Here is a 57671-nt window from a genome sequence, read left to right on the forward strand (position 1 = left end):
ATTGGAAGCTGCGAATTTAAGCATGCAAGTGGATAACGAGGAAAGCTTCGACTTGCTGTATGAGTATGTGGATGCCAATAAAGATCTTTTGAAAAAGGAGATGCAGCACTTCTTGTCTAATTGAATGGGAAGAGGAGGCGAAATGACACACATGAACAAAAGATTAGCAACGGAATCCGTTCTGGTTACTTTGTTATTCATCATCGGTTTTGTAGCATGGAATGTTCTTCAAGGTATGATTATGACCAAGAATTATGTACCAGATTTAATGAACACTGCTTCATCGGGTATGCCATTGCAATCCAAGGTTGCTTTTGGAACCATTGTTCGATGGGATACAACATCCATGATCATGGCTTTTGCCGGGTTCATTTTGCTCGCCGCTGCATATTACGGTCTTCGATTAGGAATGCAGCGCTGGACACAGCGTTCTTGAAGTATTGTCTTGTGAAACTGCCCCAACCTAAAAACCGTCCTTCATCAGAACTGTCTGATAGAGGACGGTTTTTATTTGTTACACAAACTATAGATTAGATATGTTTGGATATAACTTCTTCCAATCCTTGAGCGACAGAATGTGCACCCCGCTCCAGATGTCTTTCATACAGATGCAGGCGGACGAAACTTTCATCCGTGCCCATCGCTTCCGAGAACATCCCACTGAGTCCACGAGCGCGGCGATCGATCTGTAATAACAGCTCCAGCGAATCGCCCATGGGATAGAACATGACTTCCAACTCATCCAGATGCCCACGGAATTTGTTTGTTGGTACAAATTCAAATTCCTGTACAAATGGCAGATTGCCGCCCAACTTTGGTGCATAGTCATTGGTGACTTCACGTAGTTTGAAACCCAGGATATCAATTGCATCGAGCACGGTGTTCATGTCTTTGCTAGGAACAACATGCAGTCTGTCCCGGTCTGAGGGGTCTACAGCACTTGAAATATCGAGGCCCGTTTCTACCCATACCTCTGCACGATGCAGTGTAATAGGCAGATTTTCTGGCAGGTCAAATGAGAAGTCTTTCTCCAATTTGGCTCCAGGCTGTAATGTGAAACCTTCGGTGAGCAGATATTTGGCTATAACGGCTGTCTCTTTTACTTTGCGATCATCGCGCTCCCGTATGTAATGGGTTTTAATTGAAAGATAGATTCGATCTACATTCTGTTCCACATCTCCACCTTCAATGTACACAACCCCCGAGATGATTCCTCCAGGCGTGACCTCTGGTGTATGCAATTCCGTATTCACTTTGGCTGCTCCAACACCTACACTGGCTAACATTTTCTTGAAAAATGACATGCGCTCAACCTCCAGATCAGATGGTTTATTATATGGGATACATACGGCTTCGACCTTAATACGGAAGCTGGAAGAGAAGCGTTTCATATTTTAATAAAGATATATCGCTCATTCAAACAGGAGATTCGCTTAACCGATGTCGAATGTTAGAATAAAGGGATTTTTTGTCAGGAGGAACTCAATGAGCATGGAATGGTACGATATGATTGCACGACGTAATGGGGGGTACAAGGCTAGAGCTTGGTGTACGCTGGAAGGTAACTCTGCTGAAGATATTTTTGAAGAGCGGTTGATTAAGCTTCTGTCTCAGTATACATCCGTGCTCGATGCAGGCTGTGGACATGGGGAGTTTACGTTGAAAATGTCGGAATATACCGATCACATTATGGGGTTTGATAATTCGGAAGAGATGATAAAGATAGCCCAGAACAGTCTTCATTCAAGCACGATAACAAATGTAGAATTTGTCTGTGTCAGCACAAAAGAAAAGATGCCATTTGAAGATAAGCAATTTGGTCTGATCTATGATCGCAGAGGTCCAACTTCCATTATTGAGCATGAGAGATTGCTGCAAAAGGGTGGAGTTATGATTGGTATTCATACGGATATAACAAAGGTACGTGAGCGTTTGGAAAGAAATGCATTTAAGGAGATCAAGATTGAGGAATATAACGAGGCACTTATGATTTTCTCAGATGAAAAAGAGTTTGCCATCTTTCTCTCCGATATCCCCGGAAACCCGGATTATACACAGCCTGAGTACCGGGAACAGCTGGAAGTCAAGCTGAAGGAGAACCAGGTTGATGGTAGGATTGCTGTAAGAGAATGCAAGTATATTTGGCAGGCTATAAGGAGATGAAGCCGATTGAACACAGAATTTTCAGAACAGAAATATGGTGAAACGGGTGTCATAACCAGCTGCGAGCAGATGGAGAATGGGGAACAAAAATATAAAATGATAGCAGAAGATGGCAGTTATTATTGTAGAACCGTTGCTTCTTCCCAGGGAGCATGGCAAAACAGTCATGTACATATCAATCTAACGGAGTTTTATGTGGTGCAAACCGGATGGATTGCGTATGCCAGTTATGGAGAAGATCAGATGTTTTCGATTCGAGTGATGCGTGCAGGAGAGCACATCATTGTCCAACCTGGAATCCACCATAATATATACATGTCTGCACATAGCGCGATACATACCATCAAGCATGGACTGAACACCTCCAGTGATTGGACGGCATCCCCTGAGCTGGATAGGTTAACTCAATCTTTAACTGAGAAGGAACTACTCCAGAAGTAAGATTAACCAGACGGGAGGATCAGATAGATGCGTAAACATACAATATTTTGGATTACGGGAATAACGATAATCCTCTTGGTGACTCTGCTCATATACAGCTATGTTATTCCAAGTGTGAGTGCTCAGGATGTTGTGATGGCAGGCACAATCAGGCAGATTGATACGGATGTAGTCGAGGTAGAGTTAGAGATAACGCGAAAAAGAGAAGACAAGGATCAACATATGGTGTATCCGATTGTTCCTGGATGGGAAGGGGTGACATTCGCTGAAGAACAAGATGATGCGTGGTACATGCCTTCGTCTGTTGGGAGCTCCTATCTTGATCAAGTCATTCTGGAAAAGTATCTGAAGGCACAGGGGAAAACCATGAAATCAGCTGATAATCTGATAGGATTTGCGATACCTGATGAGATAGGGAGTTACAAGTTGCGGTTAACGCTCAGATCTTCGGATGGAACGACTCAACCGCTTGAGAATCCCATGGTGTATTATGTTCACAACGAGCATTTGTTAGGAAAGGATCTGAGTTGGGTTACGGGTGAGAATCTGGAGATCAATAAGGAGTAATCAGAATGATGAATGTATATGAATCGAATGAAATCACCGTACGTTTCTTGGAAACAGAAGATGAACACCATCTGGTGGAGTGGCTGTCAGACCCGGAAGTTCTTCAATACTATGAAGGGCGTGATCGGCCGCATGACCTGGAGCATGTGAGAGAACATTTTTACAATCAGGATGATGCTGCTACTCGTTGTATCGTTGAGCACGAAGGGAATCCGATTGGATACATTCAGTTCTATGAGCTTGAGGAAGAAGAGCGAACGGAGTATGGTTATGGAGATACGGATGAGATCATCTATGGAACGGATCAGTTTATTGGTGAGGTAGACTACTGGAATAAAGGCATTGGTACACAGTTAATGCAATCCATGCTGGCTTATCTGATTAATGAACAACAAGCCCGTAAAGTGGTTATGGACCCTCAATCCTGGAACTTGCGAGCGATATCCTGTTATGAGAAATGTGGTTTCCAAAAGATTAAGCTATTGGAGAAACATGAGCAGCATGAAGGACAGATGCGAGACTGTTGGCTTATGGAATATGCTCCTTAGATAATACTGAAAGTTATTTTGAATCATATAAACAAGGAGGAATGGTGGATGGATGAAAGATTTCCGATAGGACCATTTGTACACACGGGTGAAGTTACTTTGGCACAACGGGAGAAGTGGATTCAGGACATTGCTGAGTTGCCTGAACACGCACGAGAAGCGGTAAAGGGACTAAGTGAAGAGCAATTAAGTCTGCCGTATCGAGAAGGTGGATGGATGCTCAAACAGGTCATTCACCACATGGCAGACAGCCATATGAATAGTATGATTCGTTTCAAGTTGGCACTGACAGAGGATACACCAACGATTCGACCTTATTATGAAGAGCGCTGGGCTGAATTGAGTGATTCAAGAGACCTGGATGTTGAATTCTCGCTTCAGATTCTGGATGCGCTCCATCGTCGTTGGGTGTTTCTGTTAAACGCGCTGACAGATGCAGATTATGCCAAACAATTTTATCATCCCTCATCAGAAGAAACGACAAGACTGGATTATAATCTGGGCATGTATGCTTGGCATGGCAAACACCATGTTGCTCACATCACATCGCTTCGGGATAGACTGGGAATATAGCAAGGAGAAATATCTTTTTAAGGAGGATTTATCATTGACTGTACATATCAGACTATTAAATGAGAGTGATCCTGTAATCATATCAAAGGCATTCCAGGAGCAGGGTTGGGGGAGATCCCCTGAGCAGTATCTTCATTACTTGGCTGAACAACAGAATGGGGAACGCGTAACCTTGGTAGCCGAGTTGAATGGAGAATTTGCCGGATACGTGAATGTATTGTGGAATTCCAGCTACCCGTCTTTCAGGGAACAAGGCATTCCCGAAATTAATGATTTCAATGTGCTGATCAAGTTCCAGCGCCAAGGTATTGGTTCACGGTTGATGGACCGAGCAGAGGAAGTTATTTCGGAGCGAACGGATGTAGCAGGTATTGGTGTAGGTGTATTTTCCGATTATGGCAAAGCGCAAGTTTTATATGCCCATCGCGGATATATACCGGACGGTCATGGTGTCCACAGACACGATCATTACATTCAGCCAGGTGAAGAAACAGTTATGGACGACGATGTTGTGCTTTATCTTACGAAGAAGTTAAAAGCCGCTCAATAAGTCTAATGTTTACTTAGTACTTGCAAAGAAATATGATAAAAAAGCTGTCCTGCATGTTATACTCTATTGGAATTTGAGGAATGATAAGCAGGTTGTTGAGAGATTAGATGATCAGAGGAGTGATTGATCCATGTTTAGCAAAGTCGGCCAGGTTATGTTGTATGTCAATAATCAAGATGAATCACTGGCTTTTTGGACTGAAGTCGCTGGATTCCACATTGTGGATGAAGTAAACCTTGACGAGGGCATGAGATGGATTGAGATCGCGCCTACCCCAGACTCCCAGACGAGCATTATCCTCCATGACAAAGAGACTGTGGAGCGGATGTCGGCGGGTGTAAATCTGGGTACACCTTCGTTAATGTTCTTCACCGAAAATCTGGATCAATTATATGCCGACTTGGCTAGTAAACATGTAACGGTTGGAGAGATTGTCGAGATGCCAACGGGGCGTGTTTTCAACTTTGCGGATAATGAAGGAAATTACTTTGCAGTCTTGGAACGGGCGAATTAAATTACAACTCAATACCGCTACGATTATAAGCGATCGACATTCATGTCGGTCGTTTTTTTGTTGGGAAAAAGCTTATGTTTTGGAGTAGAAAAGCACAAGAAAAATAGAGAACTACTGGGTAAAAATGTTATAATAGAGTGTGGCTGATTTAACGAAAGAGTTGAGAATGAACAGAGTCGGAAATGAAGGTTTGAATGGAGTATTGAAGGAGGAATGTGGTTGTGGAAAAGACGATTAAAAGTGTACAGGATCTATATGATATGCTCGATGCGGACTTCAGATCTGCCAAGCAATTTTGGGAGCCTTTCTATGAGGATCGGAATAGACCAATCCCCTTTTTTCCAAACAAACCGGATGAGAATCTGGTAGCGCATATGAACGAAGGTGTGCTGGCAGGCGGCAAGGCACTGGAACTGGGTTGTGGCCCGGGCAGAAATGCGTTGTATCTGACCCGCCAAGGATATCAGGTAGATGCTTATGATCTTTCCGAGACAGCGATAGCCTGGGCTAAGGAAAGGGCTGCAGAAGAGCAACTGGACGTGCATTTTGAATGTCGCTCCGTGTTCGAACTGGCCCCGGAGCAAGAATATGATCTTGTCTACGACTCGGGTTGTCTGCACCATCTGTTACCACATCAGCGTATTCCCTACATAGAGATGGTCCACAATGCACTCCGGCCTGGAGGATACTTTGGAATGACTTGTTTTGCTCCTGGTTATGGCGATATTGGTGGGCCAGAGATCGTCATGAATGATTGGCAGGTGTATCAAGAGAAGTCGATGCGAGGCGGTCTTGCGTTCACGGAGGAGAAGCTTCGCTACATGCTGGAAGATGGCTTTGAATGTGTGGAGTTCCGTGCAATGAAGGCGATGGAGCAGCATGAACCGTGTTTTGGTGTACCTTTTCTGTGGGCTACGTTGTGGAGAAAGAAAAACTCGTAAGAGCAGGGGAATAACATGCATTGAAAATAGAGGAGGAGTGGTATCGGAATGGGAACAGAAACAGGAAGAAGACACTTTATCATTACAGGCACATCCAAAGGGATCGGTTTACAACTTGCAGAGTTATTATTGGCTAAGGGGGATTACGTTTACGGTATTTCACGCGGGGGTTCGGATCTGTTGGAATCAGGGGAGGAATGGAGCGAGCGTTACCGTCATGTTCAGTATGATCTTGCCGACCTGAATGGGATCAATGATTTGATTACACGTGTATTGAGCCAAATTCCGTCTCAGGAAGCCGATTTCATTGGACTTATTAATAACGCAGCGATGCTGGAGCCTCTAAGACCTATCGATCAGTGTAGCGCGGCAGAGATAAGTCAGAGTCTTAACATCAGTCTCGCAGCGCCAATGATATTAAGTTCATCTTTTATTCAACAAACAAATCACCTGTCCGCCAGACGTAAAATTGTTAATCTCTCATCGGGTTCGGGAAGTTATCCCGCGCCGTCAATGGCAGTGTACTGTACATCCAAGGCAGGTATGAACATGTTCACCCAATGCGTATCTCTGGAGCAAACGGGCCAACAGAACCCTGTTGAGATTATTGCTTTTGATCCGGGGATGGTCGATACGGAATTACAGGCTGTTGCACGAGGCAAAAGTGCAGAGGAGTTCGCCCTTGCGGGTATGTTCAATCAAGTATATGAAGCAGGACAATTAAGATCGCCACGAGACGTAGCGATGCAGTTAATCGAGCGAATGGACGCACAGAGTGATGCAAGCCATGTTATACACACTGTTGAGAGCTAATTGATATACGTGTTTCGGCTTGTTTTCTTTACGAAGTATGGTTACCTTTTGATATAAGCCCAACTTCCCTGTACACTGGAATCAGCGATCGAAAGAACGATTTGTAATGGTAAAGGTGATCCTGCAACAACGGAGTCTAATTACCTTATTCAACCTTAGAAGATCAGAAACGTGGTGAAGTCTCTTGTTTAAAATTATGCTCATTGAAGACGACGAGTCGTTATTCAGTGAAATCAAGGAACGTTTGTCCCAATGGTCGTATGACGTGTATGGTGTGCAGGACTTTGGCAAGGTATTGCAGGAGTACAGCGTAATTCAGCCGCAACTGGTTATTATTGATATTCAGTTACCCCAATATGACGGGTTCCATTGGTGCCGGATCATTCGTTCGCACTCCAATGTGCCGATTATCTTTTTGTCCTCACGGGATCATCCTGCGGATATGGTCATGTCCATGCATTTGGGTGCAGACGATTTTATCCAGAAGCCTTTTCACTTCGATGTATTGATTGCCAAGATCCAAGCGACTTTGCGGAGGGTGTACAACTATAATACAGAGCATATTGAACTTCGAACCTGGCGCGGTGCTGCTATTGAATATGTGAAAAATACGCTGACCTGCGGGGATGAATCTGTTCTGTTAACCAAAAATGAGATGTTCATCCTTAAAGTGCTGATCGAGCACAAAAATCAGATTGTTACTCGTGAGGAACTCATCCGGAGCTTGTGGGATCATGAGCATTTTGTGAGTGACAATACGCTGACGGTTAACGTTAATCGCTTACGGAAGAAACTTGAACCCATCGGCTTGGAGCGTTACATTGAAACCAAAGTAGGTCAGGGGTACATGGCAACGGAAGAGGCAGAAGCATGATCGGAAAGTACATACGAGAAAGGGCTAGTTGGTTATGGCTACTGGTAAGCATGCAACTTATTATTTTATTGGTGGCCTACCTGGACTCGTCCATTCCATTCCAATCTGTGGGGTATATCGTAGGACTGAATGTGGTGGTATGTCTTGTTTTTATCTGGGCGAGATACCTGAAAGAGACCCGTTTCTATAAAAAATTGAGCATCTGGGATCATACCTATGATCTAAGAGAACTCGATATCGCCGAAAGTCCATATGAGCAGATTGTACATGAGGCGGTCAGTTCCCAGACACAGCGCTATCGTAAGGAGTCGTCACATCATTTTATCGCTCTGGAACAGGAGAAGGACGAGATGTTGTCCTGGATTCATGAGGTGAAGACCCCACTGACTGCGTTGCAACTGATGATCGAGCGCTTGCCAGATGACAAGTTACAGAGCCAAATGACATATGAATGGTTACGAATTCATCAGTTGCTGGATCAGCAGCTTCATCATAAGCGGATTCCGTTTATGCATAATGATCTGTTCATCGAAGAGACGGAACTTGAACCGGTATTGAATAGCGAGATACGAGCGCTGAAATCGTGGTGCATTTCCAAAGGCATTGGCTTTGATGTGTCTTTAATGGTATCGTGTGTGCTCACAGACAGCAAATGGTTAGGTTTCATTCTCCGGCAATTGTTGAGCAATGCGGTGAAATATAGCGATTCATCGGACATCCTCATTGAAAGTCGGGAACAAGATGGACACATCATACTCATGATTCAGGATCACGGGCGAGGGGTTGAGACTCAAGATCTGCCGCGTATATTTGATAAAGGATTTACGTCCACCCGAGGCAGAATGGATGGGGCGGCTACCGGGATGGGACTATATTTGGTTCGTCAAGTGGTCCAGACGCTTCATATGAACATTCATGTAGAATCTTCTCTTGGCGAGGGCACAATCGTCACACTTACTTTTCCACGAAAAAACGACATGGTGCATCTTGCAGGCGTGTGACAACAATGTCACATGCTTTTTGGTTTTGTTCGGTGAATCACACGATAACACTGCACATTCCGCCTATGATATAGACATGAGCATTTTGCACAAGATCTAAGAGGAGTGAGTGGGATATGTGGATACTGGAAGCCAAAAAAATTCATAAAGTCTATGGCAATAAACTGAATAAACAGGAAGTGCTGAAGGGGATTGATCTTGGGGTAAGCAAGGGAGAGTTTGTAGGTATTATGGGGCCTTCGGGTTCAGGCAAAACGACACTCCTTAACGTACTTTCCTCCATCGATCGGGTGAGCCAGGGCACGATTGATATTGAGGGCAAGGAATTCACCGGAATGAAGGAGAAACAGCTGGCTGAGTTCCGCAAACATCATCTGGGCTTTATTTTTCAGGAATATAATCTGCTGGATACGCTGACGGTAAAGGAAAATGTATTATTGCCGCTCTCGATCACCAGCATTCCAAAGCAGGAGGCGCACTGGAAGTTTGAACAGATCGCCCGTGAACTGGGAATCTACGAATTGAAAGACAAGTATCCATCTGAGATTTCAGGGGGTCAGAAGCAGCGGACTTCGGCAGCAAGGGCATTTGTCCACGAGCCAAGTATCATTTTTGCGGATGAGCCGACAGGAGCGTTGGATTCCAAGTCCGCTTCGGATCTGCTCGGTAAGTTAAGTGATATGAACAGCGCACGAAAGGCGACTATTATTATGGTTACCCATGATCCGGTTGCCGCAAGTTATTGCAGCAGAGTGATCTTTATTCGAGACGGTCAGATCTACACCCAGTTGAATAAAGGAGACGAGTCACGGCAATCGTTCTTCAACGATATTATCAAAACCCAAGGCGTATTGGGTGGTGTGCAGCAATGAGCTTGAATTATATTATCTTCCGTAATCTCAGGAAAAATCTGAAGAATTATTATCTCTATGTTTTTGCGCTTGTGTTCAGTGTGGCCTTATATTTTTCCTTTGTGACGTTACAGTATGATCCTTCCATGGATGAGGTAGCTGCTTCAACGAAAGGTGCGGCGGCTATAGGCGCATCTTCGGTACTGTTAATCGTCATTGTCGGTATCTTTTTGCTCTATGCCAATACGATCTTTATCAAGCGGCGTAGCAAAGAAATTGGATTATTTCAATTGATCGGACTGACGAAAGGCAGAATTTTTGGTATTTTGAGTGCGGAGAACAGTATTCTCTATTTTGGCTCCATGGCCATCGGTGTGTTGATTGGGTTCCTTGCGTCCAAGCTGGTATTGATGATATTGTTCAAAATTCTCAGTGTGGACGCGATTACGAAACTGTACTTCTCTCCGATGGCACTGATGCAAACGGTGATTGTCTTTACGATAATGTATTTGCTTATCATGCTGATGAACTACATTTTTATCAAGAGACAGAGCATTCTCTCACTCTTTCGGGTGTCTGCCACTTCGGAGCAGCAGGTGCAGAAGATGTCTGTCGGACAGATGATTGTTGGCGTCTTGGGCATTGCTCTGATTGTGTATGGATACTTCATGTCTGCACGGCTGTTTAGCGGTGAGGCAATGGATATGCAGCAGTTGATGTATACAATGATCCTGATTCTCTTCTCGGTCATACTGGGTACATACCTGTTCTATAAGGGTTCGGTAAGTTTTATTTTTAATCTGATTCGCAAAAGCAAAAACGGCTACCTTACCATTCATGAGGTGTTGTCTTTATCTTCAATCATGTTTCGCATGAAATCTAATGCAGTGCTGCTCACGATTATTACAACCGTGTCTGCGCTTGCTATTGGCATGCTGTCGCTCAGTTACATTTCGTATTACTCAGCAGAGACTCAGGCCAAGGAAAGTTTGCCGGAGGATTTCTCTTTTGCTCAGGCGGATGTGAAAGATCGCTTTGTAGCGGAGTTGGAACACAAACAGATTCCATATGAAGAGAAGTACAGAGAGCCTATTTATATTGAAATTGATGCTCAAGAAGTGATGGATGCGTCCATGACGGAACAATACCTGTTCAGTAGTGTGCTGAGTGACAACATGGTAGATAACATTGATGTGCAAGCGGGTGAAGTGGTCTTCATGGGATATGGAAATGCCATTCAGCAGTTAATTTCCATTCAGGAGAAAGGTCCAATCGTCTTGCACGGGTTGAAACATAGGCTGGCACAACAACTGATCGGAACAACCAAACGTGGAGTCCTTCCCACGTATTATTCTGGGGGCACGCCTGTAGCTGTAGTAGATGAAACGGTATACCAGCAGCTGCGGCAGGATCTCGATCCCGAGCTACAAAAATCTGAGTGGGCTGATTACTATGGTGTACGTATTCTGAACGAGGGGCAGGCTGAAGAGGCATATGCCGTATATAAGGAGCTGCAGTTGGAAGCACCGAACTTCTCCCAGATTGAGTTCAGAAATAACCAACGTAATAATATGGGCTTAATTATGTTCATTGTTGGTTTCCTTGGTTTGACGTTCTTGATTACATCGGGATGTATCCTGTACTTTAAACAAATGAATGAGAGTGAAGAGGAGAAGGGTAATTATACCATTCTTCGTAAACTTGGATTTACACAAAGCAATCTGTTGAGGGGTATTCAGATCAAGCAGTTGTTTAACTTTGGTATTCCGCTTGTGGTGGGATTGAGTCATAGTTACTTTGCCGTGAAATCAGGTTGGTTTTTCTTTGGTACGGAGCTGGCGACACCTACGGTCATTGTCATGATAGTCTATACATTGTTATATTCGATTTTTGGTCTGTTGTCTGTGTGGTACTATAAACGGGTGATTAAGGAAGCTTTATAGAATTGGGTCGAAATGATGATAGAGTCCATGCTTCTGATTCATGTAAAACGGTGAAACGAGGGGAGTGGAGTAGTGTGCCTGGAATCTTATATGCCTCGAAGAAAGAATTAAGTGAGACGATTCGACGCACCTATGTATTGTTTGAGGATGAATTCAATGACATCCATGAGAGTGATAAAGATAAGTGGGTTGAAGGTGTAGATAAGACTCCTGCCCAGATGATCGCCTACCAGTTAGGATGGATGAACCTGGTGATGGATTGGGAGCGAAATGAACAGTTGGGACTTGAATGTCATATGCCTGCACCAGGGTATAAATGGAACCAATTGGGGCCGTTAAATGAATCATTTTACGTAAAATATTCAAGTTATACGCTGGAGGAGCTGCGCTCTTTGTTCCGGGAGACAGAACAACAATGGCAGAATTGGATTGACTCACTGAGTGAAGAGGAATTATTTGTGCAAGGGATGAGACAGTGGACGAGTACCAAACCCGGATGGGCTATGGTGAAGTGGATCCAGATTAATTCGGTAGCCCCTTTTAAATCTTTTCGTACCCGAATTCGTAAATGGAAAAAAGGTCAGTTAGCCAAAATGGATGAGAGGAGTGGAGATATCTAATGAACCTGGCAAATAAAATCACGTTGGCTAGAATCGCGTTGATTCCATTGTTTATGATCAGTTTTATCAATCAGCAAAGCGTGATGATTGCACTAATTATATTTGCGGTAGCGGCAGGTACGGATAAATTAGATGGATATGTGGCAAGAAAAATATAATCAGATCACGAATCTGGGAAAGTTGCTTGATCCACTGGCGGATAAACTGTTGATTGCGGTAGCGCTGGTCATGATGGTTCAGGAGAATATGATCAGTTCATGGATTGCTGTAATCATTATAGGACGTGAAATTGTAATTACTGCATTGCGAATGGTAGCAACAGAGCAGGGCATTGCTCTTGCAGCGGATCGATATGGCAAGATCAAAATGGTGCTTCAAGTGGCAGCGATCATGGCCATTTTGTTGAACAATGTTCCGTTTAGTTTGCTGACTGAGGTGCGAGTTGATGTAATTTTATTGTGGCTGGCAGCAGGAGTTACGCTGTTATCGGGATTGAATTATATTCTAGTAAACTATAAGTTGCTACAGACAGGAAGATAGAAAGCGTCGATTGGATCATGGCTTCACAACGCGAATGGTACCCTGCAATCAATTCAACGTGCAGGGTTTGTTTGTCGTTTGTTTCTGTTCAAAAATATGTGGGGCATAGTCATGGTTCCTTGTATACTTAGAGTATCTGAATGTACATATAATGAATCGGAAAAAAGTGCACCATGGTGCTGATTCGGGAGGATCTCATGCAACAGGAACATACCGCTGGTCTCCACGGGGACTGGCTTCAATTTATGATTTTAACAACCAAACTGGAACTTCCACCCTTACCAGCAGATACAATGGACCGTCCACGGCTAAGTTTGCAACGCAAAGAATTGTTCCAATCCAAAGTCACTTTGTTGACTGCCCCGGCGGGTTCAGGAAAATCAACACTGTTGGGCAGCTGGGTGAGAAGTGAAGCTGTTCAAGCAGCCTGTGTCTGCCTGGATGATAAAGATCAGGACCCGCTTCAGTTTTGGCTCTACATTATTCATGCACTGAATCGAGTGATTAAGGAACTCTGCGGTGATGTACTGCCACATTTTTTGCAACGGTACCCGATAGACCCCAGGTCAGCATTGATATTATTGTTGAACCGTGTTGCCCAGACCAATCAACATACGCTGCTTATTCTGGATGACTATCACGCAGTAACCCAGCCGGAGATTCATGAACAGATGCAATACTTTATTGAAAATCTCCCCCTATCCATTCATCTAGTCCTGTCTAGTCGAACATATCCTCCATTCAAGCTTGAAAAGCTGCGTCTGAGAGGTGAATTGAAGCAATTTACGCTTCTGGAACTGGCATTTACGCCAGAAGAGGGCATTGAATTTTGCCAACAGATTATGCAATTGGATATTGCCGGGGGAGATGCGCGTGGTTGGGTACAGCAGACGGAGGGGTGGGCTGCCGGATTGAAGCTGCTTGCTTTATCTCACGCATGGGGTGGAAACGCGTTGGTCAGCCCTATGAATTCGGTATCGTCACCTCTCTCACGTGAAGATCATGGACCTACTGGCGAGAGGACGATTTCAGATTACCTGCTTGAAGAGGTATTCCAGCGTCAGTCACCGGAAATGCAGCAATTTCTGCTCCGGACAGCGATCACGAGAAGAATGAACAGCAGTTTATGTCAGGTATTAAGTGATATGCAGGAAGCTCCACAATTGTTAAGGCAACTGGAGAAGGAACATCTTTTTCTTGTTCCACTTGATCGAGAAGCGCACTGGTATCGTTATCATCATTTGTTCTCTGCATTTCTAAAGCGTGAACTGGATCGTCGTGGTACTGAACAAGTAAATGAATTACATGCTCTTGCTGCACTTTGGTATGAACAACGGGGATACCCGGCAGAAGCGTTGGATCATTATATTCTCGGTCAGCACATGCAGGATGCAGCGAGACTGCTAGAAGAGTTGTTTGCCCATTTTATTATGGGAGAGTGGTGGACGCTCCGGCGATACTTTGATGTTGTGCCACTGGAGATCGTGAAATCACGTCCCAAATTATATATGTCCTACCTGTTCCTTGTTGCACGTGAAATGCCTTATGGACAGATGGTGAAGCAGCTTGATGAACTGGAACAAGTGATCCGGGTGCATCTTCAAGGGCGGCTGGAACCTGAGATCATCGGTTATTTGTTGCAAGTTATATGTGTGATGCGAGCATACATGGCCTATTTGAATAGAGATTTAGATGGGCTGGCTCATTATTTGGTGTCCTACATTGATCAGGGCTATCCTGATGATATTGCCTTTCAGTATATGGACTATGATCGGAGAGAGAGTATGCGCCTGCGCAGCTTCCATGGCGTTAATGGCTACTTGAGGCGTGGGGAAGCTTGCTTCGGAGCGATTACGGAACGTTGGTATGCTGAACATGCCTATGTAACGTCCTACTATGGTGTTGGATATGGTGAGATTTTAATGGAGCAAAATCAAATTACAGAAGCGGTCAGATATGCGGACCGAGCGCTTGAAGTGGCTTTGCAGATCAAGGTGGCTGCGTTGCTTGTTCCAGCTTATGTACTCAAAGCCAGACTTGAACTTACACTGGGTCGACCTGAAGAAGGCTTGAAACTGCTTCAGCAGGTCTCAGGATTATTATCTGTGAAGGATATGGAGTACTGGCAGCCAGCACTGGAAGCACATCAATACCGAATTTTAATTGAAATGAGTCCGGTGGCATCGGCCCAAACCATTCTGGCTAAGTCTGCAAACGAAGGAGATGTGGCTGCTGAGATCAGCTGTGATCAGATTTTCCATTCCATGATTCGCATACGTGCGATGATCGTACTTGAACAGTACGATCATGCACGAGAGGAACTGAGACGAATCCGTAAAAAGGCTGAAGAACGGGACTGGCTCACTGAACAGGTAGAGTGTGCTCTGCTAGAGTCAATCATGCTGCACAAGCAGGGATTCACAGATGCCGGTGTTGTAGCGTTATCCCGTGCTCTGGTGCTGGGAGGACCCGAAGGATATATTCGTTCATTTGTTGCTGAAGGTGAACAGATGAAACAGTTGCTGCAGGACTATCTCTATCTGCGTCGTACAAAGGCGATACATGATGATGGTGTGAAAATGGCTTATGTGAAGCAGCTATTATCTGCTTTTGCAAGAAACAAACGATTGAGAGGTCTCTCGTCTGCAGGAGAGGCCAAGCTGGATACAAAGGAAGTGGGACTCAGCCCGATGGAGCAAAAAATATTTGGTCACATCGCTGAGGGTCTGACCAGCAAACAGATTGCTGCCGAGTTTGGCATCTCACCCGGAACTGTTAATACACACATTCGCCGAGTGTTTGCAAAGCTGGGTGCGAGCAGTCGTACTCACGCTGTACAAATCGCGGAGCAGCGGGGATTATTATAAATTTTGTGAAACAGTGTCTACTCTTTTGTAGACTGTTTTCAAGCAAAGGTCTCTCCTACAATGAAGATAATTAAATAACTCTGACGAGTCTTTGCTGACACCAGGGTTTATGTTCATGTGGGAGGTAGCGTTAAAAGATGTCAACACAAGAATCCAAACGAAAAGTTCATAAGAAAAATAAGATCCGTAAGGTCTCGCCTTATTTGGCAGCCCTTCTGTCTTTATCCGTCATTTCTGTTCCTGGGACAATGCACGCAGCGACCGATGCAGTAAACATTCGTGACTTGCAGCAGGCAGCACCTTGGGCCAAGCAAGCCATTGAAAGGGCTGCCGAGCAACAGATGATTCTGGCGGATGAAGCAGGGAATTTCAACCCGAGTGCAACGTTAACAAGAGGCGACCTTGCGTATACGCTGGCTCAACTATTGGAGATGGACGTGCTGTCGTCAGTCCAGGATCCAGATCTGTTATTCAGGGATCTGGATCCTAACGCTGATAATGGTTCCTATATTCATGCACTTCGATTGGCGGGAATTATGAATGGTTATCCCGATGGAACGTTTCGTCCTGCTGGTCTGGTAACAAGGGAAGAGCTGGCAACAACGATTATTCGGGCTCTGAAGGCTAAAGGATATGATGAAACATTAAATTTGGCCAAAGAGTTGTCATTTAAGGATACTTCCAAAATTAGTGCCTGGGCTTTGCAAAGTGTACAACAGGCTGTTGAGTTGGGAATCTTGAAAGGGGACAATGGAAACTTTGCGCCGAAGCGTTCTACTTCCAGACAGGAAATGGCCGTGATCGCATTACGCGCAACTGAAGTCATTCAAGCTCTTGATGAAGCTGCGAGTCAAGAGGGCGCCAATTCGGAATCCAAACCTGATGAGCCAGGAAAGGTAACCGAGGTACAGGGTACAACTTCAGGCGGCAATAACGCAGGGAACGGTACAGGAAACGCAAACAGTAATTCCGGGGCGGCACCAGGGAATGAAAATGGAAATGGAAATGGAAGCACCGGTGGTGGAGGTGGATCTGCGCCAACTACTCCGACGAATCCTTCCACTCCGTCCAATCCAGGTACGGGGAACAGGGCGCCACTGGTTATTAGTGGCGGTTTGCCTGATCAGGAACTTACACTAGATCATGCCGCATTGGACTTGAACGTCTCGACGTATTTTAGTGATCCAGATGGTGATGAATTGCAATTCAGTGTCATAACCGGAGATGCAACCCTTGTTTCCTCTACTGTCGTAGAAAAAGTGATTCGACTTGTTCCGCAGGCTGCTGGAGAAACAACGCTGACGATCAAAGCAGTTGACATCCAGGGCGCAAGTGTTACGGCACAACTCAAGGTTAAGGTACAGGCCAATACGATAAGTCGCCAATTCCCTGATCCACATTTGGCTGGAGCTATTGCTTATTGGTTGCAAAAGGATGTGGATGATCCACTGACCAAAGATGAATTGGTGGAAGCACTCATTCAGACCAATGGAGGGTTGTATGCGAGAAATGTGGGTATTTCCGATCTGACAGGAGTTGAGATATTCAAAGGATTGAATGTAACCGAAATTGATCTGTCCGGAAACGCCATAAGCAAAGCGGATGCCTCTGGATTCGATCACTTGAATTGGCTTGATTTATCCGGTAACGAACTGACGCAGATTAATGTTACAGGATTGAATCAGCTGGAGTATCTGAAACTCGCGAATAATCGACTTGCTTTATTGGATGTGAGCGGACTAGATTCCTTACAAGAACTGGATCTGAACAGTAATGAGCTTGTTCATTTACCCGTTGGAATTGCTGAATTGTCTGATCTGCAATACTTGGATGTGAGTAACAATTCCATATCCCTGAGAGAAGAGCCTGACTTCGCACTGCATCACACGTTGCTGCAACGTTTAGACAGGTATGACTTCGATGATGCTTCTCCTGTATTGATAGAGGCACCTGCGGGTAATATCGCTTATGTTCATGGAGATGAGATTGAGATTGACCTGTCCTTTATGTTTGAAGATGAAGATGACGTTAGATCAACTCTCACACTACAGGCTGACTCTCCTGATCCACAATTGGCAGATGTCAGAATGGATGGACAGAAACTATACGTTACTGCACTGGGGACGAGTAGTGAGCCTATTCGGATTGAGGTGAAGGTTACGGACCCTCTGGGCAAAGTTGGTGTAGGTCACGTGTACGTTGATTTGAGAGAAATAGAGTAGCGCATTTTAAAACAGCATATGTGGACTAATGCAAGTTACATCAACGTGCCTTCCGCTATGGAAGGTGCGTTGTTTTTATTTTTTATGGGAAATTTTTATGTTAAAATATGCAAGAAATGAATGAGGCTGTGAGTAATGACGATAGGGGGAGAAGAGGATGTCCGAAATAAATATCAATCCAAGTACTTCAGAGGATTCAGAGTATGTTCGCGAGCAACTTATCGCATTTAATGCTGCACATGTGAGCGAGGAATTGAGGCATCGTTACGAAGAATTGAATTTCAATATTAAAAATGAGACCGGCGAGATTGTTGCAGGTGTGCTTAGTACACTTTGCTGGAACTGGCTGGAGGTTGAGATTCTGTGGGTGGATTCTGAACAACGGCATCGAGGATATGGTTCACAGTTGTTGCTTGAAGTTGAGCGAATTGCGCGAGAGAAATCTTGTGATTTTGTCATGTTGAACACTTTCTCCTATCAAGCACCGGAATTTTACAAGAAACATGGCTACGAATTAATCACAACGATCGAGAATGCACCGACTGGACACAGTCATTATTATTTTAAAAAGGATCTTACTTAAGACAAAACATGCGAAATAGGACAAAATCAGGAGGGTTATGATGGTTACCATTAAAGGAATCGAACTTGAAGATTTACCAGCACTAAGCCAGCTATACAATGAGTTGATGGGAATGCCTACCAATGAACAGCAGATGAAAAAGATGTTTCATTACATACAGCAGAATGGTCATTATCATGTGCTTGGGGCATTTTACAATGGCAAACTGGTTGGGTCCGTTATGGGGGTTGAGTGTATGGATCTGGTGGGTCCATGCAAACCGTTCATGGTTGTGGAGAATGTGATTGTGTCGGATCAGGTACGCAGGCAGGGCATTGGGCAGAGGTTAATGCTCCAGATTGAGCGGATTGCCAAAGATATGGGTTGTGGTTACATGATTCTGGTGTCTGGCGATCAGCGTAAGGAAGCACATATATTTTATGAGAAGTTAGGTTTCAAGGATGAGAAGGTGCAGGGTTACCGGAAGCATCTTTAAATATCCAAGCGGATGAAAATTTCTTACACAAGTGGAAGGATTACTTAAGGAACACGGCGAATAAGGCATAGTCTTAACAAAAGAAACGAATAAGAGGGAGGCACTCTCGTGCTCAAAAAATGGGCTAATGTTTTCATGATTCTGAGCCTGGTATTCGCCGTATGTTCCCCAACCTCCTATGCTGCCGCCAAAACGGTTAAGGTAACCGTGACATTGGTTAGCGCAGAGCTTGTCGAGAATAACTCTGTCGGTAATGAATGGGCTATCGGAGCAAGTGTGAACGGCAAAGATCTGGAAGAAGGTTCATCAGTCACTTTGAATCTGAAGTCTACAGGTACGTTGAAACTGGAGGCCATCGCCGAAGAACAGGACAAAATTCCCGATTACGGGGATAAAAGCACCAACGTCAAACTATCTTCGTTCTCCAAATCAACCAACAAGACACTTTCTGTGGTGGTGACCGAGAACAGAGGCCGATATTCTGGTAACACAGCGACTTGGGCGTTCAAGTTTAAGATTAGCAAGAAGTGAATAGTTACCGACCGTGAGAAAAGGGAGCCGAGCTCTCTTTTTTTATGTGTAGATAATTGGTGATCTGAAGGATGAAAACGTTTCGAGCTACGCTGATCTTTGTTAAACTAATGAAAGTGACAGATCAAAATTTAAGATGAAATATTCAAAATAATACATAGGAGGTTAACACAATCATGCGTATCGTAGATAACATTAAAGTCTGGGGGGAACCGCTGGAGAATGCCGTAAGTCAGGCGGTGACTTGCTCGCAATATGGAGACGTATTGGGTGTGGCTCTGATGGCTGACCATCACAAAGGTTACTCGCAACCCATCGGTGGTGTTGTCGCTTATCGGAATATGATCAGTCCGTCAGGTGTCGGATATGATATTGCCTGTGGTAACAAGGCTGTGCGCACCAATCTGATGTGGGACGATATTCGGGATCAGATTGTGACGATTATGGATGACATCAACTCGACTATATCTTTCGGCGTGGGTCGTAACAATCCAACACCCGTGGATCATGAACTGTTCGACGACACGAGCTGGAAGCTGTTTGATACTATCGAACCAGGATTACAGCATAAGCTGAAGACGCTCGCACGCAACCAACTTGGAACCGTAGGCAGTGGCAATCATTTCGTGGATATTTTTGTAGAAGAGGCCACGGGAAAGGTGTGGATCGCGAATCATTTTGGCAGCCGCGGGTTCGGTCACAAAGTGGCGAGTGGGTTCCTTAACCTTGCCGCAGGGCGTCAGTTCAGTGGCAAAGCGCCGGGTGAATCCATGGATCAGCCACCTACATTGTTTAACCTGAACAGCGAAATGGGTGATATGTATTGGGATGGAATGACTCTGGCGGGCAGATACGCCTATGCAGGACGTGATTATGTCATTGAACAGGTGCTTGGAATTCTCGGGGCAAATGCTGAATACACCGTACATAACCATCACAACTTTGCCTGGAAAGAACAGCATATGGGTGAAGAGGTCGTCGTGGTTCGCAAAGGTGCAACGCCACTGGCACCTGGGCAGCTCGGTTTTGTCGGAGGCAGTATGGGTGATATCTCGGTGATTGTGGAGGGGATCCACAGCGAAGAAAATACCGAGTCATTCCGCAGCACCGTACATGGAGCAGGGCGCACGATGAGTCGAACCCAGGCGGCTGGCAAAATGAATTACAAGCTGCGCACACGCATGGGTGGCGAGATTAGCGAAGCCCAGATGCATGAGGCGATTCGTGCCTATGGTGTCGAGCTGCGAGGAGCGGGCACAGACGAAAGTCCGTTTGTGTACAAGAAACTACAGGATGTACTGAACGCACATGCCAATACGTTGAAAATCAACCATGTACTGCGTCCCGTTGGTGTTGCCATGGCCGGAGGTAATGAATTCGATCCGTATAAGGATTAGTCATATATGTTCAACTGAACATTTACACGATAACGGAGAGGGTGAACTTCATGAGGAATTGTGCGATATATAGCTCTCAGTTTGACCTGGATCAGCTGTTTGAATGGATTCAATCCATTTATCCTGAGGGTACGATTAAACGCCGGGAAGACAAGACTCATATTCAAGTGACTCAGAAAAAATGGCTGAGTAAGAAAACCAAAGGCTTTAATATCATGACCAGCCAGACACATCCTGAGGAATTTACGACAATGATTCAGGGGATGCTTGGATTTTTGAGTCAGATTGAAGGGCGCAATGCTTCGCTCCAGGAAAAGGTATTGATCAAATGTTCCACACTGAACATGGTGGTTGGCATTGAGACAGAAGAGGATATCTCAGAAGAATTCTTCGGCGAGTTATTACAACTGGCTGATGCTCTGGATGCTGTGATCTTCTGGGGAGGTGGATCTCTGCTGAATGCACAAGGCCAGCTATTGCTGGATGTGAATGGAGAATCTGAGGTAGAGGATTACACGGTGACAGCGCACACCAGTTTCCTTGACGATGCTGGAACCCAGTCAGAGTCTGCAATTCAACGTAAAGTGCGTTCAGAGCAACGGTTGACTGAACAAGGCATTCCTTATAATGCGAACTTGCCTGCAAGGGCCGGAGAAGAGCACACCACAATCCGGAGTAAAGAGGAAGTCGCTCGCCGTGCGGTGGCCCTGTGTCTTGCCGCGCTTAAGGGAGAGTGTCTGGGAGCAGGCGAAAGCGCGGACGATACCGCAGCTCTGGTTCAGGAAGTGATCGACAAGTATGAGGCTGAATCCTTTTTTTCACCCGTAGAGAAGAGGTTTATCGACCAGCACGGAGCAGAGCAGCAGGAGATCATCTCCTTCTCTTGGGGATATGAAGCGTACCACGTCATGTTGTGGGCGCTAGGTTATGTGGAGGAATTGGGTGCACCAACGGAGTTGTGTAACGTTGGGAAGGATGTCGGTTATTTGCAACAGAAGGACAGCTTTGCCGACTTTCTCTCCGATGCATCTCTGCGCAGCAAGAGCGAGATTCTGGATGAAGCAGATCTGATCTACCGTTACAACTGGGTGTGTGTGGATAGCCGTGTGAATGACAGAACACCTCCTGCAGGACTGAATGGTGGAGTGGCTTATGAACGTCACCGTGCATTGAACTGGATGATCTGTTATCTGGATCAGGCGTGGGATGATGTGCGTACAGATACGTAGAACGGGATGATGTAACGGCCCTAATGTAATAAACAATAAACATTACACACATACAACAAATGCAAATACCCCTATAGCCGCTCGAATACGGTTAAAGGGGTGTTTGGCGTGTGGTTCTGTGTGGACATAAGCTTAACTCCATATATGCTTCAATATGTATATCCACACACATTAACGATCATATATTCTGCTTTTATCCACTATGCCTGCCGAACTGTTCACGAATAATGACATCAGCAAGAATCAACTTTTTCTCGACGTTGCTCTCCGGATTCGCAATGCGCCATAACATCTGATCCACTGCACGCGCACCGAGCAACTCCTTGTTCACATTAACTGTAGCCAGTAATGGGATATTGTCGTATAGATTATCAAATCCCGTGACAACACACTGATCGGGTACACGAATACCCATACTCTCAAGGGCTTCTATAGTGTATAGCCCATAGAAATCGTTCGCACATACAAACACTTCAGGCAGGTTATCCTCACTGATCACCGAAGTGAATGTCTGGCGGAACTCATCCAGTGCCTGATTACTCAGCTCGGGAATCTGATGTATTTCCATCCCATGACCCATAAGCACAGAAGTGTATGCAATCCAGCGTTCATAGAAGCTATGAGCATCCCCGATATTGCCAACGAACTGGAATGTTTTGAAGCCCTTGCGGAGCAAATAGAGCATGATCTCCCGCATGGATGCAAAGTTATCAGTGAATATGCTGTCACTGTGAAAAACAGGGTCCAGATGATCCACCATTACAACCGGAATACTGAGACGCTTGATTTCAAGCAGAATCGGGGTCGAGATCGAGCCAACGGTAATGATTCCACGAATGGCATCCGGGTTGAGAAGGGTGAATAGCTGGTCTGCGGATGGTTCCGTCAAGGTTAGAATGTTAATCCCTTTTTGGTTCAGCTTGGAAGAAATCCCGTTAAAGACGGGTCCCCAGTATACGGAGTCCTGATTTTGGTACCGAACATTGGGAAATAAAATCAAGATCGTTCCGCTTGAACGTGTGTTCTTCGGTTCCTGAAGTTCATGGCTGTTATACAGTTCACCAGACAACATGCTGTTATCTTTGAAATATCCAAGTTTGCCAGCGGCCTTGAGAATGACATCCCTCGTTTGATCGCTAACTCCCGATTTTCCAGACAAAGCTCGTGATACCGCGAATTTCGACAAACCCGTAAAATGTGCAATCTCCTGAATTGTTACCTTTGTCTTCATCATACCATCCTTACACTCGTAGTTCTGCCGTATTCCTTATTTGGAGCGATATCCAACTGTTCCTAGTATAACATGATGTATTTCTCTTAATCTAATAACGGACAGAGAATTCAAAATGTTAGTGATGCACAGTATTTTAGGATGAATGTTCAACGTGACGGTAAGCATATTTTCAGATAGAATGACGAATTTTGTCTGTTGAATTATTATTTTGTTATTTTATAAAAATAACAAAATAAACAAAGTTAGAATCATGGTTTAATAAGTTTGTACTTAGAGTCTTTGATATTGAATAAGCTGTAACACAGGAGTATTAGAGCTTAATCAGCATTTTATCAGAATAATTAGAAAATGTTAACAACAAAAATGTTGACGCTTACATTTCGCTGTGTTAAATTTTGTTTGTCAAAAACAAACAAGAAAATAACAAATGGTGGTGGTTGTTTATTTTCGATTGGTTGATGAGCGGGGTTAACGATTTAGGGTGAAGCATGATTGGTATACACATTCGGGGAGGTTGTTAAAATCATGATGAGAAGATGGAATGTTCTACCTCTGATGTTATTGGCTGTGATGCTTTTTGTATCCGCTTGCAGTGGTGGGGGGACAACGCCGACAGGGACAGACGCAGAGGGAACAACGAACTCAGGCAACAGCACCGAAATCGCTGAAACAGACAAAGAGGACGCAGCGGAAGAAGTTGTGGCGAATGTGCCTGATCTGGGTGGACGTGTCATCAAAGTTGCGGCTTGGTGGGATCTGAAACCGGCAGGAGAGACGGCCTCGGATAAGGCCAGACTCGATAAAATTGCAGAGGTGGAGAAGAAATACAACGTAAAACTGGAGTTCGTCAATGTACCTTTCGAAGAATACATGAACAAATTCACCACGTCTGCCCTGGCCGGCGAACCATTCGCTGACATCGTTCAGATGGAATACAAATCCGCACTACCTGCCATCCTCAAAGGGCAGCTATTGCCCATCTCCGAATTCACTACACCTGAGAACAACATCAACCAAGAGGCTAACCTGATTACCAAATTCCCTGCCATTGCAGGCAATGAATACGCCTTCGAATCTCCAACCAGCATCGGTCTGGGACTTCACTATAACCGTGACTTGTTCAAAAAATTATCTCTGCCTGATCCTCAAGAACTTTATAACCAAGGTAAATGGGACTGGGATAAATTCATGGAACTTGCCAAACAGGCAACCAAAGATACCAATAACGACGGCAAAACTGACGTATTCGGATTTTCTGGCTGGGCGCTTGATGTCGTTCGTCATTTTACCGCGGCCAATGGTGGAACGATCGTGGATGATGCCAATAGCAAGGAAGGATTATCCGATCCGAAAACGATTGAAGCAACCGAATTCGTTAAACGGTTGTATAACGTGGAGAATGTCGTGAAGGTCAAAACCGGCGACAAAACCAACTGGGAGGAAAGCAATACGTTCAAGGATGGAGACGTAGCTCTGTTCACTGCTGCTGAATGGCAATTGGGCGATCTCACCTTTGCTGTCGGCGTTGTACCGATTCCGAATGGGCCACAGGGTAGCAAAGAGGTAACGTATGCAAACAACGCGGCATCGGCGAAGTTCATTCCAAAAGGTGTGGAGGATCCAAAGATCGTCTACCAAATCTATGAAGAGACCTTCGACATCCCACAGATTGAAGAGTATCCAGGTCAAGATTATCTGGAGAGTCGTTATACCGATGAGAAGGATATTGCGATCATTCGCGAGCACATCGCTGGAACAGGCCGTATCTTGTTGGATGATGCCTACACGGGGTACCCTTTTGGGGATTTTGTGAACGATATCATCAAAGACAATGCTTCCGTCACAGCAACGGCTGAGAAATACAAAGCGCAGGCACAAGCTGCCATTGATAAACTGGGCAAACAATAAGAACTTATCACCAGCAAAAGATTCAGGCAGGGGCTCGTGTCGGCAAGGTTGCACAGAGCCCCTTTTCCTGAACCACCAAATCGGCATTGCTGGCATCAGCCTTGATGAGGAGGACTCGGAGGATGGCTGGAATTCTACAACGTAAGACATGGATATGGTCCACAGTGATCATCGTGGCAGCAGCCTGCATCATTCTATATGTAACTTCCGGCGCTGATGGGAAGAGTGCAGACGTTCCACCTGGCAGTCTGCCTGCCATTGAAGTGGATGCGGTCTTGCAGCAGACCCGGCAGAAAAAGGGATACGAACAGTATCGATCCGGAACGGATCAGGCTACACAGCCGAATGTGGACATCACCATTGAAGCAGGAGATTACATAAAAGCCGAAGGTGAAGACGTCCGCAAACTGACTAATTATGAGGGAATGGATGGTGTATCTCTCCATACCGGAGAGACCGGACAAGTCGATTGGACCATTAACGTGCCGGAGACCGGGCTGTATAACCTGTCCGCCACCTATTATCCCGTTGAAGGCAAGAGTTCGGCCATTGAGCGTGCATTGTACATTGATGGTGAACTTCCTTTTGCGGAAGCCGCCTATTTGCAGTTTGACCGGGTGTGGGCCAATGAGAAAGATGTTGTTGAGCAGGACAATCAAGGTAATGACCTACGCCCGAGACAAGTGGAGCAACCACGCTGGATGGAAGAAACGTTTCAGGACTCCGACGGGTACGAACAGAATCCATTCAAGTTTTATTTGGAAAAAGGGGAACACACGCTAACGCTAAAATCATCACGCGAACCCATGGTGATTCGGTCCATTCGTCTTTTCAATGAGAAGACAGCTGTTCCTTACGCGGAAACTGCAGGTGCACAACAGTCGGATTCCTCCGGGCAGCCGAAGGATGTACTTATTCGCATTGAAGGAGAAGCCGCGATTGCCAAATCTTCACCTACGTTATACCCGACCAGCGAAAGGTCAAGTTCTGCTGTATCTCCTTACAGCGCTTCCCAGGTACGCATTAATACGATTGGCGGCTTTAACTGGCGTCTGCCAGGACAATGGATCGAATGGGAAGTGGATGTGCCGGAGAGCGGACTTTATCATATCGGTTTTACCGCACAGCAGAATTTTGTCAAAGGCATCTATTCTACACGCAAGCTCACCATTGATGGTGAAGTCCCGTTTGCAGAGATGGCCCAAGCCCCTTTCCGTTATCAAAGTGATTATCGCATTGATGTCATGGGGGGCAAGGAAGCATACAGATTTCACTTGGAAAAAGGAAAACATGTGCTACGGCTGGAGAACAGCCTCGGTGACTTTGCACCGCTCATCCGCAATGTAGAGGACAGTCTGTACAACTTGAACTCCATGTACCGACGCATTCTGATGATCACAGGTACCAAACCTGATGAATTCCGGGATTATCGGGTGGAGGAGCAGATTCCGAACCTGCTGGAAGTGTTCAGTGGGGAAAGTAACCGACTCAAAGAAGTGGCCGCACAGCTTCGTCTTCTGTCAGGACAGTCCAGCGATCAGGAAGCTCTGATCAAGACAATGGCGCTGCAACTGGACGAGATGATTGACAAGCCAGATACCATTCCAAGACGGCTTGCGGCTTACAAAACCAACACAGGTGGTCTCGGCACATGGGTGCAGCAGGCACGAGAGCAGCCTCTTGAGATTGACGCACTGTACGTCACTTCGATTGACCAAGATATTCCCGGAACAGGCATGGGACCACTCGCAAAACTTGGTCATGAAGCGAAGATATTCTATCATTCGTTCTTCATTGATTATAACCAGATCGGCAATGTAGCTACATCGGAAGATCAGCGTACGGTAACCGTCTGGATTGGTAGCGGACGAGACCAGGCGAATACGATGAAAGCGATGATCGACAAGACCTTCACACCAGACAGTGGCATTAACGTGAATCTGAAGCTGGTGAATATGGGAACCTTGCTGCCAGCGACTTTGTCCGGTGAAGGTCCGGATGTAGCGATGCAGATCGGCAATGATCTGCCGGTGAACTTTGCGATGCGGAACTCGGCTGTAGATCTGACGCAATTCAGTGATTATAGCACTGTAGAACAGGAGTTCAGAGAAAGTGCAATCGTGCCGTATGCCTATGATTCAGGCGTATACGCCCTGCCGGAAACACAAACCTTTAATATGCTGTTTTATCGTAAAGATGTGCTCGAAGAACTCGGACTTGAAGTGCCTCAGAACTGGGAGGATGTGGAGGCTCTACTCGCGATTCTGAGCAAAAATCACATGGAATTCGGTATGCCGGTTGTGACCCAGGCGAATATGCAGGGGGTTAATATTCCGCCGAACTCGCAGTATGCCACGATGCTGCTCCAGAACGGCGGCGCCTTCTATCGGAACGATGACAAGGAATCGGATCTGGATTCCCGGATCGGGATCGAGACGTTCAAGCAGTGGACGGAGTTCTATACCGATTACAAGCTGGAACGGGAATATGATTTTGCCAACCGTTTCCGGACAGGACAGATGCCTATTGGGTTAACGGATTACACCATGTATAACCAGTTGTCCGTATTTGCACCGGAGATTCGAGGCTTATGGGGATTCGTTCCTGTACCGGGAACCGTTCAAGCGGATGGGACCTTGAATCGGGACGTACCGGGTGGAGGCAGCGCAGTCATGATGCTGGAGGGTGCCAAGGATCAGGATGCGGCGTGGGCGTTCATGAAGTGGTGGACCAGTACACCGATTCAGGCGGAATTTGGACGGGAGATGGAAGGGCTGATGGGTGCCGCTGCCCGTTATCCAACGGCCAACATCAAGGCACTGGATTCCCTGCCGTGGCCTGCCGAGGATTACACCAATCTGAAGGCTCAATTCGAAACGGTGAAGGGCATTCCTGAAGTACCCGGTGGTTATTTTACAGGCCGCCATCTCTTTAATGCATTCTACAAAACTGTTGTTGGCCAAGTGGAAGCCAGGGAATCCATCATGGATTACACCCAATATATTCAGGACGAGATTCGAGTGAAACGTAATGAATTTGGTCTTCCGTAAGCAGAGGGAGGGTTAACCGTGCCACAAATATCACTCCGAGACGGACAAAACAGTCCTCCTGAGAAAGCGTCAAGGATGGGCATGAAGTCGTGGTGGAGCTGGAAGCTCCAGGAAATGAAGGCCAGCAAACATTCCTATGTTCTGCTTGCACCTTATATGCTCCTGTTCCTCATGTTTACCGTGATTCCGGTTGTCATCTCGATCATACTCAGCTTCACCTACTTTAACATGCTTGAATTCCCGCGTTTTATTGGCTGGCAGAACTATACTCGCCTGTTTCTGGAGGATGATGTATTCCTGATTGCAATCAAGAATACGTTGCTGTTTGCCATCATTACCGGGCCGATCAGTTACATTGCTTGCTTCGTCTTCGCGTGGATTATTAATGAGTTAACACCGAAATGGAGAGCGTTCATGACACTGATCTTCTACGCACCCTCCATCTCGGGCAATGTGTATTTTATCTGGCTGATGATTTTCTCAGGAGATCGTTATGGTATTGCCAATGGGCTGTTGATCAAATGGGGCTTTCTGCTGGAGCCAATCCAATGGCTGAAGACGGAAGCCTACATTATGCCTATTCTCATTCTCGTGCAGCTATGGCTGAGTCTCGGAACCGGATTTCTGGCGTTTATCGCTGGTTTGCAGACGGTGGACCGGACGTTGTACGAAGCGGGAGCGGTGGATGGGATCAAAAATCGCTGGCAGGAGCTATGGTACATTACCCTGCCTTCGATGCGTCCACAGTTGATGTTCGGCGCAGTTATTCAGCTTACAACCTCGTTTGCCGTGGCTGATGTGTCGATTGCACTGGCCGGGTTCCCAAGCGTGAACTATGCGGCAGAGACGGTAGTCACCCACTTGATCGACTTTGGTACTACGCGGTTTGAGATGGGATACGCATCGGCGATTGCCACCGTGCTGTTCATGATTATGGTGGGCACCAACTTGCTGGTACAGAAACTGCTTCGAAGGGTGGGAGAATAGCTATGGCTGCAATTGCGACAGGCAAAAAGCGGGTGAATCGCTCGCTATCGGGAAGTCTCTCCCTGTTTGCCCTTCTGCTCGTATTTGGTGCCTTCATGGTGCTGCCGCTGATCTATGCGATCAACAATGCATTCAAACCATTGGATGAGATTTTCACCTTTCCACCAACGCTGTTTGTCAAAAATCCCACGTTCAGCAACTTTACAGATCTGCTGAATCTGCTGAGTGACTCGTGGGTGCCGTTCTCACGTTATATATTCAACACGGTATTTATTACAGGCATCGGTATCGTAGGCCATGTGCTTCTGGCTTCCGCAGCGGCGTACCCGCTTGCCAAGCACAAGTTTCCGGGCAAAGTATTCATGTTCCAAGTGGTCGTACTGTCACTGATGTTCACACCAGCAGTGACGGCAATTCCGAACTACATGATCATGTCCTGGCTCGGATGGATCGATACGTACTGGGCTGTTATCATTCCGGCATTTGCCTATTCACTCGGGTTGTACCTGATGAAACAGTTCATGGAGCAGATCCCGGATGCACTGCTGGAAGCAGCCAAAATTGATGGTGCCAGTGAATACCGGATCTTTTGGTCCATCGTTATGCCTAATGTGAAGCCAGCCTGGCTGACATTGATCATACTGCTGTTCCAGATGTTATGGGGCAGTGATGGCAATGGATACATCTACAGCGAGCAGCTCAAGACTCTGCATTATGCAGCGGGTCAGATTATTCAGGGCGGAATATCCCGGGCAGGAGCGGGTGCTGCGGTAGCACTGATTTTGATGAGTGTTCCGATCACGCTATTTATTTTCTCTCAGAGCCGAATCATTGAGACGATGGCGAGTTCGGGCATGAAGGATTAAGGGGGAACGATATGGCACGCACAGTGAAAAGATGGCTTGTTCTCCTGGCGGCAGTATCTCTGTTGCTGGTGAATGCCGTGCCTGCGGCGGCCTCCCCGGCGCCGTATGAGAGTTATAACTACAACTACTGGAAAGAGGCTGTTCCTTCACCAGATGCCTATCTGCCCGAGCGCACCATTTCAGGCCGTGACCTCGGCATTAGTGAGTTCAAAGACCCCGGTGATGTGAACGTTTCACCCTCCGGGTTGATCTATATTTTGGATAGCGGCAACAATCGAATCATCGTATTGGACCCAGGCTTTAAGCTGCTGAGTGTAATCGATGGATTCATGATGGAGGGCAGCAAGGAGACCTTTAACCTTCCAGGTGGATTGTTTGTAGATGAAGAAGAACGCATATACGTCGCCGATACGGGTAACGGTCGTGTGGTTGTCCTGGATGGAGAGGGGACGCTGATTCAAACCATTACGAAGCCCGAGTCGGATATCCTGTCGACCCAATTCCAGTTTCAGCCTTTGAAACTAACGGTGGACCATGTAGGCCGAGTGTACGTTGTGGCGCAAGGGGTCTACGAAGGGATTATGCAGTTTGACGAGAGTGGGAAATTTATCGGATACGTCGGTACCAACAAAGTGGAGCGGGACTACGGCGAATATATCTGGCGCATGTTATCCACCAAAGCCCAGCGCGCACAGATGGTCCTGTTTGTCCCGACGGAGTTCTCCAATGCGGATATTGACCACAAAGGATTTGTGTATGCAACGAATATTGATCCCGGCTCGAATGAACCGATCAAACGGCTGAATCCGTCTGGTGAAGATGTGCTGAAGCGGTTTGGTTATTACGACGTCAAAGGTGATATTCGGTTCCGTAACAATCCCGGTCCATCCAAACTGATCGATGTGAAAGTGCTGGGCGACGGCATGTACAGTGTACTGGATGCGACACAGAACCGGGTGTTCACGTACGACGATGAAGGTCATCTGCTCTACATGTACGGTGGCAAAGGAAATCAGGTGGGCACGCTCAAAACACCTGTCGCGATTGAACAATCGGGTGAGCATCACTTGGTTCTGGATCGGGGAAAGAACAACCTTGTTGTCTATGAGCCAACCCGTTTTGGTGCCCGTGTGAATGAAGCGGTGGCCCTCCACTATCGGGGCGAGGACACGGAAGCCGTGAATATATGGAGAGAAGTGCTTAAGCTGAATGCCAACTATGATATTGCCTATATCGGCATCGGCAAGTCCTTATTAATGGAGAAGAAAAACGAGGAAGCGCTAGGTTATTTTGAACTTGGGATGGATCGCAAGAGTTATTCTGTGGCGTTTAAGAGGCATCGGCGGGAGATGATGAAGGAACATTTTGGTACATTCCTGACCGCTGTAATCGCGCTAATTGTCATTCTGATCCTGACCCGTGTGGCGGTTAAATGGAGACGGAGGAGGCAGGTTGATCGTGAAGCAGGATTTCATTAAGTTTCCGCTGCATCTCATTTTTCACCCCATAGATGCATTCTGGGATCTCAAGTCGGATAACCGGGGACGGCTGCTTGTTGCTTTTGCAGCACTCGCGCTTACCATTGTCATGATGATTTTGCAAAAGCAGTATGCAGGATTTCTCGTCAATTACATCGACCCTCGCACGATTAACAGCATCATTGAGATCGCCACAGTTGCGGTACCTTTCTTTCTATGGTGCATGGCCAACTGGGCAGTAACAACCTTGATGGAAGGGGAAGGCAAGTTCAGGGAAATCGTTCTGGCAACAGGTTACTCGCTCATTCCGGTTATTCTGGTCTATGCCCCGATGATCGTGGTTAGCCGGTTCATGGTGCAGGAGGAGACTGCTTTTTATTATCTGTTCAATAGCATCGCGTTTTTCTGGTTTGTACTGCTTCTGTTCATTGGCATGATGACGGTACACCAGTACACGGTGGTTAGAACGATCGTTACGATGGTGCTGACACTCATTGTGATGGGCATTATTGTATTCCTTGGCGCACTGGTCTTCAGCATGCTGCAACAGTTGTACGAATTCGGTTATAACATCTACCGCGAGTTGATTTTTCGGACCTAAAGGAGGCGGCATCCGTGAATAAAAGGCAACGAATATATACGGTGCTGGCTGGTGGTACAGCTGTAATCATGATTGCAGCCGGACTGCTGTATATAAACAACAGGGGCATTCCTGCCGTAGAAGCCGCGGCTTATATGGATGCAACAACCGAAGCCATGCCCGTCACGGAGGACCCGTTGCAGTTTCTTGGCGACTCTTCGCAGGGTGTGCCTGGTATGAAGCTGGTCGCCGAAGATCAGGGTTTGGCCTTGTACTATAACGAGGAGACAACGGAAATCGCAGTACGTAACGGGAAAAGTGGAGAGATCTGGTACAGCAACCCGAAAGAACGGGCGGAGGACAGTCTCGCTTCCGCATATGAAAAAGAGGTCCTGTCCTCCCAGTTGAACGTGTCTTTCCGGGATTCGATGGGCACTTTGGAGAACTTTCCAAATTTCAGTTCGAGTATAAGCAACAAACAATTCACCGCAGGCCAGATCGATCAGGGCATACGGGTCAACTATACACTTGGTGATACATCACTTGGTATTGATGCACTGCCCAAGCTGATCAGCAAGCAGCGACTCGAGGAGAAGGTTCTTTCCAAGCTGGATGCTACTGTCGCAAGATACACGTCTGCGCGTTATTATCCAACCAAGAACAATCCGGATATTCTGGAACGGCTGGATGGACAGATTTCGAAGCAGCTTGTGCTGAACAAGATGTTGAGTGCATTTGAGACGGCAGGTTACACGGCGGACGATCTGGCTTTTGACAATCAGGAGAACGGGGTCGAAGGCGGAGGTGTATCGGATAAGCCCAGCTTCGTGATTCCTGTGGAATACCGACTGGAGAAGGGAGCGCTTGTTGTGAGCGTGCCCCTGAGTCAGATTCAGGAAAGTGGGCAATACCGCATTCGAAATATTGATTTGCTCGCTTATTTTGGTGCTGCGGATACGGAAGGTGAAGGCTACATGCTCGTACCTGACGGTTCGGGTAGCCTGATCCACCTGAACAACGGGAAAACCCAGGAAGAGCAGTATGTACAGCGTGTATATGGGGCAGACCCGAATGATAATTCACTCAGTCGTCCTCAGGTTAGTGAATCCGCGCATATGCCTGTGTTTGGTCTGAAAAACGGGGAGAATGCCTGGTTTGCAGTCATTGAAAAAGGGGATGGCATAGCCAGTATCTCCGCGGATATAGGAGGCAGGCAGAACAGTTACAATCACGTGCATGCGACCTTCTCCCTGCGGGGTGAGGATGAACTGGAGATGTACACCTCGCAGAAAATGCAGGAGATTCAGCTGCTTGGCGAAGAGCCTTACCGCGGAGATATTCAGGTCCGCTATCATTTCCTTCATGGAGAAGATGCCAGTTACTCGGGTATGGCCCGCCTGTATCAACAGCAGTTGATCGAGCAGGATGTACTGAAACCCCTCGTGGAACAGACAGAGTTGCCGTTTTATGTAGATGTGCTTGGTGCAGTGGACAAAAAGGCTTCGTTCCTAAGCGTGCCCTATCGGAGCACTTTAGCTATGACGACGTACGAACAGGCCACCGAAATGGCAGCGAAGTTACAGCAGGAAGGTGTGAACCGTGTACAAATGCGGTATCAGGGATGGTTCGGTGGTGGCATCGGCCATCACACGCCAACCCAGGTGAAGTTGGACAGTGAAGTAGGCAGTCGTTCCGAACTGCAAGCGTTGTCCGCTAAGCTTGAGCAGTCGGGTGGAGCTTTGTTCCCGGATGTGGCTTTCCAGCACATTTATCACGATGATATGCGCTTTGCTCCTTCCTCGGATGCAGCGCGGTTTGTCACCAAGGAGACAGCAGAACTGTATCCGTACAATCCTGCACTTAATCGCATGGATCAGAGTAGGGACAGCTATTATTTGCTCTCAGCGGCCAAGCTTCCTTATGTGGTTAGTGAGTTTGCTGACAAATTCAATCAATTGGATCTCGGCGGGTTATCCCTTCGTGATCTTGGGCAGGTCCTGACTTCAGATTATCGGGATAGTCGGGTGATTCATCGGGAGACGGCGAAGCACATTGTGAAGGAGCAGCTGGGCAAGCTGGAACAGTCCTATCCGAACCTGATGGTATCCGCCGCAAATAGCTACGCTTGGGGTAGTGCACAACATGTTGTGAATGTACCCGCAGGGTCGAGTCGGTTCAATATTACCGATGAAGAAGTTCCTTTTTATGCGATGGTCATTCATGGGTACATGAATTACGCAGCATCTCCGATGAACACGTCGGGGGATCAGGATCTGCGCAAACAGTTGCTGCGAAGCCTGGAGCTTGGGGCCGCTCCGTATTTTCAATGGACCTATGAGCCATCTTCCCGGCTGAAACTTACGAATTATGATTCGGCCTACGCTACCGAGTATAGCTATTGGGTGGATGACGCTGTTGCCTTGTATAAGCAGGCCAATGAAGTGCTGGGAAAACTGGAGAATGAGCAGATCCTGAAGCATGAACGCATCCAGGATGGCGTGGTCCGGATCACTTATACGGGCGGTACATCCATCCTTGTGAATTACAATGCGGACGCAGTAACCGTGGATGGAACAACAGTTGACGGGATTGACTATGTGGTGGAAGGAGTGAACCGATGAGAACCATTCGATTATCGCTGAAGTCACGGAGAGCGCTGCTTGGACTTGCATTTATTTCTCCGTGGTTGCTCGGTTTCATCTTCCTCTTTGCCACGCCGCTCCTGCAATCGATTCGGTTTAGTCTGAGTAATCTGTCCGTTGCTCCGGGCGGGTACGTTCTGGACTTCGTTGGATTTAAAAATTTCAAGGATGCGCTTCTGGTTGATGCTACATACAACCGGATTCTGGTGGATTCCGTAGGAGCAATGCTGCTGAATGTGCCGATGATCCTATTCTTCAGTCTGTTCACGGCTACATTGCTCAACCAGAAGTTCAGAGGCAGAACGATGGCGCGTGCGATCTTTTTCCTGCCGGTTATTCTGGCTTCCAGTGCAGTCGCAGCAGCGGAGTCTGCAGGATTGATCAATCTGATGGGAGATGCAAGTGCGGTCGATGCATCAGCCGATGGCGGGGCTTCGTTCAACGTGGTGTCCATTGTGCGGATGCTGGCGGATGTGGGATTGCCAAGGGCCTATGTGGATTACATTGTAGAAGCCATCATGCGGATCTATGAGATTATTAGCAGCTCAGGTGTTCAGATTTTGATCTTCCTCGCCGCGCTGCAGTCGGTACCTGGATCAATGTATGAGGTTGCGAAGATCGAAGGGGCGACAGCTTATGAATCATTCTGGAAAATTACATTTCCGATGGTCAGTCCGTTGATTCTGACAAATGTCATCTATACAATCATTGATTCATTTGCCGGGAGTCCGGTCACACAGGCCATCTACCAAACGGCATTCAAAACCCAGAACTTTGGCTTAAGCTCGGCGATGTCCTGGCTGTACACGCTGGTGATTGGTCTTGTACTGATCGTAGTGGGCTGGGTACTGTCACGGCGTGTTCATTATAACTGACAGTTCACATTGAGGGAGGCTTCAGATTATGGCTGCATCAGGGACAGATCGCATGGTGGTAGTTCCGAAGCAGAATTACCACATGCAGCGGGTGCGAAACAAGACATCGGACCTTCTCTATTCTATATTCAGATATGCATTGGTCATTGGTATTTCATTTATTATTTTGTATCCGTTATTTCTCAAAGTGTCAGTGGCGTTCAAGGATAAACAGGATATCTACAATCCAACGATCTATATGATTCCTCAGCACGTTACATTGGATAATATCCGGCTTGCGGCACAAGTGATGGATTATCTGCCTTTGCTGGCGAACACCTTATTGTTCGTTACCATTACAACGCTTCTGACAGCCATGTCCTGTGCGCTTGCAGGTTACGGCTTTGCCCGGTTTTCTTTTCCAGGCAGCAATGTGCTCTTTGTCCTGGTCATTCTCACCATTCTGGTGCCCACAAGCACGCTTATGGTGCCGATGTATCTGCATTTCCGCAGCTTTGATTTTATGGGCATGATCCAGTTGTTCACGGGAAAGAATGGCATCAATCTGCTGAATACGTATTGGCCCTCCATGATTACGGCGGCTACGGCAGGTGGGCTAAAGGCAGGGTTGTTCATCTATATTTTCCGTCAGTTCTTCAAGGGTATGCCAAAGGAAATTGAGGAGGCCGCCCTGATTGACGGTGCTGGCGGATTCAAAACATTTGCTCAAATCATGCTGCCCAATGCGATCTCACCGCTGATTACGGTCATTCTGTTCTCATTTGTGTGGCAGTACAACGATACGTTCTATTCGGCATTATTCATGAGTGAAAGTCCACTGATCTCACTGAAGGTGGCTTCCTTACCTGCTCAGGCGAACCAGTTAATCCCACAACTGATGGGCTTTGGTTCGAACTCGGGCATCAAGGCAGATCCGAACTATGTGGCGATGATCGTGGATACAGGCATTTTGCTGGCGATTGCACCACTGATTATTTTGTACTTGTTCGTGCAGCGTTATTTTGTGGAGAGCATTGAGCGCTCGGGGGTCGTGGGTTAACATGGTAAACCTAATTGGAGGTGTTAGCGATGACGGTACGTATGATCAACAGTGCTCCGGTGAATGAAGCAGCGACATCCGAAGCGAGAGAACTAATGGCGTTCCTGGTCGAGCGTTATGGGAAAGGGATGTTGTCAGGTCAGCAGGACTACAGCAATCTGAACTGGATTAATGAAAATACAGGGCGGAAACCAGCTGTGATTGGCTTCGATCTCATGGAATATTCGCCATCAAGAACAGAGCGCGGCGCGGTCTCTCAGGAGATTCGGGATGCCATTGCATGGCACCATCAAGGGGGAATCGTGACGCTATGCTGGCACTGGAATGCACCTGCGAATCTGATCGATGAACCGGGCAAGGAGTGGTGGCGGGGGTTTTATACGGATGCGACTACCTATGATCTGAGTTCAGCGCTGGCTGATACTGAATCGGAAGCATATCAGTTATTGATCCGGGATATCGACGCGATTGCAGTTCACTTGCAAGAGTTGAAGGATGCTGTTGTGCCCGTGTTATTCCGACCGCTGCACGAAGCCGAAGGTGGATGGTTCTGGTGGGGAGCGAAAGGCCCCGAACCTGCCATACAGTTGTATAGGTTGTTGTATAATCGATTAGTGCACGAGCACAAGCTGCACAATCTCATCTGGGTCTGGAACTCGGAAAAACAGGAATGGTATCCAGGGGATGATGTCGTGGACATTGTGAGTGTAGATGTATACCCGGAAGCAGGAGATCACAGTCCGCTGGCAGCACGTTACGCCAACCTGCGTGAGCTTGTGAAGGACAACAAAATCATTGCACTCGCCGAGAACGGCTCCATCCCTGACCCTAAGCAAATGAAGGAACAGGATGTACACTGGAGTTGGTTCTGTACCTGGACAGGTGGATTTCTGAAAGACGGGACGCATAATGAAGTGGCGTTTTTGAAGGAAGTGTATAACAGCGAAGAGATTATCACGTTGGATCAGCTACCGAAATGGAGTTGGTTGTAAGAACGTTACTTCGAACAACTGGTATTGGCATCAAAGAAGTGTGAGTATTCGCTGGAAGATTTAATGCGAATACTCACGCTTCTTTCTGGTGGCGTACATATGTAAATGGAGCTATTCCTTGGAGAAACATAAAAATCCGTTTCGAACCACAATCTAGTTTGCCGGTTGTAGCATATCTCGGATATTGGGATATAAATTCACACTGTTCGTGAATAAGATATATGATTGATTAACCGTACGGATCAGAATCCTCTCGCTTGTGCCATTAACCGGACCGATTCGAATGGCGGATGGTTCGCTGCCACCGTATGTATCATCCAGAGTGACCGATGTGATATGTACAATTGGAATTTCGATTTTGGAGAACTGCCAGCGGATGACCAGTTGATCTTCCATTTTTTTTACGTTAACACCAAACATAGATTGATCTCCTCCTGTTGTAATTCATATCATTGAAGTAATCTCGTATGTCCAGTTTATCATATTTTGGATAAAATTACCTTATTAATAGTAAGGGGCGGCGATTTCTATCAACTGAATTTAAAAGTCCAAATCGATCCTGTTCAAAGGAGGAGAATGTATGCACGACTGGAATGCCTATCATTATTTTGAACAAAGTCTTGGTCCTTTCATAAATCTCTCCAGCCTGTCTGCGGATGAAGCAGAAACAGTTACACAGAAGATCCGTCTTCAGGGAAGGAACTTTGCCAGTCGACGACCCGCAGATTACATGGCAATTCGCAGAACGCTTGAGCAAAGGGCTTATGAACAGTTTGTTGCTAAAGGTGGGAAGCCGCTACAATCATATCCCCATTATCTGACGCTTGGTGCATGCGAATGGCTGTTGTCCTGGTATTCAGAACCCGATCATGTAATCATTCCATGGGATGACCTTCCAGATGCAGTTGTGAGTTTTACCTACGGGGACTTGTTTCCAACAATGAGGTTTGACGATGCTAAACCTTATCGTAAGCAGATTTATACCAAAGATGAAATCATCGAAGTTATTCAGTTCTATGGTTGGCCTCAGGAATGGAACCGTAAAGGTGATAAGGGGCCGGAACGATATATTGAGGTACAGGTCTGGGATGAACGTATTATCCAACCGTACACATGGGTGTAAGATAACGGGGATGGAACTTGATGCTAAACCTACAGGATTAACCATCGTACATACCGAATACAAATAGAGAAATTAGTAAACTTATATTCCAACACAAAGGGTGTGCCACATGACGAATCTATTCGAACATTGTTCAGGTCAAACATTATCTGCCAACCTGGGATGGCTGAACGAGCCAGCAGATTGGTCCATTGAAGACGGCAAAGTAACGATAACCGTTTCGCCAGTCAGTGACTTTTTCATTGATCCGGGAGGTGACCCGGTGAAAGCCTCAGCTCCATTTTTACATACGATAATCAAGGGAGATTTCAGCATCGTCACTCAAGTACAGGTGGATATGAAAGAACAGTATGACTCGGGCTGTCTGATGGTAATGATGGACGATACGAATTGGGCTAAAGTCTGCTTTGAATTTTTTGAAGAACAGCCGTCCATTCTTAGTGTTGTGACCCGTGGTAACTCGGATGATTGTGTATCATCCCCTATAGATGTCAGCAAGCCTTATTTACGTGTAGCCCGCGCAGGCAGCAGCTTTGCTTTCCATTATTCTCAAGATGGTGAGAAGTGGAAGCTGGTACGTTATTTTGGCCTCGATTGCCCCGAAGAGATCAAAGTTGGCATTGTGGCCCAATCCCCAATCGGGCAAGGGACCACAGTTACTTTTGCAGATGTACGGCTTCAACATGGACTGACCGGAAGTGTACGCCGAGTAGAATAAAAAACGATCAGAACGTTGTTCTGTCATTTATTTCACTCGAATTAACAATCCGAACAGGCCGAGTGCAGCAAAGGCCAGAAATGCCGTTGTATTGGAAAACACTTCAATCGTGTAACCTGCCATGGAGGAGCCAAGGAATTGTCCAGCCCCCAGCGCGAGAAAGGCAAGGCTGATCCCAATCGATACATTCGGACTGAATAGTCGCGTTGCCCAAACGATAAATACACTGGTCAGGAAAATATATGTGCTGCCAAATATGATCGCAGAGATCAGGCTTGCTGCCATGGATGGAAGAAGGATTACCCCCAGCGAGATAGCCAATAAAAGGATACCTATCCGGTAGGACCACCCAATCTCAATACGTTCAATAATGCGTCCAGCGCATCCGCCGAGTATCCCCATAACCCCCATCACAATCCAGAACAACACGGCTTCCGAATCGGAGGCCCCTTTCTCGTCCGTGAGGAAGTTTCGGGCAAAGGTCCAGTAGATTGCCGAACTAACGCCTGTTAACAGACAAGCCATCAGAAGAGCAGACCCGGGTCTGGTTGGTTTCATACATGTCCAGAGTGACTTGGTACAAGGCAGTGTCTTGGTTGCCGGAATGACACGTCTGTTCCACAACAGAACGACAACACCGATCACAGCAAACAGGATGTAGGTTAGACGCCAGTAATCCGTGAACAGCCAGTAGAGTGGACCGGATATAACAATTCCGAAGCTGGTCCCTGTGTTAATCCAGCTGTTACCTCTTGCTTGCAGATCCGGTGCAAGTTCGGCATTAACCATGTTACCGAGTGCCGGAGAGGCCCAGCCTGTACTCAAACCAGCTAGAAATACACTAAATGCAAGAACCCATGCATTCTGAGACAGGGCGATGCCGGTTAATCCGAGCACTGCACTGATCCCTGCCAATTGAATGACATAATGATGCCCCTTGCGATTAATCAACAGGGGTGCAGTTAGAAGGGACAGACAATAGGCAATATACGTTCCTGAGTTAATCGCCCCAGAGGCTGCATCATTCAAGTGTAAGGCTTCCGAAATTTCCGGCATAAACAATCCATAACTGAATCTCCCGAATGCATAACATACAGCGATAAGTGCAATGCCTGGGAAGATCATTTTTTTCATTAAATCCACCGCCTTTTAGATAGAACGATCATTATAATTTCATTTAAATAAAAAAGTGAGTTGAACTACTAACTCACCCGGAATAGCATTATTTGAAACTGGTTTGCGTCATATGGATCAATTCACGGCAGACTTCATTTACATTTTCTGTCTCAGCAAGTGCCGTAGAACCTTCCAGCAGCAGGGAAAATCGCAACAGATCTCGATCACTTGCAGCAGGCGCCAATGTTTGGATTAATGTTCTCATATGTCTTTTATGCGCATTCACTGTCTGGACGATGATATGGTCAGTGTGACCTCCGAATTCTTCCTTGGCGCGTAAGAACAAGCACCCTCTTGATTCGTGTTCTTTTAGCCAAGTTACATGTCCTTCAGCCAGATTGAGAAACATGGGTTGCTCTTTATTGTTCGCATATTGCCGGAGCTGTTCCAAATAACGCTGTTCGCGCCGCAGGAGTACTTGGACGATGAGATCATCCTTGGACTCAAAGTGGTTATATAACGTCATGATAGCGATCCCGGCATCCGTGATAATTCGCTTTAAGCCAATGGAATGGAAGCCATGAAGATAGAATAATTCTTCAGCCACGTTCAAAAGCATTTCTTTTTTGCTGCTCATGTCAGTGTTACTCTCCCTTCAGAATAATATAGAACGATCATTATACTCAAAGCTATAGTAAATCGTTTACATTGTCAAATTCTGTGAGATGGCGTTATATGAACTACATCGTTTTGCTTTCACCGGACAAATGAAAGCACAGTATGACAGGTTATTGGGGTGTTTATCCGTTATATTAGACATCAAGGAGTGATTATCACATGAACTGGATCAACGCATTACAGGTCGCTATTCAATATATGGAAGACCACTTGCTTGAAAATATGACGATGGAGCAGATTGCCGCAGAGGCTCATATCTCTCCTTTTTATTTTCAACGTACCTTTTCCTTATTAACTGATATTACTGTAGCCGAGTACATAAGACGCAGACGATTGACTTTGGCGGCACATGAGCTACTTCAGCGTGATGTTAAAATTATCGATTTGGCGCTTAAATATGGTTACGATACACCAGAATCTTTCTCCAAAGCCTTTCGGAGACAACATGGAATCGCACCCAGTGAGGTTCGAAAGAATAGTAACGCTGTCAAATCGTATAATCGTTTGGTTATTCAAGTGAGTCTAAAAGGAGCTGAACCGATGAAATATAGAATCGTTGAACATCCTGAATTTACTATCGTAGGGGTGAAGCAGACTTTCTCATATGTAGATGGAGAGCATCTGCAAGGCATCGGGAAGATGTGGCAGGAAGCGTGGACGAGCGGTACAGAGGATCGTTTGTTTGAACTGAACAACGGGGATATTCCAGGGTTACTTGGCGTCGTTGTGGATCAGAGCGAAATACAGGATAAACAGATGCAATACTGGATTGCTACGGCTTACGATGGTGAGGTACCTGATGGATTTTCAACCTTCACCATGCCTGCTTCCAAATGGAGTGTATTTGAAGTAGAAGGCCCGATGCCGGAGAGCATGCAGCTTCTGTGGAAACAGATTATTGCGGAATGGTTTCCATCCAACCCTTATGAGCACGCATATATGCCGGAGCTGGAAGTATACCCGGGCCCCAATCAACCGCCACAAATCTGGATACCGATTAAATAAATTTTAACCGTTTCAAAGTTGATCATTGTCGCCCATAAACACTCGGATAACCGAAGCTGTTTATGGGTTATTTGGTTGTGATTAATCAGAGATTCGAAGTTGTACAGAGGATGTTCAAGCGTTGTTCATTTTATTGCAGCCAGGTAAACATGATATATTGGAATGAAGGTTAACAGCTATAAGAGGACAATGAGGTAAACCGCAGGAGGCAGATATGTTATATAAGGACCCATTCATTCAGACGATCATCAAACACGAGCAATTAATGCATGATCTGCGGAGAGTCCGAGGTCTCCATCTGCCACAATGTTACATAGGTGCAGGATATATTCGCAATTATATCTGGGATGTTCTGCATGGATATGCTGTTCGCGAGCTGCACAGTGATAATGATGTTGTCTATTATGATGCGTCAGACCTGCGTGAGGAAAGAGACATACAGTTGGAGTGTCAGCTCCGTGAGTTGACAGGCAATGCCAAGTGGTCGGTCAAAAATCAGGCGAGAATGCATCTGCGCAATGGCACAGATCCTTATCTTTCTACTGAAGATGCTCTTCGCTATTGGCCAGAGATTGTGACTGCCATAGCCGTACAGTTGGATGAAGAAGATCGGGTTAACATCTGTGCTCCGCATGGTTTGCATGATCTGTATCACCTTATAGTCCGCAAAAGTTCATTCTTCACGGATGCTGACTATTATAATCAGAGAGTACAGAAGAAGCGCTGGCAGGAACAATGGCCGAAACTAACGATAATAACAGCTTGAATAATAAGTGATTTGCGGAATAGTGGGTACAAGAAGGAGTGTCTACGGATTTGATAAAAAAGTTCTTACACAAAAATGGACTGATCATTGATCTTGTCCTGTTGGCATGTTTTGTGGCATTTCTGGCCTTCTGGGGCCAAAGGTTTGCAGTCATGTTTTTTGGAATGATCACGGTGGCTTTTATCGTGCTAAGACGGATTGACTATCAGAAGCATGTTATTCTGAAACGGATTATCCTTACCGGATTTGGCGTGGTTGCCGTCTCTTTTGTCATTATTGAAGCACTTGTATTCACACAGCTTGGTGCGAATGATCCGGAAGAAGCGGACTATGTCATTATTCTGGGTTCAGGCATCCGTGGAACGGAATTGTCATTGACCCTGAAACAAAGGTTAGATGCAAGTCTGAACTACATTCGTAGTCACCCTCAGACACCAGTCATTGTATCGGGTGGGCAGGGACCTGGAGAATCGATTCCTGAAGCGCTCGCCATGAAAAACTATCTGATTGAACAGGGGATTAACCCCGCCCAAGTGATTATGGAAGATCGCTCCACAAGTACACAGGAGAATTTGGCCTTTTCCAAAAAAATCATTCTTGAATCCGGGTTAGAGCACCCTGAGATCATGATTGTCACCAGTGACTATCATATGTTCCGTTCCAAATACATCGCTGCCAAGAATGGTTATGCAGCAGAATACGGCATATCGGCTCCGTCACCGGGTTATCTGAAACCCGTCAACATGATCCGTGAATATTTTGCTACGATCAAAACATTTATCTAATGCACATGACAGAAAAACGGAAACAGGACGAAGCGGAGATCTATGATCTATGCTTCGTCCTGTTTGCATATAAGGACGGTTATTACTCCTTAACAATAGGTTATTTTTCTGAAGGAGCAGGTACAGTTACTGAAACCTTATCCCCAGGGAGAGCTACCATTTCAGAAGATGAGGCAGGAGAAGGAACGGTTGCGGCCTCGGAAGCCTTGTCCTCGGAAGGAAGGGCTACCATCTCAGAAGGTCCAGCAGGAGAAGGAACTGTGGCTGATTCTACAACTTGAGCCTCAGAAGGTTCAGCAGTCGAAGGAGCTGGTACATTTTCTGAAACTTCATCCTCAGGGATAGCCACGATTTCAGGCGTTTCGGAAGCAGCGGGAGCAGTTACAGCCTCAGAAACGCCGGCTGTATCGGGAGAAGCTACGATCTTAGGGGTCTCAGATACGGAAGGAACAGGCACAGCTTCAGTAGCCTTGGCCTCTACTTTAACCGTATGGTTTGATGCCCATACTGCGGTGGACGTACTTACGCCAGTAATAAGCAGGAGGGCTCCCATACTTATCATCCAATGTTTCTTTTTCAGTTTCTTTACATTAAACATAATCATCAATCTCCTTTTTAATTGTTTGCCTTCACCCGATAGGGACGAACAAAATTGAGCAGGTATTTTCTTGGTTCCCGCCATCACATTTAAAATCGTCTCACCATATCGTCTTCGCTCTTCATGGGACATCTCTTTCACCACATCTTCATCACAGGCCAACTCGCTCCAGGTATGAATGTCCCGGCGAATCATATGAATCAGGGGATTGAACCAGTGCAGGGCACTAACGCCCAAGGTCACAGCCTTGACCCACAGATCTTTATGTTTCAGATGTACCAACTCATGATGAATCACCATGCTGATGTCCATTTTCACCATATTTTCGGGTGGCAGATATATCGTTGGTTTAAACAAGCCAACCAGTATAGGGCTTCGTACTAGCGTGCTGTGAGCAAGCGTGATATTACGTTTGAGACCCAAACCCTCTTTGATTAATGGTAGCTGTATAGCTGCCTCACTATGACGGAGGACTGGGGTACGTGTACGAGATAATTCATTCAGAAATCTCCGGTAACAGTACACCTGCCATGCAGAAAAACCAATGACTCCAGTGCCCCATACACATAACAAGAACCAGGCTGTGGTTACCGAAATGGTTTGTTCCGGTATAAACGTTCCTGCAAGTAAGCCTGAAGCTACTGCATTCTCCGTACCCGGTATAGTTGATGTCGTTTGGAATGCAATATCCAAAAGCCATGAAAGGCCAAGAGATACCGGGAACAGATAAAACAAGATAGCCAGTTTACCGAGTCTGTAGAGCCACTTGGTCGGAAAAACAGATACGGGTATAAGTCGTAGTGCCAAAATACAAACAGAAACGATACTTCCCGCCACGGTCAGGCTGCACAGAATCTCAAAAAAGATATTCATCATCTGCACCTACTTTTCCGAAAGCCATTTTTTCAGTTCTGAAATGTCATCGTCTGAAAGCTTGTCACCGTCATACATGGCCGAAACCAAATTCTTGACTGAACCTTGATACAGTCCATCAAGAACATGCTGCGTTTCCTGTAGTTTGTAATCTTCGGGCTGTAGAAGAGGCTCATAATCATTGGTTCGTCCACGTCTCGTGACGGTAAGTGCGCCTTTATCCACCAACCGTGACAGAAAGGTAGACATGGTCTGCGCTTTCCACGCTTTCCCCTTCTCAGCGAATATGTCTAATAGTTCTGTGGAGGTGACCGGTGGGGCGCATGACCATATAACGACCATTAACTCCATTTCAGTTTCGGATAATTTTTGAATCTGGTTCACAGTGAACACTCCTTAACATCGTTATGCGTCCATAACGATCGTATTACTACACTACGTAGTACGTATAAACTACTACAACTTGTAGTGGATAGTCAAGTTAACCTGATAGATGATTGCCAAACCATGTTATAATATAGGTCATTAATAGAAGAACGATGTAGGAGTGAATGATCATTACAGCATATCAATTACCTGCTCTCTATGAGCAGAAGCGAGTTTCAATGCACGAGATGGAAGAGATTGTACGCCTGTTGGCCCAGACACCGCTATTATACGATGATGGACAGAGCATTCAGATTCAGGATTACATGGGAGGCTTGGAGGTCGAACTTAAGCATGAGGTACGTCGTGCAGTGACCGAGTTGTATGAACTGGCTGTTCAGGCTTGCCGAGCCTTCGCTGATCCATTGGCGTACGAGCAACTTCAAGATGCGCTTGGGTTACAGGCCGAGTTGTGGCAGGAGGAAGTGCTTACTCTTGCAAATTGGATGGATTGGTTGAAGCAGATCAGCGAAGGAAAGAGAACACTGCCCGAGTACAACTTTACAGCGATGCTTGGGAAGTTGCCGGACGGATTCATGATCCATGATTTTTATGATGAACTCCGATACCAACTGGAACAAAACCCTGCAAACGCATGGGCTATCGAAGAGCGGGATCGCTTGTACGTAGCTCTGGGTGTGAAATAAATCAAACCAACGGATCACCGGCGGTGTTAATCTATTATCTACATTTTGCATGCATAGAAACATTCCAATCTATATCTTGCGAGTTCTTTACCCAGTATGGGAAATGAGGGGATACCGTGAAGAAGGTTGTATTAGCTGGTGGAACGGGATTTGTCGGACAGGATTTTGCCCAAAGGTTCAGAAAGCTGGGGTATGAGGTGTTAATTATCTCACGTCAGCCCGGTCATATTGCCTGGGAGGATCGTGCAGGAATTATAGGGGCACTGGAAGAAGCAGAGATGCTGATTAACCTGGCAGGTAAATCGGTAAATTGCCGTTATACGGAGGAGAATCGCAAAGTCATTCTGGAATCCAGAACGCGTACAACACGTATTCTCGGCGATGCCGTCCTAGCTTGTAATCAACCTCCCGACCTATGGATTAATTCGAGTACGGCGACCATATACAGACATGCCGAAGATCGTCCCATGACGGAAAAAGAGGGCGAGATTGGCTCCGGCTTCTCGGTCGACGTTGCCAAAGCTTGGGAACAGGCTTTCTTTGAATTCAGTCTGCCGTCTACGCGTCAGATTGCACTGCGAATTGCGATTGTGCTGGGCAAGGGTGGCGTGATGGTGCCCATGACGAACCTCGTCCGTTTTGGACTGGGAGGATCGCAAGGTGCAGGCACACAGCAGTTCAGCTGGATTCATATCGAGGATCTGTTCCGCATGGTGATCTATCTGCAAGAGCATCCACACTTAAATGGTGTGTTCAATGCGTCTTCTCCGCATCCGGTGACGAATCGGGAGTTAATGGCGCGTCTGAGAGAACAGATGGGTGTTCGGATCGGACTGCCTTCTCCTCGCTGGATGCTTGAACTGGGCGCACGTTTTATTCGGACCGAGACGGAACTCGTTCTCAAGAGTCGTTGGGTGATTCCTGAGCGATTGGAGAGGGAAGGATTCACTTTCACATACGGTACACTAGATGCCGCTCTTGCCGAGATTTTGAATAAGAAGAAATGACACTTTATACAAAAGAAAACACAACAGGAAGGGCAGAGGCATCTGCCCTTTATTATATATTTTAAGGTTTACTTCATGGCGTTTCGCCATTTGAGGTGGAGGATTCATTTCATTTATATATGTTCAACTAAACATTTACACGATAACGGAGGGACAGAAATAACTTGAAGAAGCGAAGCGTTCGCCTAAAAGCTTTCTGAAAGAAAGCTGCATCGGAAGCATATGCTTATCCCCGGATTTTCCCTTTTTAAGAAGGGAATCAAAAAAATCTGGGGAAAACAGCGATCGGAAAGTTGTTCTGTCATCGGAGTGTAAGTGTAAATACTAATTAGCTGAACTTATAGAGGTTTTTCAAAAAGTCCGCTTTTGATTACGAAGTATGCCTATCGGCATCATCAGCATCGAATATGGAATTCAGCCGAAATGTCCGTTGCTCACGTAGTTTTCCTACGCTCCGCTACTCCATTTCTAGCTTCATCCCATCTTCTCGGTACTGAAAACCGGTCTTTTTGAATACGAACTTATATATATCAGTCAGATGAACAGAAAGAGGTTGGGGAAATGCAACTTAGAAGAGTAAGGATTGCAGGAACAGGGAAGTACCTGCCTGAACAGGAGGTCACCGATGAGGAACTGGATCGCCGCTTGGGCGTGCCTGCGGGCTGGGTTAGCAAAGCCACAGGTGTAGGTGTACGCCATTATGCTTCGGGTGAAGAAACCTCGTCCTACATGGGTGCCAAGGCTGCCGAAGCTGCACTTGCGGATGCAGGATTACAATTCAGTGATATCGACTGCCTGGTGTGTACCAGTGGCACGAAGGAACAACCGTTGCCTAGTACGGCGGTATTTATCCAGCAGGCCATGGGGCAGCAAGATTCGGGCGTACCCGCCTTTGATATGGATGCAACCTGCCTGAGTTTCCTGAACGGACTCGATGTGATCTCCTATATGGTAGATGCTAAACGTTACCGGCGAGTACTGCTCGTAGCCACCGAGATTGCCTCAGCCGGACTCAATTGGTCGGATAAAGAGAGTGCGGCCCTGTTCGGGGATGGAGCGGCCGCTGTTATTATTGAACGTTCGCCTGAAGGGTCATCCTCTCAGATTGTACATGCTTCCCTTCGAACCTACAGCCGAGGTGCTCGCTTCTCGGAGATTGCAGGTGGAGGTACACGGCTGCATGCTTCGAATTATAAGGCAGATCAGCCGGAGCCCTATCTTTTTCATATGGATGGACAGGCCATCTTCCGCATGGCTTCCAGACTTCTACCTGGATTCATCAGCGATATGCTGCAGGCGACCGGGAATCGAATGGAGGATTTCCAATTGGTCATTCCTCATCAGGGAAGTGCGATGGCGATGAGACTGATTCGCAAGAAGCTTGGCATTGCTGAAGATCGGTTTATGGACATCACACGAAATCACGGCAATACAATTGCGGCATCGATCCCGATGGGTCTGCATGAAGCGATTAGACAACAGCGTATTCAGCGTGGAGATCGGGTGTTGATGATTGGCACGGCTGCCGGATTATCATTGGGAGGACTCATTTTTGACTACTAGATCTGGGGAAACCGGACATCGTACATCTGCTTCTCTTCGTGTGCTCCTTACAGGCGGAAGGGCTCCCGTTACGCTCGATCTGGCACGCATGCTTCATCGTGCAGGCCATCGGGTCTATGTTGCGGAGAGTGCCGTACGGCATCTGACCAGATCATCCAGTGCAGTGGAACAATGCGCTGTGGTCCCATCGCCGCGTCATAATACACGTGCTTATCTGGAAGAGCTGGAACGGTTGGTACAGGATTGGCAGATCGACCTGCTGATCCCCATGTGTGAAGAAGTCTTCTATGTTGCTCAAGGGGCAGACAGACTGCGTGCATATTGCCGTGTGCTGGTTACAACTCTGGAGCAACTGCATGCGCTGCACCATAAATACGATTTTATCCGGCTTGCAGATTCACTCGGTCTTTCGGTCCCGGATACACGTCTGATCAACAGTCAGCAGGAATGGACGGAAGCTCAGTCTGTTCTGGGAGAAGCAGGAGATCGAGTGTGGAAACCGGTGTATTCCCGCTTCGCAGCCAAAGTTCGCATGCCCACACGTTTGATCAATAAGGGTGTGGCAGGGACTGCACAGAAAGGATACGCAAGCGAAAAGAAGCATCGACAATTACGTAACGATCCTCCGGAAGAAGGGGGATTATCCTCTGCTTCGCCTTGGGTTGCACAGGCCTTCATTCCTGGTCAGGTGTTGTGTACATACAGCATAGCCCACGAAGGACAACTGGTTGCGCACGCCACCTACGATAGCCGCTACCGCACAGGAAGCGTGGGGGCCAGTGTGTTTTTTGAACAGGTGGAACATGAGGGTGCCCTTGCATGGGTGAGACAATTTGTGCAGTCAACAGGTTTTAGTGGACAGATTGGGTTTGATTTTATAGAAGGTCAGGATGGGAAAGTATACGCAATTGAATGTAATCCGAGGGCAACGAGTGGGATTCATCTGTTTCACCCTGGAGATGACTTGGTGCGTGCACTAACTGAACCGGAGACATTGGTCAAGGAAGGAAGAATGATCACGCCCGCACGGGGCAGCAAAGCCATGCTCATGCTTCCCATGTTGGGAAGCGGACTGCAGCAGATCTTCGGCAAAGGAAAGTTCCAGGCATGGGCAGCTGCCTGGTGTGGAGCCAGGGATGTGGTCTATATGCGGCAGGATATCCAGCCGTTATTTGAACAATTTGCAGTGGTGCTGACCGCCTGGCGTCTGGCAAGATCACAGAAGTTCTCGCTGACTGAAGCTTTGACTCACGACATAGAATGGAACGGTGAACAACAATGAACAGAGCATTGGTTACAGGAGCTACGGGATGCCTGGGCAGGCATCTCGCGACACGACTTGCAAAAGAGGGATGGGAAGTCACGGGCATGGGCCGACAGCCAAAGATTGGTGCAGAACTTGAGTCGGCAGGAATCCGATTTCTGAATGGAGATATACGGGATGAGGCAGCAGTAAATGTAGCGTGTACGGGGCAGGATGTGGTCTTTCACTGTGCGGCTCTGTCATCGCCATGGGGCCGATATCGTGACTTTTATAGCAGTAATGTAGAGGGGACACAAAATCTCATGGATGGCTGCCTGCATAATGAGGTACAGCGATTTATACATGTCTCGACTCCAAGTGTATATTTTAACTACATACCGCGATTTAACGTACATGAGAATGACCCGTTGCCATCCAAACCAGCCAATCATTATGCAGCCACAAAGCTTCTCGCGGAGCAGGTTGTGATGGAGGGGCATGCGAAGGGACTTCCGTCGATCATGATTCGACCGCGAGCGATCTTTGGTCCGTATGATCAGACGTTATTTCCCAGAATAGTCGCAGCAAACGCGAAATCAGGCGTGCCGATGATTGGCGGTGGACAGGCATTAATTGATCTGACATGTGTGGATAATGTGGTGGACGCCTTGTTGTTGTGCCGTGATGCCCCTGACGAAGCGCTTGGCAGAGCTTACAATATCTCCAATGGCGATCCGAGGGCGTTTAATGAGTTGGTGAGCAGCCTGTTTGGCATGCTGAATATGCCCTTGCGTCGTCGAAACATTCCTTATCGGATGGCATATGGTGTGGCAGCGTTGCTGGAGCGAGTTCATGGCTATATTCCTGCGTTGGGTGAACCTCCGTTGACACGGTATACAGTCGGCTCCTTATCTATTCCACAGACATTGGATATTACGGATGCACGGGAGCAATTAGGGTACGTCCCTCGGGTGTCCATTGAAGAGGGATTGCAACAATTTGCAGACTGGTGGAGGGCTGAATCATGCTGACGACAACTCCGGTAGAACTATATTTGGGTGCGGCGGGTTACTGTACACATCCAGAGTTTCTGACGCTGCGTGGTGGTCGATTAAGACCAGTACCTTTCCCCGCAGGATTTGCTTGCATCATTCACCCTGTATATGGACCAATCCTGCTGGATACGGGATATAGCTCCCGCTTTTTCAAGGAAACGGCTCATCTGCCCAATGCGCTGTATCGTCATATTACACCGGTTGTCTATCGTGAAGAGGATAGTGCCGTTCATTTTTTGGCTGGGCTTGGGCTGAAAGCTTCGGATATTCGGTATATCATCCTCTCTCATTTTCACGGCGATCACATCGCGGGTGTGCGAGATTTCCCGGAGGCACAATTCATCTATTTGCCAAGGGCTTATGATGCGGTGCGCTCCCTTGGTTCGATTGCGGCTGTGAAGGCAGGTTATCTGTCCGGGTTGTTGCCTGAGGATTTTGCGGCCAGATCATTGCCTGTTACGCGTCAGCCTAAGCGGTGGATGAGAGCGGGGGAGGAGTTCCCTTTTGATGAAGTCTACGATATCTTTGGCGATGGCAGTCTGCTGGGGGTGGATGTATCCGGTCATGCGGAAGGCATGATGGGACTCCTGCTGCGTACAGAAGAACATGATTATTTCCTGTGCGCGGACGCAGTGTGGTCGAGTCGGGCTTTTCGTGACCAGCGTAGGCCTCATGCGCTCGCGGGTATCATTATGTCTGATCGACAGGAATACCACCGTAACTTTGACAAGTTGGTTCAGCTGCATCAGCAGTTCCCCCACATTCGGATAGTGCCGAGTCATTGTCGAGATGTACTGGAAGCTTGGGGTGTGGGAGGGCCGAAACGATGAGTAATATCTTTCGTATTGTGGTTCATTATGCGCTTGCACGTGGGCTGCGAACATGGAAAACGCGAGAACAACTGGAGCGCTGGCAAGAGCGCCGGATTATTCGACATGTCCATCAGATCCGCGCCCGATCTCCGTTTTACCGAAAGTGGTGGGGTGGCGTGGACGCATCCAACTGGAGAAGCTTTCCGTTGATTGACAAATCAATCATGATGGAGAACTTTGATACACTGAATACGGTAGGCATTACCAAAGATGAAGCGTTGGCTCTAGCAGGTGAAAGTGAAGAAACGCGTGACTTCAAACCCTCCATTCAGGGAGTGACTGTTGGATTGTCCTCGGGTACGTCAGGGAACCGGGGAATATTTCTGGTAAGTGATCGGGAGCAGGATGCGTGGACGGGCACGGTGCTGGCCAAGCTGCTGCCTGGTGGACTGTGGAAACCTGCCAAGATTGCGTTTTTCCTGCGGGCCAACAGTAATCTGTATGAATCGGTGCAGCGTGGTAAGTTGCAGTTTCAGTACTTTGATCTGCTGGAGCGTGTGGAGACCTTGGTCAATCGGCTGGAAACCTACCAACCTACCGTGTGGGTGGCTCCTCCATCCATGCTGCGTCTGTTGGCGGACGCCTATGTGGCAGGCCACCTGACTGCTGTACCGGATAAAATCATCTCTGTTGCCGAGGTGCTGGACCCCTTGGATCGCAAGGTGCTGGAGCAGGTCTTTGGACAGACCATTCATCAAGTCTATCAGTGTACAGAAGGGTTCCTGGGAGCGACCTGTCGTTATGGCACACTGCATTTGAATGAGGATATAGTCCATATTGAAAAAGAGTTCATTGATCCCGCCACCCGGCGGTTCGTGCCCATTATCACAGACTTCTCCAGAACATCACAGCCGATCATCCGGTATCGGCTGAATGATATTCTGACCGAGGCGGCGATGCCATGTGCCTGTGGTTCCCTGTTTACCGCCATTGAGCGGATTGAAGGCCGCTGTGATGACACGCTTTATTTTGAACAACTGCATACGGGTGAGGCGGTGCCGGTCTTTCCGGATTTCGTCACCCGTTCGGTCATTGCGGCGTCGCCAGATATTGAACATTATCGTGTGGTGCAACGTGGGGACGGGACGATGGAGGTATCGCTACAACTTGGAGGAAATGCAGCACTGGGGCAAGTAAAGGCTGCTGTGTTGCAGGAATTGAACAAGTTGGCAGACAGGATGGATTGTACTTTGCCTGAGGTGAGATTCGTTCCGTATACGTTCAAACCAGGGGTCACCAAGCTACGCAGGGTGGAGAGACAGCTTGATTGAGCTGGTGGGAAAATATTGGGGAAGAGCAGGTGGCTGAATGACAGTGGTGACATACAAGATAGGAGATGGACAGCAGCGGATGCAGACAGAGGATCATAGAAATGAAGAAACAAAGGAAAAAAGACTATCAACATCTGGTGCACATGATCCCGTGGCTCTCATCACAGGCACATCCAGTGGCTTCGGTATGTTAACGGCCATTACTCTTGCCAAGCAGGGATACCTTGTTGTTGCTACCATGCGCGACCTTAGTCGAAGAGGAGAGTTGGTCAGACTTGCAGGAGAGGCAGGCATAACAGAACGTTTGGTGTACGAGCAGTTGGACGTTACGGATTCTGAATCGGTGCAAGCAGCTATAACCAAAGTCGTTCTGGAGTATGGCCGAATCGACATGCTGGTGAATAATGCAGGATTTGCGGTTGGCGGGTTCATTGAGGAAGTATCGATGGAGGATTGGCGGCGCCAGATGGATACGAATCTGTTTGGGTTAATCGCTGTGACACGTGCGGTCCTGCCTGTGATGCGTGAACAGAAGCAGGGGTTAATTGTTAACTTGTCCAGCGTCAGTGGTTTGTCCGGTTTTCCGGGGTATGCGCCCTATGCTGCTTCCAAATTCGCTGTGGAGGGATTCACGGAAAGTCTGCGGCATGAGATGTCTTCGTTCGGCGTTCGGGTGGTATTGGTTGAACCAGGTGCTTATCGTACGCCGATCTGGAATAAAGGTTTGGGTGAGATTCACCGGAGCGAAAACTCTCCATATAAGCATAAGCTGGATGCGGTTCTTCGTTATTCCAAACATGCGAGTGAGACGGCACCTGATCCACAGGAGGTAGCTGATCTGATTGGCCGAATTGCACGGATGCGTGCACCAAGACTTCGATATGCTCTCGGAAAAGGTTCACGTTTGCTCATCATAGGCAAGTTGCTTCTACCCTGGAAGTGGCTGGAGTGGATCATTGCCCGTGGATTAAAATAGAGATTAGGTACGAGTCAAGATTGCATAATTTCCGAAAGGGAGGGATTGGCCATCTTCGAATTCATCGTTATTATTTTACTTCTTGCGATTGTGGTTCTGCTCTTTCGCATCAACAGCAAGCTGCCGGAACGTGATTGGGTGAAGGAAGCGATGGAACGGGATCGGAATCAGAAACATAACCAGGATGCTCCAAATTTAAAAAAGCGGAGGTTACCAATGAAAATAGCATTCGTTTTGTTTGATGGACTGACTTTCCTTGATTTTGCAGGGTTTTATGATGTGATCAATCGGTTGAATTTCTTTGAGCAAACCAAAGGAACGACGTGGGAAACCTGTGCAATGACAGATCAGGTCACGGATGAGTCTGGTTTAACGATGAAGGTGGATCGAGTGAAGCCTGACCTATCGGAATACGATCTCGTGTTTATCCCCGGAGGCATGGGAACGCGCAAGCTTCGATATGACGAGGCCTTCGTAGGTTGGCTGAAACAGGCTGAGTCTGTGCCTTTGAAGGTTTCCGTGTGCACAGGCTCTCTGCTACTGGGTGCAGCTGGTTTTTTATCCGGTAAAAAAGCAACAACACATCCACATGCATATAACTTGCTTGAGCCGTATGTCACCGAGGTGATTCAGAAGCGGATTGTAAAAGATGGAAATGTAATTACTGCCGGTGGTGTGGCCACGTCCATTGACCTTGGGATTTATGTTGTTGGGTTGCTTGCAGGACAGGAAGCGGCAGCGAATGTAAAACTTCAGATCGATTATCCTTATGAGATGCAGGGAGTGGTTGAAGAATGAATGAAGGCCGAAAGCAAGAGCCCTGTACCATTCGCAATATTCAGCGGGATGAAGCAGACATCTACTGGCATTTACGACTGGAAGCATTGAAAACACATCCTGAAGCCTTCGGGGCTTCGTTTGAATTGTCGATTGAGATTCCCATGAATGAAGTACAGGAACGCATACATAATGAGCCCGATGATTATATTCTGGGAGCATACACAGAAGAAGGAACCTTGGCGGGAATGATGGGTTTCAAAAGGGAACATGGCCTAAAGCTCAGGCACAAAGGCATGATCTGGGGCGTCTATGTTGCTCCCCCATATCGGGGGAGTGGGTTGGCTTCACGGTTGCTCCGCGAGGTGCTGGATCGGGGAAGACATCTGGAAGGTATCAAACAGATTAATCTGAGTGTAGTGACAACCAATGAATCAGCCCGACGTTTATACGAGCGATATGGATTTGAAGTCTACGGCATCGAGCGTAACGCATTGGAAGTCTATGGTCAGGGATATGATGAGGCGCATATGAATTACTTTTATACAGAGCCCTCAAGATTGGATGCTGATATCACCACAGGAGGAGTCCGATGACAGATCATGTTGAACTTGAGATCGATGGTGTTTCCTTTGTCTTAAAAGAGTCTCATTCTTTCGATTGGTTACAGCCCTTGGGTAAGGTTTTTCGCGTATTCGATCAGCAGGATTCAGGGAATCTCTCTTTTGGTATTGTGCAAAAGGATGGAAAGAAATTGTTCGTAAAGTATGCTGGAGCACATACCATTCATGCGAATCATGCGGGAAGTCCCCCGGAAGCCATTCGTAATCTGAAATCATCTGTTTCCGTATACGAAGATTTGGCGCATGACACATTGATTCGACTAACGGATCATTTTGCAACGGGTAAGGGTTATGCCTGTGTCTTCGACTGGGTGGATGGGGAGTGTCTGCACTCCCATTGGTATTTTCCGCCTCCGGCCAAGTATGAAGATCCGCGTTCGCCCTACTATCGGTTCAGACAGCTTTCAGTGGAGACACGCATTCGGGCGATGGAACAGATTCTGGATTTTCATATCGAGGTGGAACGGAGAGGTTATGTGGCTGTTGATTTGTATGATGGCAGTCTGATCTATGATTTCGACAGAAACTTTATGAAAATTTGTGATATCGACTTGTATCGGAAAGGCTCTTTTACCAATACCATGGGACGTATGTGGGGATCTTCCCGCTTTATGTCTCCAGAGGAATTTGAGTTGGGTGCACCCATAGATGCGGTTACCAATGTATTCAACATGGGGGCAACGGCGTTTGGGTTACTTGGCGGGGAGAAAGATCGTTCCTATGCCAGATGGGATGCCGGAGAAGCATTGTATCAGGTTGTGAAACGTGCAGTGAGCGATGATCGGTCACAGCGGTACGCAACGATTGCGGAATTGGATGAGGCCTGGAAAAAAGCTGCTTTGCAAGGTCAATGAGTGAATGGACGGAATTTTCGCAAATATGCAAAATCCATTCGTATGTGTGTTCGAAATCCCGTATAATGGAAATTATTAAGGGGGTGCAGACGATGTGCAGATATGCCATGTCAGGACCATATAAAGACATCTATGCATGTTTCATTTGTCGCAAATCATTTAAACAAGTTTCCAGACATGACCTGAGCCCTGAGGTGGTGGCGCAACTTGAATATAAATGCCCGCAATGTGCCACGTTTATGGTTAGCATGGGACAGGATTTCCAGGCGCCCAAGCAAAAAGATACCAAACAATGGACCAAAGTGATGATGCTGTATCATCATGGTTATACCTATCATAATTGCGGGTGCGGGGCTGGATATCGCCCGGCTGATTTACGTGAATTATCCGCTTTTCTGGAGCAGCAAGAAGCTGGTAAAGGCAGTGAAGGCAAACAATTATTGCAAAGGTTAACTTCATAGTTATGGTTCCAAAATCCAACCTGTCGTCTATGGAAATGTTGAAGATACAAGCGAGCACGTTATATACAATCAATGAGCAGCAGCGTCTATTAAGCATTAACGAGCCGGGTGGTGGGCAGGCTCCAGCCATATTTATCGGGTTGGCTTCTGCCGGTTCACTGATCTATTACCATGAGCAGTTACCGCCGGATCTGATGGATGAATTGAGTAAGGAATGTGAGCTTCCATTGGATATTCCGAAACTGATTCGCAAGGTGGAAACCTTTGAGCCAGTTAACCATGTATGGATGGGACCCGCCTATGCTTTTCCTGAGTCATCTGACGAGTGGAATCATAAAGT

Annotated in this window: 60 protein-coding genes (2 of these 60 running past the window's edge); 53 read left to right on the forward strand and 7 right to left on the reverse strand. The window is 46.9% G+C overall.

Annotated features, from left to right (window positions below):
• A protein-coding gene (locus ACETMN_RS08505; RefSeq protein ID WP_210107543.1) for a hypothetical protein crosses the window boundary here: on the forward strand, positions 1–124 show its 3' portion. The gene continues 446 nt to the left of window position 1, outside the view; only the last 124 of its 570 coding nucleotides appear in the window; its start codon lies off the left edge, out of view; its stop codon occupies positions 122–124.
• Positions 125–151: 27 nt separating this feature from the next.
• Positions 152–436, forward strand: a complete 285-nt coding sequence (locus tag ACETMN_RS08510) for a hypothetical protein (RefSeq protein WP_091014961.1) — start codon at positions 152–154, stop codon at positions 434–436.
• Between the two features lie 94 nt (positions 437–530).
• On the opposite strand, the gene ACETMN_RS08515 is transcribed toward ACETMN_RS08510, so the two are convergent.
• The gene (locus tag ACETMN_RS08515) at positions 531–1304 is read right to left on the reverse strand and encodes a sporulation protein (protein ID WP_091014960.1); all 774 of its coding nucleotides are present in this window, start codon (positions 1302–1304) and stop codon (positions 531–533) included.
• Positions 1305–1485: 181 nt separating this feature from the next.
• On the opposite strand from ACETMN_RS08515, the gene ACETMN_RS08520 reads away from it, so the two are divergent.
• The 23 genes from ACETMN_RS08520 (at position 1486) to ACETMN_RS08630 (ending at position 22243) form a co-directional block, all read left to right on the forward strand.
• On the forward strand, positions 1486–2163 hold the full coding sequence (locus ACETMN_RS08520) for a class I SAM-dependent methyltransferase (protein WP_091014958.1): 678 nt from the start codon (positions 1486–1488) through the stop codon (positions 2161–2163).
• A 6-nt stretch (positions 2164–2169) separates the two neighbouring features.
• Entirely contained in the window at positions 2170–2604 is a 435-nt protein-coding gene (locus ACETMN_RS08525; RefSeq protein WP_091014957.1) for a hypothetical protein, read from the forward strand.
• A 27-nt stretch (positions 2605–2631) separates the two neighbouring features.
• Complete coding sequence (locus ACETMN_RS08530) at positions 2632–3171, forward strand: hypothetical protein (RefSeq protein ID WP_091014955.1); 540 nt, start codon at positions 2632–2634, stop codon at positions 3169–3171.
• 8 nt (positions 3172–3179) lie between these two features.
• A complete protein-coding gene (locus ACETMN_RS08535; RefSeq protein ID WP_091016146.1) occupies positions 3180–3719 on the forward strand; it encodes a GNAT family N-acetyltransferase in 540 nt (179 codons plus the stop codon).
• Positions 3720–3767: 48 nt separating this feature from the next.
• Positions 3768–4292, forward strand: coding sequence for a YfiT family bacillithiol transferase (locus ACETMN_RS08540; RefSeq protein ID WP_091014954.1), 525 nt, complete (start codon positions 3768–3770; stop codon positions 4290–4292).
• A 34-nt stretch (positions 4293–4326) separates the two neighbouring features.
• Positions 4327–4842 (forward strand): GNAT family N-acetyltransferase, encoded by a 516-nt coding sequence (locus tag ACETMN_RS08545; RefSeq protein ID WP_091014952.1) that lies wholly within the window; start codon positions 4327–4329, stop codon positions 4840–4842.
• Between the two features lie 130 nt (positions 4843–4972).
• Positions 4973–5356, forward strand: coding sequence for a VOC family protein (locus ACETMN_RS08550; RefSeq protein WP_091014950.1), 384 nt, complete (start codon positions 4973–4975; stop codon positions 5354–5356).
• A gap of 221 nt (positions 5357–5577) precedes the next feature.
• Entirely contained in the window at positions 5578–6297 is a 720-nt protein-coding gene (locus ACETMN_RS08555; RefSeq protein WP_411736014.1) for a class I SAM-dependent methyltransferase, read from the forward strand.
• 48 nt (positions 6298–6345) lie between these two features.
• On the forward strand, positions 6346–7110 hold the full coding sequence (locus ACETMN_RS08560) for an SDR family NAD(P)-dependent oxidoreductase (RefSeq protein WP_091014947.1): 765 nt from the start codon (positions 6346–6348) through the stop codon (positions 7108–7110).
• Positions 7111–7294: 184 nt separating this feature from the next.
• Complete coding sequence (locus tag ACETMN_RS08565; protein WP_411736015.1) at positions 7295–7984, forward strand: response regulator transcription factor; 690 nt, start codon at positions 7295–7297, stop codon at positions 7982–7984.
• Positions 7981–8985 carry a sensor histidine kinase gene (locus ACETMN_RS08570; protein ID WP_411736016.1) on the forward strand — a complete coding sequence of 335 codons (1005 nt, stop codon included), beginning with the start codon at positions 7981–7983 and terminating at the stop codon, positions 8983–8985. Before ACETMN_RS08565 ends, ACETMN_RS08570 begins: the two co-directional genes overlap by 4 nt.
• Before the next feature lie 116 nt (positions 8986–9101).
• On the forward strand, positions 9102–9857 hold the full coding sequence (locus ACETMN_RS08575; protein ID WP_105597890.1) for an ABC transporter ATP-binding protein: 756 nt from the start codon (positions 9102–9104) through the stop codon (positions 9855–9857).
• Positions 9854–11779 (forward strand): FtsX-like permease family protein, encoded by a 1926-nt coding sequence (locus ACETMN_RS08580; RefSeq protein ID WP_411736017.1) that lies wholly within the window; start codon positions 9854–9856, stop codon positions 11777–11779. The genes ACETMN_RS08575 and ACETMN_RS08580 overlap by 4 nt, the downstream gene beginning before the upstream one ends.
• A 74-nt stretch (positions 11780–11853) precedes the next feature.
• Positions 11854–12399, forward strand: a complete 546-nt coding sequence (locus tag ACETMN_RS08585) for a ClbS/DfsB family four-helix bundle protein (protein ID WP_091016144.1) — start codon at positions 11854–11856, stop codon at positions 12397–12399.
• Complete coding sequence (locus ACETMN_RS08590; RefSeq protein WP_306299272.1) at positions 12399–12557, forward strand: CDP-alcohol phosphatidyltransferase family protein; 159 nt, start codon at positions 12399–12401, stop codon at positions 12555–12557. Before ACETMN_RS08585 ends, ACETMN_RS08590 begins: the two co-directional genes overlap by 1 nt.
• On the forward strand, positions 12538–12939 hold the full coding sequence (pgsA, locus tag ACETMN_RS08595; RefSeq protein ID WP_411736018.1) for a CDP-diacylglycerol--glycerol-3-phosphate 3-phosphatidyltransferase: 402 nt from the start codon (positions 12538–12540) through the stop codon (positions 12937–12939). Before ACETMN_RS08590 ends, pgsA begins: the two co-directional genes overlap by 20 nt.
• Before the next feature lie 197 nt (positions 12940–13136).
• The gene (locus ACETMN_RS08600; protein WP_411736019.1) at positions 13137–15806 is read left to right on the forward strand and encodes a LuxR C-terminal-related transcriptional regulator; all 2670 of its coding nucleotides are present in this window, start codon (positions 13137–13139) and stop codon (positions 15804–15806) included.
• 137 nt (positions 15807–15943) lie between these two features.
• On the forward strand, positions 15944–18028 hold the full coding sequence (locus tag ACETMN_RS08605; RefSeq protein ID WP_411736020.1) for an S-layer homology domain-containing protein: 2085 nt from the start codon (positions 15944–15946) through the stop codon (positions 18026–18028).
• Between the two features lie 157 nt (positions 18029–18185).
• Positions 18186–18611 (forward strand): GNAT family N-acetyltransferase, encoded by a 426-nt coding sequence (locus ACETMN_RS08610; RefSeq protein ID WP_091014937.1) that lies wholly within the window; start codon positions 18186–18188, stop codon positions 18609–18611.
• A gap of 40 nt (positions 18612–18651) precedes the next feature.
• Positions 18652–19086, forward strand: a complete 435-nt coding sequence (locus ACETMN_RS08615; RefSeq protein ID WP_076318268.1) for a GNAT family N-acetyltransferase — start codon at positions 18652–18654, stop codon at positions 19084–19086.
• A gap of 108 nt (positions 19087–19194) precedes the next feature.
• A complete protein-coding gene (locus tag ACETMN_RS08620; RefSeq protein WP_253432554.1) occupies positions 19195–19617 on the forward strand; it encodes a hypothetical protein in 423 nt (140 codons plus the stop codon).
• Positions 19618–19793: 176 nt separating this feature from the next.
• Positions 19794–21014 carry an RtcB family protein gene (locus ACETMN_RS08625; RefSeq protein ID WP_091014936.1) on the forward strand — a complete coding sequence of 407 codons (1221 nt, stop codon included), beginning with the start codon at positions 19794–19796 and terminating at the stop codon, positions 21012–21014.
• Positions 21015–21064: 50 nt separating this feature from the next.
• On the forward strand, positions 21065–22243 hold the full coding sequence (locus ACETMN_RS08630; RefSeq protein WP_091014935.1) for a DUF4272 domain-containing protein: 1179 nt from the start codon (positions 21065–21067) through the stop codon (positions 22241–22243).
• Between the two features lie 193 nt (positions 22244–22436).
• Here the strand turns inward: ACETMN_RS08630 and ACETMN_RS08635 are convergent, their stop codons facing one another.
• Entirely contained in the window at positions 22437–23474 is a 1038-nt protein-coding gene (locus ACETMN_RS08635) for a LacI family DNA-binding transcriptional regulator (RefSeq protein ID WP_017689723.1), read from the reverse strand.
• Positions 23475–24002: 528 nt separating this feature from the next.
• Between ACETMN_RS08635 and ACETMN_RS08640 the strand changes: the two genes are divergently transcribed.
• From ACETMN_RS08640 to ACETMN_RS08685, 10 genes are all read left to right on the forward strand, one after another.
• Positions 24003–25385: an ABC transporter substrate-binding protein gene (locus ACETMN_RS08640; protein WP_373419815.1), complete on the forward strand. Its 1383-nt coding sequence runs from the start codon at positions 24003–24005 to the stop codon at positions 25383–25385.
• 122 nt (positions 25386–25507) lie between these two features.
• Positions 25508–28435, forward strand: a complete 2928-nt coding sequence (locus ACETMN_RS08645) for an extracellular solute-binding protein (protein WP_091014933.1) — start codon at positions 25508–25510, stop codon at positions 28433–28435.
• 75 nt (positions 28436–28510) lie between these two features.
• Entirely contained in the window at positions 28511–29422 is a 912-nt protein-coding gene (locus ACETMN_RS08650) for a carbohydrate ABC transporter permease (protein WP_047842211.1), read from the forward strand.
• A 2-nt stretch (positions 29423–29424) separates the two neighbouring features.
• Positions 29425–30288, forward strand: coding sequence for a carbohydrate ABC transporter permease (locus ACETMN_RS08655; protein ID WP_017689719.1), 864 nt, complete (start codon positions 29425–29427; stop codon positions 30286–30288).
• An 11-nt stretch (positions 30289–30299) separates the two neighbouring features.
• On the forward strand, positions 30300–31766 hold the full coding sequence (locus ACETMN_RS08660) for an NHL repeat-containing protein (RefSeq protein ID WP_091014931.1): 1467 nt from the start codon (positions 30300–30302) through the stop codon (positions 31764–31766).
• Positions 31747–32367, forward strand: coding sequence for a YIP1 family protein (locus ACETMN_RS08665; RefSeq protein ID WP_091014929.1), 621 nt, complete (start codon positions 31747–31749; stop codon positions 32365–32367). The genes ACETMN_RS08660 and ACETMN_RS08665 overlap by 20 nt, the downstream gene beginning before the upstream one ends.
• 14 nt (positions 32368–32381) lie before the next feature.
• Positions 32382–34967, forward strand: coding sequence for a DUF5696 domain-containing protein (locus ACETMN_RS08670; RefSeq protein ID WP_411736021.1), 2586 nt, complete (start codon positions 32382–32384; stop codon positions 34965–34967).
• Positions 34964–35863: a carbohydrate ABC transporter permease gene (locus ACETMN_RS08675; RefSeq protein WP_411736022.1), complete on the forward strand. Its 900-nt coding sequence runs from the start codon at positions 34964–34966 to the stop codon at positions 35861–35863. The genes ACETMN_RS08670 and ACETMN_RS08675 overlap by 4 nt, the downstream gene beginning before the upstream one ends.
• Positions 35864–35891: 28 nt before the next feature.
• The gene (locus ACETMN_RS08680) at positions 35892–36902 is read left to right on the forward strand and encodes a carbohydrate ABC transporter permease (RefSeq protein WP_411736023.1); all 1011 of its coding nucleotides are present in this window, start codon (positions 35892–35894) and stop codon (positions 36900–36902) included.
• 29 nt (positions 36903–36931) lie between these two features.
• Positions 36932–37894 carry a glycosyl hydrolase gene (locus ACETMN_RS08685; RefSeq protein WP_366345837.1) on the forward strand — a complete coding sequence of 321 codons (963 nt, stop codon included), beginning with the start codon at positions 36932–36934 and terminating at the stop codon, positions 37892–37894.
• 153 nt (positions 37895–38047) lie between these two features.
• Here the strand turns inward: ACETMN_RS08685 and ACETMN_RS08690 are convergent, their stop codons facing one another.
• On the reverse strand, positions 38048–38314 hold the full coding sequence (locus ACETMN_RS08690) for a hypothetical protein (RefSeq protein WP_210107563.1): 267 nt from the start codon (positions 38312–38314) through the stop codon (positions 38048–38050).
• Between the two features lie 160 nt (positions 38315–38474).
• On the opposite strand from ACETMN_RS08690, the gene ACETMN_RS08695 reads away from it, so the two are divergent.
• Positions 38475–39017 (forward strand): hypothetical protein, encoded by a 543-nt coding sequence (locus ACETMN_RS08695; RefSeq protein WP_411736024.1) that lies wholly within the window; start codon positions 38475–38477, stop codon positions 39015–39017.
• Positions 39018–39126: 109 nt separating this feature from the next.
• The gene (locus ACETMN_RS08700) at positions 39127–39735 is read left to right on the forward strand and encodes a DUF1349 domain-containing protein (protein WP_411736025.1); all 609 of its coding nucleotides are present in this window, start codon (positions 39127–39129) and stop codon (positions 39733–39735) included.
• A gap of 27 nt (positions 39736–39762) precedes the next feature.
• Here ACETMN_RS08700 and ACETMN_RS08705 read toward each other — a convergent pair whose 3' ends face one another.
• Together ACETMN_RS08705 and ACETMN_RS08710 are read right to left on the reverse strand one after the other, a co-directional pair.
• Positions 39763–40869, reverse strand: a complete 1107-nt coding sequence (locus ACETMN_RS08705; RefSeq protein WP_411736026.1) for an MFS transporter — start codon at positions 40867–40869, stop codon at positions 39763–39765.
• Between the two features lie 88 nt (positions 40870–40957).
• Positions 40958–41488, reverse strand: a complete 531-nt coding sequence (locus ACETMN_RS08710; RefSeq protein ID WP_105597909.1) for a TetR/AcrR family transcriptional regulator — start codon at positions 41486–41488, stop codon at positions 40958–40960.
• Positions 41489–41688: 200 nt separating this feature from the next.
• Here ACETMN_RS08710 and ACETMN_RS08715 point away from each other — a divergent pair, with 200 nt between their 5' ends.
• The 3 genes from ACETMN_RS08715 to ACETMN_RS08725 all read left to right on the forward strand — a co-directional run bounded on the left by ACETMN_RS08715 (position 41689) and on the right by ACETMN_RS08725 (position 44085).
• Complete coding sequence (locus tag ACETMN_RS08715) at positions 41689–42534, forward strand: AraC family transcriptional regulator (protein ID WP_105597910.1); 846 nt, start codon at positions 41689–41691, stop codon at positions 42532–42534.
• A 214-nt stretch (positions 42535–42748) separates the two neighbouring features.
• Complete coding sequence (locus ACETMN_RS08720; RefSeq protein ID WP_411736027.1) at positions 42749–43300, forward strand: nucleotidyltransferase family protein; 552 nt, start codon at positions 42749–42751, stop codon at positions 43298–43300.
• Positions 43301–43350: 50 nt separating this feature from the next.
• Positions 43351–44085 (forward strand): YdcF family protein, encoded by a 735-nt coding sequence (locus ACETMN_RS08725; RefSeq protein ID WP_105597912.1) that lies wholly within the window; start codon positions 43351–43353, stop codon positions 44083–44085.
• A gap of 100 nt (positions 44086–44185) precedes the next feature.
• On the opposite strand, the gene ACETMN_RS08730 is transcribed toward ACETMN_RS08725, so the two are convergent.
• Both ACETMN_RS08730 and ACETMN_RS08735 read right to left on the reverse strand, forming a co-directional pair.
• Positions 44186–45559: a M56 family metallopeptidase gene (locus ACETMN_RS08730; protein WP_411736028.1), complete on the reverse strand. Its 1374-nt coding sequence runs from the start codon at positions 45557–45559 to the stop codon at positions 44186–44188.
• Between the two features lie 6 nt (positions 45560–45565).
• Positions 45566–45940, reverse strand: coding sequence for a BlaI/MecI/CopY family transcriptional regulator (locus ACETMN_RS08735; protein ID WP_340019820.1), 375 nt, complete (start codon positions 45938–45940; stop codon positions 45566–45568).
• A gap of 167 nt (positions 45941–46107) precedes the next feature.
• Here ACETMN_RS08735 and ACETMN_RS08740 point away from each other — a divergent pair, with 167 nt between their 5' ends.
• From ACETMN_RS08740 to ACETMN_RS08800, 13 genes are all read left to right on the forward strand, one after another.
• On the forward strand, positions 46108–46629 hold the full coding sequence (locus tag ACETMN_RS08740) for a hypothetical protein (RefSeq protein WP_210107570.1): 522 nt from the start codon (positions 46108–46110) through the stop codon (positions 46627–46629).
• Between the two features lie 116 nt (positions 46630–46745).
• Positions 46746–47636 carry a TIGR01777 family oxidoreductase gene (locus ACETMN_RS08745; RefSeq protein ID WP_411736029.1) on the forward strand — a complete coding sequence of 297 codons (891 nt, stop codon included), beginning with the start codon at positions 46746–46748 and terminating at the stop codon, positions 47634–47636.
• 561 nt (positions 47637–48197) lie between these two features.
• The gene (locus tag ACETMN_RS08750) at positions 48198–49199 is read left to right on the forward strand and encodes a beta-ketoacyl-ACP synthase III (protein ID WP_091014903.1); all 1002 of its coding nucleotides are present in this window, start codon (positions 48198–48200) and stop codon (positions 49197–49199) included.
• The gene (locus ACETMN_RS08755; protein WP_256975048.1) at positions 49189–50481 is read left to right on the forward strand and encodes an ATP-grasp domain-containing protein; all 1293 of its coding nucleotides are present in this window, start codon (positions 49189–49191) and stop codon (positions 50479–50481) included. Before ACETMN_RS08750 ends, ACETMN_RS08755 begins: the two co-directional genes overlap by 11 nt.
• Positions 50478–51473: an NAD-dependent epimerase/dehydratase family protein gene (locus tag ACETMN_RS08760; protein WP_091014902.1), complete on the forward strand. Its 996-nt coding sequence runs from the start codon at positions 50478–50480 to the stop codon at positions 51471–51473. Before ACETMN_RS08755 ends, ACETMN_RS08760 begins: the two co-directional genes overlap by 4 nt.
• Entirely contained in the window at positions 51467–52327 is an 861-nt protein-coding gene (locus ACETMN_RS08765; protein ID WP_091014900.1) for an MBL fold metallo-hydrolase, read from the forward strand. The genes ACETMN_RS08760 and ACETMN_RS08765 overlap by 7 nt, the downstream gene beginning before the upstream one ends.
• Positions 52324–53640 (forward strand): F390 synthetase-related protein, encoded by a 1317-nt coding sequence (locus ACETMN_RS08770; protein WP_091014898.1) that lies wholly within the window; start codon positions 52324–52326, stop codon positions 53638–53640. Before ACETMN_RS08765 ends, ACETMN_RS08770 begins: the two co-directional genes overlap by 4 nt.
• A 79-nt stretch (positions 53641–53719) precedes the next feature.
• Positions 53720–54616: an SDR family oxidoreductase gene (locus ACETMN_RS08775; RefSeq protein ID WP_091016134.1), complete on the forward strand. Its 897-nt coding sequence runs from the start codon at positions 53720–53722 to the stop codon at positions 54614–54616.
• A 216-nt stretch (positions 54617–54832) separates the two neighbouring features.
• Positions 54833–55414 (forward strand): DJ-1/PfpI family protein, encoded by a 582-nt coding sequence (locus ACETMN_RS08780; protein ID WP_091016132.1) that lies wholly within the window; start codon positions 54833–54835, stop codon positions 55412–55414.
• Positions 55411–55989, forward strand: a complete 579-nt coding sequence (locus tag ACETMN_RS08785) for a GNAT family N-acetyltransferase (RefSeq protein WP_091014897.1) — start codon at positions 55411–55413, stop codon at positions 55987–55989. Before ACETMN_RS08780 ends, ACETMN_RS08785 begins: the two co-directional genes overlap by 4 nt.
• Positions 55986–56870, forward strand: coding sequence for a serine/threonine-protein kinase (locus ACETMN_RS08790; RefSeq protein ID WP_091014895.1), 885 nt, complete (start codon positions 55986–55988; stop codon positions 56868–56870). The genes ACETMN_RS08785 and ACETMN_RS08790 overlap by 4 nt, the downstream gene beginning before the upstream one ends.
• 92 nt (positions 56871–56962) lie before the next feature.
• A complete protein-coding gene (locus tag ACETMN_RS08795; RefSeq protein WP_091014893.1) occupies positions 56963–57331 on the forward strand; it encodes a hypothetical protein in 369 nt (122 codons plus the stop codon).
• 29 nt (positions 57332–57360) lie between these two features.
• On the forward strand, positions 57361–57671 hold the start of the coding sequence (locus tag ACETMN_RS08800) for a GNAT family N-acetyltransferase (RefSeq protein ID WP_411736030.1). 379 nt of this gene lie beyond the right edge of the window; only the first 311 of its 690 coding nucleotides appear in the window; the start codon lies at positions 57361–57363; the stop codon falls past the right edge of the window.

This window comes from Paenibacillus sp. M2 (assembly GCF_046713495.1).
In the GTDB taxonomy this organism is placed as follows: domain Bacteria; phylum Bacillota; class Bacilli; order Paenibacillales; family Paenibacillaceae; genus Paenibacillus; species Paenibacillus amylolyticus_B.

Bases quoted from the DNA above. Each gene is read 5' to 3' on its own strand.
- ACETMN_RS08510 (WP_091014961.1), top strand. From the start codon at position 152: ATGAACAAAAGATTAGCAACGGAATCCGTTCTGGTTACTTTGTTATTC.
- ACETMN_RS08515 (WP_091014960.1), bottom strand. From the start codon at position 1,304: ATGTCATTTTTCAAGAAAATGTTAGCCAGTGTAGGTGTTGGAGCAGCC.
- ACETMN_RS08520 (WP_091014958.1), top strand. From the start codon at position 1,486: ATGAGCATGGAATGGTACGATATGATTGCACGACGTAATGGGGGGTAC.
- ACETMN_RS08530 (WP_091014955.1), top strand. From the start codon at position 2,632: ATGCGTAAACATACAATATTTTGGATTACGGGAATAACGATAATCCTC.
- ACETMN_RS08535 (WP_091016146.1), top strand. From the start codon at position 3,180: ATGAATGTATATGAATCGAATGAAATCACCGTACGTTTCTTGGAAACA.
- ACETMN_RS08540 (WP_091014954.1), top strand. From the start codon at position 3,768: ATGGATGAAAGATTTCCGATAGGACCATTTGTACACACGGGTGAAGTT.
- ACETMN_RS08550 (WP_091014950.1), top strand. From the start codon at position 4,973: ATGTTTAGCAAAGTCGGCCAGGTTATGTTGTATGTCAATAATCAAGAT.
- ACETMN_RS08560 (WP_091014947.1), top strand. From the start codon at position 6,346: ATGGGAACAGAAACAGGAAGAAGACACTTTATCATTACAGGCACATCC.
- ACETMN_RS08570 (WP_411736016.1), top strand. From the start codon at position 7,981: ATGATCGGAAAGTACATACGAGAAAGGGCTAGTTGGTTATGGCTACTG.
- ACETMN_RS08575 (WP_105597890.1), top strand. From the start codon at position 9,102: ATGTGGATACTGGAAGCCAAAAAAATTCATAAAGTCTATGGCAATAAA.
- ACETMN_RS08580 (WP_411736017.1), top strand. From the start codon at position 9,854: ATGAGCTTGAATTATATTATCTTCCGTAATCTCAGGAAAAATCTGAAG.
- ACETMN_RS08590 (WP_306299272.1), top strand. From the start codon at position 12,399: ATGAACCTGGCAAATAAAATCACGTTGGCTAGAATCGCGTTGATTCCA.
- pgsA (WP_411736018.1), top strand. From the start codon at position 12,538: ATGTGGCAAGAAAAATATAATCAGATCACGAATCTGGGAAAGTTGCTT.
- ACETMN_RS08600 (WP_411736019.1), top strand. From the start codon at position 13,137: ATGCAACAGGAACATACCGCTGGTCTCCACGGGGACTGGCTTCAATTT.
- ACETMN_RS08605 (WP_411736020.1), top strand. From the start codon at position 15,944: ATGTCAACACAAGAATCCAAACGAAAAGTTCATAAGAAAAATAAGATC.
- ACETMN_RS08610 (WP_091014937.1), top strand. From the start codon at position 18,186: ATGTCCGAAATAAATATCAATCCAAGTACTTCAGAGGATTCAGAGTAT.
- ACETMN_RS08615 (WP_076318268.1), top strand. From the start codon at position 18,652: ATGGTTACCATTAAAGGAATCGAACTTGAAGATTTACCAGCACTAAGC.
- ACETMN_RS08625 (WP_091014936.1), top strand. From the start codon at position 19,794: ATGCGTATCGTAGATAACATTAAAGTCTGGGGGGAACCGCTGGAGAAT.
- ACETMN_RS08630 (WP_091014935.1), top strand. From the start codon at position 21,065: ATGAGGAATTGTGCGATATATAGCTCTCAGTTTGACCTGGATCAGCTG.
- ACETMN_RS08635 (WP_017689723.1), bottom strand. From the start codon at position 23,474: ATGAAGACAAAGGTAACAATTCAGGAGATTGCACATTTTACGGGTTTG.
- ACETMN_RS08640 (WP_373419815.1), top strand. From the start codon at position 24,003: ATGATGAGAAGATGGAATGTTCTACCTCTGATGTTATTGGCTGTGATG.
- ACETMN_RS08645 (WP_091014933.1), top strand. From the start codon at position 25,508: ATGGCTGGAATTCTACAACGTAAGACATGGATATGGTCCACAGTGATC.
- ACETMN_RS08650 (WP_047842211.1), top strand. From the start codon at position 28,511: ATGGGCATGAAGTCGTGGTGGAGCTGGAAGCTCCAGGAAATGAAGGCC.
- ACETMN_RS08655 (WP_017689719.1), top strand. From the start codon at position 29,425: ATGGCTGCAATTGCGACAGGCAAAAAGCGGGTGAATCGCTCGCTATCG.
- ACETMN_RS08660 (WP_091014931.1), top strand. From the start codon at position 30,300: ATGGCACGCACAGTGAAAAGATGGCTTGTTCTCCTGGCGGCAGTATCT.
- ACETMN_RS08675 (WP_411736022.1), top strand. From the start codon at position 34,964: ATGAGAACCATTCGATTATCGCTGAAGTCACGGAGAGCGCTGCTTGGA.
- ACETMN_RS08680 (WP_411736023.1), top strand. From the start codon at position 35,892: ATGGCTGCATCAGGGACAGATCGCATGGTGGTAGTTCCGAAGCAGAAT.
- ACETMN_RS08685 (WP_366345837.1), top strand. From the start codon at position 36,932: ATGACGGTACGTATGATCAACAGTGCTCCGGTGAATGAAGCAGCGACA.
- ACETMN_RS08690 (WP_210107563.1), bottom strand. From the start codon at position 38,314: ATGTTTGGTGTTAACGTAAAAAAAATGGAAGATCAACTGGTCATCCGC.
- ACETMN_RS08695 (WP_411736024.1), top strand. From the start codon at position 38,475: ATGCACGACTGGAATGCCTATCATTATTTTGAACAAAGTCTTGGTCCT.
- ACETMN_RS08700 (WP_411736025.1), top strand. From the start codon at position 39,127: ATGACGAATCTATTCGAACATTGTTCAGGTCAAACATTATCTGCCAAC.
- ACETMN_RS08705 (WP_411736026.1), bottom strand. From the start codon at position 40,869: ATGAAAAAAATGATCTTCCCAGGCATTGCACTTATCGCTGTATGTTAT.
- ACETMN_RS08710 (WP_105597909.1), bottom strand. From the start codon at position 41,488: ATGAGCAGCAAAAAAGAAATGCTTTTGAACGTGGCTGAAGAATTATTC.
- ACETMN_RS08715 (WP_105597910.1), top strand. From the start codon at position 41,689: ATGAACTGGATCAACGCATTACAGGTCGCTATTCAATATATGGAAGAC.
- ACETMN_RS08720 (WP_411736027.1), top strand. From the start codon at position 42,749: ATGTTATATAAGGACCCATTCATTCAGACGATCATCAAACACGAGCAA.
- ACETMN_RS08730 (WP_411736028.1), bottom strand. From the start codon at position 45,559: ATGATGAATATCTTTTTTGAGATTCTGTGCAGCCTGACCGTGGCGGGA.
- ACETMN_RS08740 (WP_210107570.1), top strand. From the start codon at position 46,108: ATGATCATTACAGCATATCAATTACCTGCTCTCTATGAGCAGAAGCGA.
- ACETMN_RS08750 (WP_091014903.1), top strand. From the start codon at position 48,198: ATGCAACTTAGAAGAGTAAGGATTGCAGGAACAGGGAAGTACCTGCCT.
- ACETMN_RS08760 (WP_091014902.1), top strand. From the start codon at position 50,478: ATGAACAGAGCATTGGTTACAGGAGCTACGGGATGCCTGGGCAGGCAT.
- ACETMN_RS08765 (WP_091014900.1), top strand. From the start codon at position 51,467: ATGCTGACGACAACTCCGGTAGAACTATATTTGGGTGCGGCGGGTTAC.
- ACETMN_RS08770 (WP_091014898.1), top strand. From the start codon at position 52,324: ATGAGTAATATCTTTCGTATTGTGGTTCATTATGCGCTTGCACGTGGG.
- ACETMN_RS08775 (WP_091016134.1), top strand. From the start codon at position 53,720: ATGCAGACAGAGGATCATAGAAATGAAGAAACAAAGGAAAAAAGACTA.
- ACETMN_RS08780 (WP_091016132.1), top strand. From the start codon at position 54,833: ATGAAAATAGCATTCGTTTTGTTTGATGGACTGACTTTCCTTGATTTT.
- ACETMN_RS08785 (WP_091014897.1), top strand. From the start codon at position 55,411: ATGAATGAAGGCCGAAAGCAAGAGCCCTGTACCATTCGCAATATTCAG.
- ACETMN_RS08790 (WP_091014895.1), top strand. From the start codon at position 55,986: ATGACAGATCATGTTGAACTTGAGATCGATGGTGTTTCCTTTGTCTTA.
- ACETMN_RS08795 (WP_091014893.1), top strand. From the start codon at position 56,963: ATGTGCAGATATGCCATGTCAGGACCATATAAAGACATCTATGCATGT.